Origin of the sequence: Geobacillus sp. DSP4a (assembly GCF_013096875.1) — a bacterium.
Lineage (GTDB): Bacteria > Bacillota > Bacilli > Bacillales > Anoxybacillaceae > Geobacillus > Geobacillus thermophilus.
In genome coordinates, this window is record NZ_SDLD01000017.1 from 1 (window position 1) to 57,671 (window position 57,671).

Sequence of the window (57,671 nt, forward strand, 5' to 3'; positions counted from 1 at the left end):
TCATACGGAACGACCAGCGATGGTAAAAAAAGGATAGCCATCGCTCGTTGTGTTGGTCAAAAAGTTATTCTGAAAAACTAAATAAAAAATCCTTTGTTTTGACCTTGTTAGGGTGCGAAATGTGAGTCTTAACGAAAAGTATTTACAAAGGTAAAATTTTGATAGGGAACATTTCTAGAGGGAGGAGCGGACGGAAGTGAGAAAATGGGTGCAGAAGGCGGCAATCGGAATGCTGTTGGCTGCGGCTGGATGGCTTTGGATGCCGAGTTCATCAATGGTCAAGGCGGAGGATTGCGGGGAGCTTGTCGGAACGGAAAAAGTGTGGTGGGACGGCGTTGAACTGAAGCCCGGGCAAATCGGCCGGTTGACGGTCACAGCGCCGACAGAGCTATGGTTGTCGAACAAAGCAGTGAAGACGCTGCCAAGCGGCGCGGTGTATCGCGTGTACGCGCTAGGCGGCGGGTATTTCGAGGTCGGCCGAGGATATGCGATTAAGAACGATGCCCGCGTCCGCTATGAAACGCCGTCAAAAGAGAAATTGGCCGCTGCTTTATGCGTGCAGCAGGCGAGGGCAAACATGGCGGATGTCACGATGAACGGGGTGGCGATCGGCGACTCGCGTGCGAAGGTCGAATCGATGTACGGCAAGGCGAAGCGGAAGACGAAAAACGCCTACGGCCTATATTGGGAGACGTATGATCAGGGCGGTTACAAAAACTTTTTGATGGTGAGCTATGACCGTGATCGGGTGGCGGCGATGTACACGAATCAGCCGATTGTCCAAACGAAAAAAGGAACGGGCATCGGAACGGCGAAAACGGTGGTGGAAGCGCGCTACGGCCGGCCGCTCGCCTTCATCCAAAAAAAGGATGCCGTCTACAACATTCAAAATGACGAATACGGGATCTATCTTGTCAACGGCCGCTACGTCACCTTCTTTTATGACCGGTACAACAACAACCGGGTGGATGGCGTGCTTGTCGTCAATCGGGCGCTCGAGGATGAAAAGCCCGGGTTTTACGGAACGCCGACGGAGGAGCTGCGCACGGCCTATGAATATCAAATTTTTGATTTAGCAAACGCGGCGCGCCGCTTGCACGGGCTTCCGGCGCTCGCGTGGGATGCGAAGGCGGCGGCGGCCGCCCGTGAACATAGCGAAGATATGGCGGTCCATCACTACTTCTCTCATACGAACTTGCAAGACCTGTCGCCGTTTGACCGCCTGAAGCGCTGTGGCATCGCGTATCGCGTGGCGGGAGAGAACATCGCCTACGGACAATACGATGCGATTTTTGTCCATGAAGCGTGGATGCACTCGCTCGGTCATCGGCAAAACCTTTTATATCCGGACTTTACCCGCCTCGGCGTTGGGGTGGCGTTCAATTCATTTCATCAACCCTACTACTCTCAAGAGTTTTATACTCCGTGACCGCGGATGATGTTTTCGCTTCTACAGAGCGTCCCAACCTTGCTGGGACGTTCTTTTTTTTTGACTAAATAAATGGAAAAGGGTTCCCCTTTTTGTAGAAGTTTGTCGTATAATAGAATCAGTGTCAACAAAATGATAGAAAGAGAGGAAAATAGGACTAGTGGGAAAAGCGAAGAACATCATCCGCATTGGGATCGGGGCGGTGTTGGCCGCATGGACGGCGCTGCAGGCGGCAGAAGCGGATGCCGGAGCGAATGTCGTCTACTGGGAAGGCATGCGCCTCGTGCAGGGGCAGATTGGAAAATTGGAGATCGTGAAACCGATTAACCTATGGAAACGGGAAAACGGGGCGCTGACGTTTGTCCGCGTGTTGCAGCCTGGAGAACAGTACCGGGTGTATTCGTATGACGAGGCGTTTGGCGGCCAATACGGGGTTGGCGGTGGATATTACGTCACCAATATCAAAGGGCATGTTGTGTATAAAACGCCGTCAAAGGAGAAGCTGAAGCTTGTCAATCCGGGGAAGTATGGGGCAAGGCAGCTGGCGGTCGGCACGGTGGTAAAGGAGGTGTCGACGCGCATCGCCTCCGGGGTGGAAAAAGAGGAAATGGAAATCGTCGGCGCGCGCGGCAAGCAGCATGTGTACAAGCTTGACATCGATACGTCGAATGAGAGGCTGGCCATTGAGACGGCGCTGTCCAATGATCAAGTGCTTGGCATTGAACCGGTGCTTGAGCAGGCAAAACGGTACGATGGCCGCGACGGAATCGTACTGGCGGCGGTGAACGGCGATTATTTCAAAGAGGATGGTTCGCCGACCGATTTGATGGTGCACCGGGGAGAGATCGTGATGACGAATACAACGCCAACGGCGGAACGGACGATTTTTGGCATCAGCGCTGATGGAAAGCCGATGATTGGAAACCCAGATGTTCAAATTGGCGTTCGAATTGGAGAAGGAGGCTCATATCCCGTCGATGGCATCAACAAGCCGCGGCGCGCTCATCAGTTGATTTTGTACACCCCGTATTTCGCTGCCTCCACGAAAACGAACGCTCTTGGGACGGAAGTCGTGCTGACGAATGTACAAGGGGTGTTGAACGGGAATGGAACGGTCACTGCAACGGTGAAGAAAGTGGTAGTCGGTCAAGGCAATGAACCGCTTCAACCTGGAGAGCTCGTGCTATCGGGCCACGGCCGGGCGAGCGACTATTTGCGGCAGGCGAAAGAAGGGGATGCGGTGGAAATTTCCATTCAGTATGACCAGCCCGAATGGAATGGGGTGAAAGAAGCGCTTGGCGGCCGATACCGGTTGGTGGCGGATGAAAAAGTGCAGTCGTTTTCGATTGAAGGGGTCCATCCGCGTACAGCCGTCGGCATTGACAAGAACGGAAATGTCATGCTCGTCGTTGTCGATGGCCGCCAGCCTGCTCATAGCCAAGGCATGACGTTGAATGAGCTGGCCAAACTGTTGCATGAGCTTGGCGCCGTCGATGCGATGACGCTCGATGGCGGCGGTTCTTCGACATTTGTCGTCCGACAGCCAAACGGGCAGCTCAAAGTCGAAAACAAGCCGTCTGATGGATTCGCACGGCCAGTGGCGAATGCGCTTCTTGTTGTGTACAAAGAGACGCAAGAGAACGGGGAAAGCGAAGAAGTGCTTGATGACTTTGAAACGGAGTCGAAGTGGAATGCATCGGGCGTCAACTATGTGGGGGCGGCGGTCGAGCGGACGACAGAAAAGGTGAGAGAAGGAAAGCAGGCGCTGAAAATTTCATACGATTTCCGCGGGATGCCAGGGACATCCGGCGTCTATGCTAGTCGGGAGGAAGCGATTTGGATTTCGAAACGGCCGCAAGCGATTGGCATGTGGGTGTATGGAGACGGAAGCGGCCATTGGCTGCGCGCCCAGCTGCGGGATGGAAGCGGGCGCCGCATCTGGATCGATTTTGCCCGCCATGTCGATTGGATCGGTTGGAAATATGTGCAGGCCGCTGTGCCTAGCGATGTCGCGCTTCCGCTCATGCTGGAGATGCCGGTGCGTTATATGGAAACGGATATCGGACGGAAAAACGCCGGAGCGATTTACATCGACGGCCTTCGCGCCATCTTCCGCTGATGGGCGCGCCTCCCCTGCTCGCCTAGAAGGATGGTGAATGAACAAGGGATGTTGCTCATCGATAGTGGTTCCGAAATCGAGAAAGTCCTTGCATGCTGCTCTTCTAGAAGGCCGGTGAAAAACGGCTTTCACGCGCAAATCAGTGGCATTTCGCCAAAAAAGAAGGTTGCTTTCGCAGGGTTTTTCTAATTGGGAAAAACTGGAAATAGCGGTATTTTGCACTAAATCACCAGCCTCCTAGGCATTTGCATTTCTCTGAAAAGTATTGTATATATGTGGATAGGCAAACCGCAAGGGAGGCAAAAGCTTGGCGATGGACGAACAAACGTTGTTGGAGCAGTTGCGGAAAAATCCGCCGAAGCTGGTCGGAGGATATAAAAAACAAGGATGGGCGATCAAAGTGTTGGAGAGAATCGCCAATCCGGATGTGGAAGACGAAGGGGACGGTCGGGTGACGGCCAAAGCGGTGCTGCGGGCGCAAGACGGCACGTATTACCCGGCTTTTTTGACAATTGACCTCCATCAACAAGGAAGAGTCGTCGGCGTCTATTTTATCGCCGAAAACAAGGAACAGTTCGATTTGATTCCGTTCGAATGGGCGAAAGAGTTTCTTGGAAAGCCAGAACAGGCCATCATTCCGTTTCGCTACCGGACGCTAAGCAAAATCGACGGCGACAAACAGCAAACCCATTGGCCGGACTTTCGTTGATCAAGGCTGGCTCTGACAGTCAAAAAGGTGGCTGAAGAGTCGGCCTTATTTCACGCTTTGAAGGGCTTACGTTCGATTTTTTTCAGAACATATTTTCATTTTGTGTCTTTTCCAGTAAAATTGAAATACATGTTTTATATTTTTGTAGATAGCAGGTGAAAGTGTGAGGAGAAAACGGAGAAAAGCATTTTCCATCATCGGATGGCTGGCGGTGTTTTGGTTGTCGTTTTCGCTGTTGACTGTTCAGGCGGAAGCGGCCTCGTTCCCGAATGTGGAGAGGCTTGAACAGCATGCCGCCCAGCTTGAGCGGGCGATGAAAGCCAATCAATGGTCCAAGCCGTACCGTCTCTTGAACCAAGTCAAACGCGATTATGAGGCGGCAAAAAAAGAAGTGGCGCGCGTGCGTCCGCAAACGGCAAGGGCGCAGTTGGAAAAACGGATCGCGGCCGGAGAACAGACGATGAAAAAGGCTTCTGCCTATATCAGCGCTGTCGAAAGCGGGGAGCGATTGCGCGCCTTGACGGCCAACGTCGACCGGGCGCTGCGGACGGGGGATGTGGATGTCGTGTATGATTCCTATGCCCCGTTGCAATACCAAATTCGCAAAACAGCGATTCTCATCGGCCGTGTTCCGGGAGTGTCGCTGCGCGAAAAGATGGAAGGATGGTTTCAACGCCCGGCTTTGGCTGTCAAGCAGCGTGCGTATGATCCCATCAATATTATGCAAGCCATGGACAAGCTGCTTGATGCGTATGATGAAGGGGATATCGCGCGGGCGGAGCGGTTGCTGTCGCTTTGCGACCGGTGGCTGCCAAATGTGGTGGATGCGGCGACGCGCAAGCAGCTGGCGGTGTATATCGATGATTTTAAAGCGCCGGTTGTCTTAGATGTCGATATCGAATAAACTGGCGCATGTCGGGAGAGGAGAGACGGATATGAAGGTGATTCAGCGATGGGCGGCGGCTCTTATGTTGCTTGCGGCTTCATTTTCGGTTTGGAGTCCGCCGGCGGAGGCGGCGGCGGCTTCGGCGTCAACGAAGGTGCTCGAAGAAGTGCGGAAAATTGTCCGCCAGTATTATGTGGAACCAGTGAGCGATCAAGTGCTGAAGGCGAGCACCCCGCAAGATATTGTCAAACAGCTTGACCCGTATTCTGCCTATATGACAAAGGAAGAATACGAGGAATTTTTGAAGTGGATTGATATGGAGTCTGTCGGCATCGGCGTGATGATTGAGGAAGATGAGAACGGCGTCCACATCATGTCTGTCTTGGACAATGGGCCAGCCGCCCGCGCCGGACTGCAGCCGGGCGATGTGATTCAGGCTGTTGACGGGCAGCCGGTAACGAATGAGACAATGGAAAAAGTATTGAGCTTGATCGCAGGGGAAGAAGGAACGACGGTGGCCGTAACCGTTTGGCGGCCGTCGACCGAGGAAACCGTCAGCGTCACCATCAAGCGGGAAAAAATCGACTGGCCGAACGTGGAGTTCAAACGGCTGGCAGGGAATATCGGCTATATTCAGCTATATAGTTTTGATGAGACAGCGCCTGGCGAGATCGAACGCGCCATTCGCTCGTTAAGCGGGGTGAAAGGGTGGATTTTTGACCTCCGCGACAATCCGGGGGGATATGTGGAAACGGCGCAGCAAATCGCCGGCTTTTTCCCGAATGTGAAACAGGCGTTTCAGTTGCGCGACCGTTCGAATCACCCAGAAGTGTATGCCGCTGTCAAACAGCCGGTGCAAATGGCGGGTCCGATCCGGCTGCTTGTCAACGCGTCGAGCGCGAGTGCGTCGGAAATGTTGGCGGCGGCGGTGAAGGAGCAAAAGGCGGCCGTTTTGTATGGGCAACGGACGTTTGGCAAAGGATCGATGCAGGAAATGTTTGAGCTGTCGGACGGCAGCATGTTGAAGTTGACCGTCGCCCACTTTTTCTCGCCAAAAGGGACGCCGATTCATCACGTTGGGGTGAAGCCGGATGTGCCGACGGTTGTTGGGAAAGAGCTGTATGCCGCTCACCGCGATTTGCTGATTGGGCAGCTGAAAGGGTATCAGTCGCTCGGCAAGCTGCGCAATGCGCCGGTCGATAAGACGTTTGTCGTCCGCTTCTCTCGTCCGCTCGCCAATACCGCGGTAAGCGGAGTAAAATTGTATCAATTAGGCGGACAGGAAGTAGCGGTGACGGCGCAAATCCGCCGGGGGACGGAGCTTTTGATCAAACCGGCAGCGAAGCTGGCCAAAGGGCAGAGCTATTTATTGGTCATTCCGCCGGTGTTGAAAAGCAAAGACGGCGTGGCGATGAAAAAAGGTGCTTACATGGAGATTCAAACCGCTGCTTCTGCGAAATAAGGCTCTCCCGTCGAGATGGGTTGGATAGCCGTCGTTCTTGATGATGCAATGTTCGGCTGTTGCGTCTAAGGCTCAACGGACAACGGGAGCGCGGTCGTTTTGAACGGAACGATGCAAAGAAAGCTGGCCTCCATCGGTCGTTTGGCGACCATGGGGGCCAGCTTTTTGCCGGTTACTCCTCGCTTGATTGCGTTTCTTGCTTTTCGCTCTGTGCCGGGGAGGATGGGATCGTCACCTTCCAGGACGTCCAATCCGGTTCTGCTTTGCGCAGCAATTCCGGTGGGAAGAGGAACGTCCATGGTTTGCTGGTGTGGGCTTTCACTTCCAGATGGCACGGAAATAATCCGCGGGCGACGATATCGCCAGCATAATCCCGCACTTCAAGCGGGATTTGTTCAAAATGGATATGTTTGTCGCTGCCGTTGCGAATGAGCAACGTGACGCCTAGTTCACCGGAAGGCAGCTGTTTCGCTTCAATGCCCATGAAGTTCACCTCTCCGGGAGCGGGAGGCGGAACCGAGTCAACGAGGGCTTGCAGATGTTGGCGCTGCTTGGCCGACAGCGTCTGCTCCCAGCTTTCCTCTAGGTCGAGCCGATGCCGCGGTGTCAGTTCAAAGGCGATCTTCCATCCATCTTGAGGCAACTGATCGACGAGCTTGTCCTCGGCGGCGAACAAAAACCGCCACGGGCGGGCCGTCATCGGCGGCAGTTCGCCGAAAGGGCTCATATCAAACTCTTTGCGGGCGATCGCCGTGCCCTCCTCGTCAAGCAGCAACAGGCGGATTCGTTCAAAGCGAACCGGCTTCGGCAGCGTGTTGCGCAAAATGGCGACAGCGACAAACCCATCGTTGTATTCGACCAGCTTGACGCCGGAAATGGAAATTTGGTTTGGCTGAAGCGGCGGCAGCTGTTCGTGGTAAAAGCGATAGACGTACGTTTCCTCTGGAGACAGCTGCCAGTCCGGATGAAACGACAGCGTCGTTTTCGTTCCGCCCTCCGGCTGTTCGACATGCTGCGCCGGCAGCTCGGCCTCCGGTTGTGTGCGTTGTTTTCGTCGGAAAATCATAGGGAACCTCCTTTACGAGGCGGCGTGCTGCGCCGCGGTTATGGTTCGTTCGCGGCGACGGCCGCTTCGTCATCGATGACAAACTGGCTTTTCAAATAGTTCATGGCTGTGGTGCAAATGCCGGCGTCGATCGCTTGCTGCAGCGCGACGAATTCGCGGTAGGCGTCCATTTCAAAGGCGCGGTACGGATCCTCTTGGCCGTAGCTGCGCAAATGAATCCCCTCTTTTAATACATTCAGTTGATTTAAGTGGCGAATCCAGTGGGCGTCGATGGTTTCAACCATCAAATGCTTAAGCCGCATCGTTTGTTCTTCGTCGCACGGAAGATCGGCGAGCGCCGCTTCAAGCGATTGGTATTCGTCCCAAACAAGTTGGGCGATTTCTTCTTTTTGCTTATGGCGAAGATCATCAATCGGATAGGCAAACCGGAAAAAGGCACGGCGCAGCTCGTTGTGCAGTCCTTCGATGTTCCACTCTTCAAAAAAGACGTTTTCCGGACAATAACGGTCGATCGTTTGCGTGATATAACGCTGAATGTGCCGAAGGAGCTCGGACAGCACCTCTGCTTGCTTCAGCGCCAAGACGCGATCGCGCATATGGTAGATGACTTTGCTTTGTTGGTCGATCACGGTGTCCAATTTCAATAAATGCAATCGCGCCGAATAATGGGCGTTTTCGATCGTTGTTTGCACTTTTTGGACGAACTTGATCGGGTCGGGCGACACGATGAGCCCGGTTTCATCCGTCTTGACTTTGCTTCGCCATTTTTCCAGCTCCTCTTGATCGTACAGCTGAAATAAATCATCCTCCAGCGAAATGATAAACTGGGAAGACCCCGGATCCCCTTGGCGTCCTGCCCGGCCGCGCAGCTGCATATCAATGCGATGGCTTTCATGCCGCTCTGTGCCGATGATGTGCAGCCCGCCAAGTTCCTTGACGCCTTCTCCAAGCAAAATGTCGGTCCCGCGCCCGGCCATATTGGTCGCGATCATCACTTGCCCTTTTTGCCCGGCGGTCGCGATGATGCGCGCTTCTTCTTCCTCCGTTTTGGCATTGAGCAGGTGGTGAGGGATGCCTGCTTTCGAAAACGCCGCTGACAACCGTTCCGACTGTGCGACCGATGTCGTGCCGATGAGAACGGGACGGCCGATGGCATTCATTTTTTTCACTTCGTCGATAATTTTCCGTACTTTCGCCTCGTACGTCTGGTAGACGAGGTCGTCCCAGTCGGTGCGGCGGGATGGCCGGTTTGTCGGAATCGTAATAACGCGCAGCCGGTACGTTTGCCAAAATTCTTCTTTCGACGGCGTAGCGCTGCCGGTCATCCCGGCTAGCTTCTCATACATGCGAAAATAGTTTTGGATCGTAATCGTTGCTTGGATGTCGTTTTCTTCGGTGATTTCCACACCTTCTTTCGCTTCAATGGCTTGATGCAGGCCGTCGCTGAACGAGCGTCCTTCCATCACCCGGCCGGTGAACGGGTCAACGATCATCACTTTGCCGTTTTTGACGATGTAATCGACATCCCGCCGCATGATAAACCAAGCGCGCAGCGACTGCATCGCATGATGGAGCAGCACGTGATGCTCCCAGTCGTATAGATTGTCGATGCCAAACGCCCGCTCGATTTTTTGCGCCCCTTCTTCGGTGAGGAAAATTTGTTTCGTCTCCAAAGACCGTTCATACTCTTTTCCTTCTTCGAAGGTGCGGACGATGCGCGCCATAATCGGGAACAATTCGGCTCCGATTCCCGATTTATTGGCGATAATGAGCGGGGTGCGCGCTTCGTCGATTAAAATGCTGTCGATTTCATCGATGATGGCGTAATACAGCGGGCGCTGCACTTTATCTTCGAGGCGGTACACCATGTTGTCGCGCAAATAATCAAAGCCGAACTCGGTGCCGGTGCCGTACGTGATATCGGCCGCGTACGCTTCTTTTTTCTCGCTGGCCGTCATTTGCGACACATTCAGGCCGACGGTTAAGCCGAGAAAGCGGAACACACGGCCCATTTGTTCGCAGTCCCGGCGCGCCAAATATTCGTTGGCCGTAATAATGTGGACGCCTTTTCCAAGGAGGGCGTGCAAGTAGCTTGGCAAAGTGGCCGCCAACGTCTTTCCTTCCCCGGTCTGCATTTCGGCGATGTTTCCTTCATGCATCGCCAATCCGCCCATCAGTTGCACGTCGTAATGGCGCAGACCGAGCACGCGCCGCGCCGCCTCCCGGACGACGGCAAACGCCTCGGTTTTGATGTCATCGAGCGTCTCGCCGCGTTCGAGCCGTTCTTTGAAGACAACCGTTTTTTGGCGCAGTTGTTCATCGCTCAGCGAAGAAATGGTTGGTTCCCATTCATTGATTTGCGCCGCCAGCTTGGCAAGACGCTGCACGTCTCGCGCGCTTTCGTCAAATAGTTGCTTTACTTTTGCAAACATATGTCCATTCCTCTCCTAGACAGGCATGATTCACACCAAGTGCTCTAAAACCTAATTATAGCACAAGATGTTTCCTGTGGAGGGAGGATGTAAAATGTGGAATCGTTCGCCGGATTGGCGCTCGAGCTTCTCGCGGCAAGGGAAAAAGAAATTTTCCATCCTTGGGGACAAAAAAGGGGTGTAAAAAAAGATTGATTTACTCATCGTATATGGTAACATAAAGATGATGTGTGTTTCCGCGATTTTATAAGGCCAAGGTGATTGCATATGAATATGGAAGCATTTGCCGCATGTTTGGCTTCGTTTATCACAGTATTGGTCATCACCCCGTTCGTGATCAAACTCGCGGTCAAAATTGGCGCGGTCGATCGGCCGAACGGGAGAAAAGTGCATACAAAAGTCATGCCAAGGCTTGGCGGATTGGCCATTTTTATCGGTGTCGCCGTCGGCTATTTTGTCGGCGGGGTGTATAAAGAGCAAGTGACGGGGATGACGGTCGGCGCCATCATCATCGTGCTCGTCGGGATGCTCGACGATTTGTACGAGCTGTCGCCAAAAGTGAAGCTGGCCGGCCAGCTGCTGGCGGCGTTCGTCGTTGTTGCTTCCGGGCTGAAGGTCGATCTTTTGACCGTTCCGTTTGTCGGCACGTTTGAGTTGGGGCTGTGGAGCTACCCGATCACGATATTTTGGATTATCGCGATTACGAACGCCATCAACTTGATCGACGGGTTGGACGGATTGTCCGCAGGCATTTCCGCCATTGGAATTGCGGCCATTGCCGTCATGGCGGGCATGGCGGGCAAAATGCTCATTTTCACGCTCTGCTTGATCATCTTGGGCAGCGTCATCGCGTTCTTGTTTTACAACTTCCACCCGGCGAAAATTTTCATGGGGGATACCGGCGCGTTGTTTTTAGGATATGCGATTTCCGTCCTGTCGGTGCTAGGGCTTTACAAAAGCGTGACGCTCTTCAGCTTCGTCGTTCCGGTGATCATTTTGGGTGTGCCGATTTTCGATACGACATTTGCCATTATTCGCCGCATTGTGAATAAAAGGCCGATCTCGGCGCCGGATAAGTCGCATCTTCATCATCGGCTGCTGGCCCTTGGCTTTTCGCATCGCAACACGGTCTTGCTCATTTATGCGTTTGGCTTGATGTTTGCCATCAGCGCGATTTTGTTCTCCGCCTCGACGTTATGGCAGTCCATTCTCATCGTCTTTGCCTTGATCGTCTTCGGGGAACTGCTGGCTGAACTGATCGGCTTGGTCAATGATCAGTACAAGCCGTTTATGACCTTTATTCGCAAGCTGCTTCGGGGAAGCCGAAAAGTATACGGAAATGACCGATAAATAGCAAATGGGCCGTTTGTGTCATGAAAGGGACAAACGGCTTTTTTCAGGAATGACCCGTCTTTGGAAAATTATACCCTTCTTTTTCGTTGTTTATGCAGCTTCTGCCGTTCCTTCGCTGATTTTTTTGCGGCAAGGCCAAGATTGCCACAAAACTGTCATTATATATTGACGCCGCAAATGTGATAAACTAAACATGTTTATTCTACATATTTTTTGGATTTGGAGGAACTTGCGATGAACGTGCCAATGTTGGATTTAAGCGAACAGTATGAACAATTGAAGCCGGAGATCATGCGCGTATTGGATGAAGTGATGCGCTCCTCTCGCTTTATTTTAGGAGATTATGTCAAAAAGCTAGAAGCAGATATTGCTGCCTACAGCCGGGCGAAACACGGAATCGGCTGCGGCAACGGAAGCGATGCGATACATATTGCTTTGCAAGCGGCCGGCGTCGGGCCGGGCGATGAAGTCATCACAACGGCGTTCACCTTTTTCGCGACGGCAGGATCGATTGCGCGGGCCGGCGCCAAACCGGTGTTTGTCGATATCGATCCGGTGACGTTCAACATCGATCCAGCGCAAGTTGAAGCGGCGGTGACGGAGAAGACGAAAGCCATCATCCCGGTGCATTTGTACGGGCAAATGGCGGATATGGAGGCGATTGCCGCGATTGCCAAGCGGCATGGATTGGTTGTCATTGAGGACGCCGCCCAGGCGATCGGCGCGAAATACAACGGGAAATGCGTTGGCGAGCTTGGGACGGCGGCGACGTACAGTTTCTTCCCGACGAAAAACTTGGGCGCCTACGGGGATGGCGGCATGATCATTACGAATGATGACGAACTGGCCGAAAAATGCCGGGTCATCCGCGTTCATGGCAGCAAGCCGAAATATTACCATCATGTACTTGGCTACAACAGCCGCCTCGATGAGATGCAAGCGGCGATTTTAAGCGTCAAATTCCCGCATCTGGATCGGTGGACGGAACAGCGGCGCAAGCATGCGGCGACGTATACGCGCCTGCTCGAGGAGGCGGTCGGCGACCTTGTTGTGACGCCGAAAGAAGTCGACGGGCGCTATCATGTGTTCCATCAATACACGATTCGAGCGCCGAAGCGCGACGAGCTGCAAGCGTTTTTGAAAGAACAGGGGATCGCGACGATGGTGTACTATCCGCTGCCGCTGCATTTGCAGCCGGTGTTTGCTTCGCTCGGGTATAAGGAAGGGCAGCTGCCGGAGGCGGAAAAAGCGGCGAAAGAAGCGCTGTCGCTGCCGATGTTCCCAGAGCTGAAAGAGGAGCAGCAACAGTACGTTGTCGAGAAAATCGCGGAATTTTACCGTCATTTCGCTTGATCGTCCAGCCGGCCAAAGGAAATGTCACTTGCGCACAGCAATGGCGTTTTCTTTGGCGTTGGATCATTTGTTTTGTTCACAACACTTTGTTATTTTATGATAAGGGATGGTGGCCGGATTGACGGCGGAAAAACGACCGTTTGTGCTGTACGAATATTTGCGCTTTTTTTGGCAGCGAAAATGGTGGTTTCTTGTCGTTCCGCTTGCGACGATCGTGTTGACCGTCATCGCAGGGCGGCTTTTGCTGCAGGGGGAGAAGTATACGGGGAAAGCTGTCATATTTACGGGATCAATTGACGTAAAAGAGTTGACGGATCCGAAAAATATAGAAGCGAAGTTTCCAGATGTGAAAAACTTGGATGTCGTCGTTCCTGAAGAACAGTACGTGCAAATCACGGTCAAAGGCGACAATGAACAAGACGTGAGTCGAGAATTGAAGCTTGTTGTGTCGGAATACAGCCAGGGGCTCAAGCGCCATTCGCAAGAGCGGATTGATGTCACCACGAAATACTTGCATGCGCTGGAAGAACGGGAGCGCGCCTTGCAGCAAAAAGTCGATTATTATAGCGAACAAATACAGTCGGGCCGCTTGAATCCGGAACAGCTCCATGACATCAGCGACTTGTTGGTTGAGTCGGAAAACAATTTGACTGAAGTGATGGAGCGTGTCAATCGCATCCGCGGCAATCTTGTCTTTTACGAAAAACCGGCCGTGTTGTCGGAAACGGTGGCGAAATCGAAAACGTATACGGGGCAGCTGATGGCCGTCGGCCTTGTCCTCGGCCTGTTTTTGACGATCGTTTGGCTCGTGCTTTGGAAGTATATATTGGACGCGAGGAGGTACTATTCTTCATGATCCGTTTTGCCATTGTCGGCATGGGGCATATCGCCAAAAAACATATCGATGCCATTGAAAAGGCGGACGGCGCCGAGCTGGCGGCAGTGTGCGACACGAATCCGGAACGTTTGCGCGACGTGTCGGACGTTCCTGTTTACACTGATATGGAGACGATGTTGAAGGAGAACGAACAGATCGATGTCGTCAACATTTGTGTTCCGTCTGGATTGCACGCGCGGCTGGCCAAGCTGGCGGCCCGCTATCGCCGTCATATCATTGTGGAAAAGCCGATGGCGCTCCGTGTGAGCGACGCCGAAGAGATGATCCGCGCGGCGAAAGAATACGACGTGAAGCTCGCGGTCGTTCATCCGAACCGCTTTCGTCCGGCTATTCGGAAGCTGAAAGAGGCGATGGAGCGCGGGATGTTCGGAAAACTGAGCCATGCGAACGCCACGGTGCGCTGGAATCGAAATCAAGCCTATTATGACCAGGCGGCGTGGCGGGGGACGAAAGAGTTTGACGGCGGCGTCCTGATGAATCAAGCCATTCACAATTTGGATTTGCTGCTTTGGCTGATGGGGCCGGTCAAGGCGGTGCAAGCGATGGCGGCGACAAGGCTGCGCAAGATTGAGACGGAAGACGTCGCGGCGGCGGTCGTCGAGTTTGAAAGCGGGGCGCTTGGCGTCATTGAGGCAGCGACGACGATTTATCCGCAAAACTTGGAGGAATCGATCGCCATTTTCGGCGAAACGGCATCAGTGAAAATCGGCGGCCGGACGGCCAACTTTATCGAAACGTGGGAAGCGGAAGGCGTCAGCGAGGAAGAACGGGCAAAGCTCATCGATGAGATCAACGCCGACCCGTTTGGCAAGCCGGGGCACCAATGGATCATTGAAGATATGGTGCAAGCGATTCGCGAAGACCGCGAGCCGATCGTCACGGGTTTGGACGGATTGGCTCCTGTTCGGCTGATCGAAGCGATTTTGCGTTCGGCGGAAACGGGGACAAGAGTGCAACTATCTGAGTAGAAAGGAATGAGAGGAATGAACTACGCGGAACGGCTGTTGCAAAAATTTGAGAAACGCGACGCGGTCATCGGCGTGGTCGGGCTTGGCTACGTCGGGTTGCCGCTGGCAGTCGAAAAAGCAAAAGCAGGGTTTCATGTCATTGGCTTTGACATCCAACAAAGCCGCGTCGATCAAGTGAACAATGGGATCAACTACATCGGCGATGTCGTCGATGAAGATTTGCATGAGATGGTCAAACAAGGGCGGCTTGTGGCGACGACCGATTACGCCCGGATCGCGGAAGTCGATGCCGTGGCGATCGCGGTGCCGACCCCGCTCGATGAGCATCATCAGCCGGATACGTCCTACGTCGAAAACTCGGCGAAGGAAATCGCTAAATACGCCCATGAAGGGATGCTTGTCGTGTTGGAATCGACCACCTATCCAGGCACGACGGAAGAAATCGTGAAACCGGCGCTGGAGAAAAAGGGGCTCGTCGTCGGGGAAACGGTGTTCGTTGCCTATTCGCCGGAGCGGGTTGACCCGGGCAACAAGCAGTTTAAGACGAAAAATACGCCGAAAGTCGTCGGCGGCGTGACAAAGACGTGCACGAAAGTGGCAGCGGCCATGTATCGAGCTGTGCTTGAAGGCGATGTCCACGAAGTGTCGAGTCCGGCGGTGGCGGAAATGGAGAAAATTTTTGAAAATACGTTCCGCCATATCAACATTGCGTTGGCGAACGAAATGGCCATTTTGTGCGAACGAATGGGCATTGATGTCTGGGAAGTCATCGATGCAGCGAAAACGAAGCCGTACGGATTTATGGCGTTTTATCCGGGGCCGGGGCTTGGCGGCCATTGCATTCCAATCGACCCGTTTTATTTGACATGGAAGGCGCGCGAATACAACTACCATACGCGCTTGATCGAGCTGGCCGGAGAAATCAACAACGCCATGCCGGAATATGTCGTCAACCGCGCGATGCTCATTTTAAACGAAGAAGGCAAGGCGCTGTGCGGTTCGAAAGTGACGGTGCTCGGCGTCGCCTACAAAAAAGACATTGATGATGTGCGCGAATCGCCAGTGTTGAAAATCGTCGAGCTGCTCGAGCAATACGGAGCGGAATTTGCGGTCGTCGACCCGTATGTTCCGTCGTTCCGGGCGTGCAACCGGGTGATTGAGACGGTCGAGCTGACGCCGGAACTGCTTGCACAGTCAGATCTTGTCTTGATTACGACGGATCATTCCAACATCGACTATGAAATGGTCGCTCGTCACAGCCGGGTCGTGTTTGACACACGCAATGCTATGAAAGATGTGTCGAAACCGGCCAAATACGTCAAATTGTAAGCGAAGGAGACGAAACCATGAACGTTGTCGATCCCTCTGTTGTTTGCGGTGAACGTGTCGAAATCGGCCATTTCACGGTCATCGAGGCGAATGTCAAAATCGGAAACGACGTTAAAATCGGACATCGCGTCACGATTCACGAAGGAACCGTCGTCGGCGACGGCGTGACGATCGCCGACGGAGCGGTGCTCGGCAAACCGCCGAAGCCGGCGAAAACGAGCACCGTCAAGCTGTCGGGCGAGCTGCCGCCGCTTGTCATCGGCGACCATTGCACGATCGGCGCCAACGCTGTCATCTATCGAGGAGCAGTGATCGGCGCCTACACATTGATCGCTGATTTGGCGAGCGTGCGCGAAAACGTGCACATCGGCCAATATGTGATCGTCGGGCGCGGGGTGTGCGTCGAAAACCACGTCCAAATCGGCGATCGGACGAAAATCCAGTCGAACTCCTACATCACGGCCTACACGACGCTCGAAGACCATGTGTTCATCGCCCCGTGCGTCACGACGACCAATGACAACTACATGGGGCGGACGGAAGAACGGTTCGCCAAAATCAAAGGGGCGACCGTCAAGCGCGGGGCGCGCGTCGGAGGCGGAGCGATTTTGCTGCCGGGCGTGACGGTGGCGGAAGAGACGTTTGTCGCCGCTGGGGCGCTCGTCACAAAAGATACGGAACCGAGGACGGTCGTGAAAGGATTCCCGGCGCGCTTCAGCAAAATGGTCGACGAGCGGGAGTTGTTATAAATTGTTCTCGGCATTCAAGCGTTTAGGAGCGGACTCGCTCCTTTACGCGTTTATGAACGTCGGCACGAAGCTGATTGCCTTTTTGATGTTGCCGATTTATACAAGCTATTTGTCCAAGGCGCAGTACGGGGCGGTCTACTTGATCGACCAATGGACGTCGATGCTGACATTTCTCGTCATTTTCGGTACGGATTCGGCGCTCTCTTTTTACTATTACGACACGGACGACAAAGAGAAGCGCCTTTTGTATGTGCGCAACGTCATGTACTTCCGGCTGTTTGTCGTCGCCATCTTATTTTTGGCTGTCGTTTTGGCCGGTCCGTGGATCGCAGGCGCGCTGTTTCAAGAACCTCGCTATGTCGATTTGCTGTACATCAGTATCGCGACGTTGCTGCTCGATACGATTTTCGTCATGGCGACGACGGTGCTGCGGTTTGAATTTCAGACGAAAAAAGTCGTGATTTGGACGCTCGTGAAAATGCTGCTTGTCGCTGTGCTGTCGTATGCGGCGCTCCGGTGGTTCGCGGCGACGCCGGAAGGGCTGCTCATCGGCCGGCTCGTGAGCAGCGCGCTCGTGTTTTTGTTGATGCTGCATTTGACCGTAAAGTATATGGTGTGGCGCGTGCGCTTTGACGTGTTAAAGGAGCTGCTTGCCTACGCCGCCCCGCTCGTGCCGACTTCGCTCGCCTTTTGGGTGATCGCCAACGTCAGCACGTTTTTCATCCAACGGTTTGCGTCGTTGGAGGAAGTCGGGGTGTTTGGGGTTGCCTTGCGTCTCGCGACCGTGATCACGCTCATCACGAGCGGCGTGCAGATGGCGTGGCGTCCGTATTCGATGTCGATGAAAGACCGGCCGGAAAGCCGTGCGCTGTTTGCGAAAGTGTATATGGCGCTTTTGCTCATTGGAGCGTTTGGGCTGCTTTTGATCGCCACGGCGAGCCCGTGGCTTGTGGAAACCTTTTTCAAACCGGAATATCGCGATGCAGCGTCCTATATCCCGTTTTTATCGGCCGTCACGTTTTTGAACTTTTATTATCTGATTGTTTCCACCGGCTTGTTTTTGACAAAGGAAACCGGCTATATTTCACGGGTGTTCACGCTAGCGGCGCTTCTTCATCTTGCGTTGAACGCCGTGTTGGTGCCGCTTTGGCTCAGCTGGGGGGCGGTCGCGGCCAGCCTCATTACGTATATTGTCGCTGTGGCTTTCATTTTTCGCAAAAGCCAGCAAGTGTATCCTGTGCCAGTGTCATGGAAAAAGATGGCTTTGGTTTTGGTCGGCACATTGCTCGCCCTCATCGTCATCGTCTACGTTCAGCAGGCGTCGCTTGCTGACGGCTGGGTGCTCGCTGGTTGGGGCTTGTTTGCCGCCACGCTCTTTGCCAGCCGGGTTGATCGTGATTTGCGCCGTCCGGTGCGCACGATCGAGGATGAAAATGCGCAAAATACTTGATAACCGCTCATCTGATCTAGGAGGTGTTTCGGATGAAAATCGCCACCGTGTTAGGCGCCAGACCGCAGTTTATCAAGGCTGCCCCCGTCTCGCGCGTCTTGCGAAAACAATATACCGAAGTGCTGATCCATACCGGGCAGCACTATGACCCGAATATGTCGGCCATTTTTTTTGAGGAGTTGAATATTCCGACGCCTGACTACTATCTTGGGGTGGGTTCAGGCAGCCATGGAAAGCAAACGGGCGAAATGCTGATGAAAATTGAAGAAATTGTCATGCAAGAAAAACCGGATTATGTGCTCGTCTATGGCGATACGAACTCGACGCTCGCCGGCGCGTTGGTCGCTTCGAAGTTGCACATTCCGGTCATCCACGTCGAAGCCGGGCTGCGCAGCTTCAACAAGCAGATGCCGGAAGAAATCAACCGCATCATGACCGATCATGTCTCCGAGCTCTTATTTTGTCCAACGGAGACGGCCGTGGAAAATTTACGAAAAGAAAATATTACGCGAAACGTCTGGAATGTCGGCGACGTCATGTATGACGCCATTTTGTACAACAAGGAGCTCGCACAGCGCCAATCGACGATTTTGGCTGATTTGTCGCTGGCGGAACAATCCTACTACTTGATTACCATTCACCGAGCAGAAAATACCGATGACCCCGACAAATTGAAAGCCATTTTGGCTGCTTTTGCGGACATCGACGGGACGAAAGTGTGGCCGATTCATCCGCGGACGCGGCATAAGCTTGAAGAGTACGGCTTGGACGCTTCGGCGATTCCAGGGCTTCGGCTGATCGATCCGGTCGGTTATTTGGACATGCTTCGGCTAGAGAGCGGCGCGAAAAAAATCATCACCGATTCAGGCGGCGTGCAAAAGGAGGCGTATTTCTTGCGCGTGCCTTGCGTGACGGTGCGCGAACAAACCGAATGGGTGGAAACGCTCAAAGGCGGGGCGAACATCTTAACCGGCACGGACCGCGAGAAGATCGTCGCGGCGGTCCACAAGGAAGTCGCCCCTGTTTATGCGGACGTCTTTGGCGATGGGCATGCGGCGGAGAAAATCGTGGCGGCGATCGGACAGCGATAAGGGTGCGTCGGCATGTTGGACGTGTTGATCTGGTTGATTGTTCTTGTCGCCTCCACCTTGATGTTTCGCTATGCAGCGGGGACGCTTTCATGGAAGGCACCGAATCTCGTGTCGATTGTGTACTATTACTCGTTCCTTCTGTCGAGCTTCATCGGCGCGCTGCTGATCGCATTGGGAATGGATGATTACTACATGATTCGCAAGTTGTTTCGGCCCGAGGAATACCGGCAGATCGGGTTTTTCGTCGTCAGCTTCGTTATGATCGTGTTCCCGCTGTCGATGGTGGTCGTTTCAAGGCTGTGCGGATTTGAAGCCAGGCAGGAGTTTCGCGCCTATTTGCAAAAGCCGCTTTCCCCGTTGGCCGGAGCGACGGGCAGCCAAGTGTTTTATGCGTTTTTGGCGCTGTCGCTGCTCAGTTTTGCCGCCATTGCGTATATGATTTGGAAAACGCCGACGATTCCGGTGTTTGCGCTCTTGACAGGGACGGATGAGAGCTTGGCTGCGTTGCGCATTGAGGCGTCGCGCCATTTTGCCGGAAACGTGCTCGTTCGCAATATTTTTGCCATTACGCTCACGCCGCTTTTGTCGTTTATCGCTTATTTGTTTGCCGAGCTGACGCACGAGTGGCGGTGGAAGCTACTGTTTATCTGTCTGTTTGTCGGGGCGGTGTTCGTCAATGTGTATGATTTGGCCAAATCGCCGATTTTCTTTTATGTGATGATGTTTTTCCTCATTCGCATTTACATTGGAAAAACAAGGCTGTCGGCGGTGAAACTGGCGCTGTATGGGGGAGTGGGGGCGGCGGTGCTCGTCGGCATGTACATCGTCATTCAAGGGGTGCAAGATGCCACGACCTTTTTGTCTTACAACAAGGGCCCGATCGGCCGCATGATTTTGGCGCAAATCGCGCCGACGTTTCTTCATTTGAATTTGTTCGGCGAAGCGCTGCCATTTCTTTATGGAAAAAGCTTGCCCTCGATTTTAACAGGGTTGTTTGACGTCGAGAACGTCCGCTCCGCCCGCCTCGTGATGGCGCACGTGTTCCCGGAGCGGATCGAGGATGGAACGGGAGGGGTGCTCAATACGCTCTTTGTCGCTGAGGCGTATGCGAACTTTGGCTACGTTGGAATCGTCATCGGCACGCTGTATGTCGGTGTCGTGACGCAGCTGTTGTACATTGGGTTTCTACGGCTGCCAAAAAATCCTTTGTTTTTAAGTTTGTTCGTTTATTTTTCCGTTAACATCCCCCGCACGCTCGTCGGTGGGTTCACCGATTTTTTGTTCAATCCGACCTGGGTGCTGATCGTGGCGTTGTTTGGCGGAATGGCGTTATGGCTGCGGGTGCAGGGGGATTTACGGGCATGGTTTGCAACGAAAAGGCGAATCACTGATGAGGGATGAATGATGAAAACCGTATTGATTTATTACCCGTTTTCACTCGCCGCGGAACGAAACAGCGGGTCAAAGCTGCGGCCGTATGAAATGCATCAGGCGTTTTTGCGTTGGGGAGCGAAAGAGGGAGTGGACGTTCTTCTGATCGCCGGCACGTCAGCCGAGCGGGAGAAGCAATTTCAAGAGCTCCGCAGCCAAGGCAAGCTCGATGATGTCTGGTTTTGCTATATGGAAAACCAGACGATTCCGCTTTGGCTCACTGACCCAGGACACCGGCCGCAACGTCCGTTCGTCGACCGGGACGTTCTCCGCTACTTGAAAGCCCGCAACGTTCCGATCGGCGTCTTTTACCGCGACGTCTATTGGAAGTTTCCTGATTTGTATCCGCTCCGTGGTTGGAAAAAAGCGGCCATGCAAATGATGTACCGTTGGGAAGAACGGTTTTACGAGCGGTACTGCGATGTCATCTTTTTGCCGAGCCTCGAAATGGGAACATATGTCGCGATCCGCCGCCCGATGGTTGATTTGCCGCCGGGTGGGAAGCAAAAGCCGTTTCAGCGGTTCGGGACGGCGAAACAGCCGCTGAATGCCATTTATGTTGGCGGCATCAACAATGCCGACTATGGGCTTTTGCTCCTGCTCGAGGCGATTCGCTTGGCAAACCGCCGCAAGCCGCTTGTTTCGCTCACCGTCGTCTGCCGAAAAGACGAGTACGAGCGGCAGCCGCTTGCGGTGAAAGAAGAGCTTGCCGCCTTGCAAGTGCGCGTCGAGCACGTCAGCGGCGAAGCGCTCGACCGTTTGTATGCGGAGATGGATTTCGCCTTCATCCCGCGGCGGCGGAGCGAGTACAATGATTTTTCCGTTCCCGTCAAGCTGGTTGACTATCTGTCGAGCGGCCTGCCGATTGTCGCCACCGCTTGCTCAGCGCAAAAGCGGCTGATTGAAGCGGATGGGTACGGCGTCATTTGCGACGACAACCCGTCGTCGATGGCAGAAGCGATCGCCAAGATGGCGGACATGCTCGAGGAGTGCCGCTTGCGCATTGAGCAGACGTTTATGGCGAAACATTCGTGGGAAGCGAGAGTGGAAAAGGTGAAAGAAACGTTGGTGGGGGGCCTCCGATGAAAGTCGCCTTATTGGCTCCAAGCAAATCGATCCATACGCATAAGTGGGCCCGCTTTTACCAAACGCAAGGCATTGATGTGAAAGTCGTGACGTTTAAAGACCATTACGGGCCGGAGCAAGCGAAAGAAGTCGAGACAGTCGTGCTGCCGAAATGGCTGCCGGGGAAGTTGTCGTATTTTTCCACTGTCTTTTCATTAAAGCGGCTGCTCGCTTCGTTTCGACCAGATATTTTGCACGCCCATTATGCCTCCAGCTACGGGTTGATCGGGGCGCTTGCGGGGTATCATCCGTTTTACGTCTCCGTCTGGGGGCGCGACGTGTATCAGTTTCCGAATGCCAATCGTTGGAACCGACGGATGCTTGAATATACATTCCAGCGTGCGGATGTCATTTGTTCGACAAGCCGTGTGATGGCGAAAGAAACCGGAAAGTATACGGACAAACCGATCGAAGTGACGCCGTTTGGTGTTGATGTCGCCCGCTTCAAACCGTTGCCGAAACAGCCGAAACGGACCGTGACGATCGGCACGGTGAAAGCTCTTTCCGACAAGTACGGGATCGCCGATTTGATTCGGGCGTTTGCCATTGTGCACGAGCGGCATCCGCAAACGGAGCTGTTGATCGTCGGCGACGGGCCGCAGCGGAGTGAATACGAGGAGCTGTGCGCCCGCCTCGGCATCCAATCCGTGACGACGTTTGCCGGCAAAGTTCCGAACGAACAAGTGCCGCTGTATATCAATCAAATGGATATTTTCGCCGTGCCTTCGACTGAAGACAGCGAAAGTTTTGGCGTTGCCGCCGTCGAGGCGATGGCGTGCGGCGTTCCCGTTGTCGTCTCCAACGTCGGCGGGCTGCCGGAAGTCGTCCGTGAGGGAACAACGGGGTTGATCGTGCCGAAAAACAGTCCGGAAAAGCTGGCGGAGGCGTTCGAACGGCTGCTGCTTGATGAGAGGCTGCGGCAACGAATGGGGGAAAACGGCGTCAACCATGTCCATGAACATTACGATTGGACGGAAAATGCGATGCGCATGATCCGATTGTATGAGCAAACGTTGAAAGGCGGTGGAGGGAGTCGATGAGGAACAAAGCCGTCATATCAGCCGCCGCGGTTGGTGCTCGTTTGTTGCCGAAAGCGGAGGCTAAGTCGCGAAGCCGGCGGCTTTCCGTTGGCAAGCTCATGATGACCGTCGGTTCGCGGCAACGATTATCCATCCAAGGACAGCGGGACGATGCCAGGGGGGCGTTTCCCCTTTTCCACGCCTCGTTTGCGCTCGCCTCTTGGCGCTCGAAATGGAACGTTCGTTTGCGATTTTTTGGGAAAGTGGTGTGGAGCGGGCCATGAGGATCATTTACCTATGCCAACACTTCCCGCCGGAAACAGGCGCACCGCAAATTCGTGTGTATGAGGTGAGCAAGGAGCTGATCAAACGGGGGCATCAAGTGGAAGTGCTCACGGCGTTCCCGCATCACCCGCACGGCGTCATCCCCAAGCCATACCGCGGCCTGTTTTATTTGTTCGAACAATGGGACGGCATTCCCGTTCATCGGACATGGATTTATCCGTCGCCAAAGGGGAGCTTTTGGAAACGGCTCGCTTCGTATTTTTCGTTTACGTTCAGCTCGTTTTATTCGCTGCTTGTGAAAGCGAAGCCGACGGATGTGATCATTTGCAATTCCCCGCCGTTGTTTTTAGGGATCACCGGGTACGTGGGCGCGAAGTTGAAACGGGCGAAGTTTGTCTTCAACGTCGCTGACATTTGGCCGGAATCGGCCGTTGAGCTCGGCATTTTGAAAAATCGGCTGTTCATCCGAATGGCGAGATGGCTCGAGCTGTTTTTATACCGGAAGGCTTGGAAAATCGCCGCCGCGACGGAAGGCATTCGCGATTATATGATTGAGCAAGGGAAGGCGCCCGAGGATGTCTTTTTATTGCCGAACGGCGTCAACACGGATGTGTTTCGCCCGCTGCCGAAAAACAAGAAGCTGCTTGCGGAATTAGGGCTCGAAGGAAAAGTGGTGTTTACGTACGCCGGAACGATGGGATACGCCCAAGGGCTCGATTCGGTGCTGCGGGCGGCGGCCATCGTCAAAGCAAAAGATGAACGGGCGCATTTCCTGTTTGTCGGCGACGGCCAAGAGCGAGAAAAGCTGATGGCGTTAAAAGAAGAGCTCGGCCTTGACAATGTGACGTTTTACGGATCCGTTCCGGTTGAGAAGATGCCGGAGATTTTCTCCATCACCGATTACAGCATCGTTTCGCTGCGCAACATCGATTTGTTTAAAGGGGCAAGGCCGTCGAAAATTTTCCCGGCGATCGCCACCGGAACCCCGGTGCTGTATTGCGGCGAAGGGGAGAGCGCTGAGATTTTAGAAACATATCATTGCGGAAAAATCGCTCCTCCAGAAAATCCTGAACAGATCGCTGCAGCGGTTCTCGAGTTGCTTTGCCTTCCGAGCGAGGAATACGAAAAGATGGCGGAAAATGGGCGCAAGTTGGCGGTGGAGCAATACTCATGGATTCGCATTGTCGACGATTTGCTTCACGCCCTTGGCGATGAAACAAAACGCGAATCCGTTTGGCCGACGGAACAATAAAAAAGAAAAGGGTGTCCCGCTCATAAGCAGGATGCCCTTTCCTTTATGTGAAAAGCGGCTATGTTTCCATTTGGAAAGATATTTTCCGACCGCGTCGGGAGTGTTGGAATGCGAGTGATGTTTTCCTTCACAATCGTCATGCTTTCACTCGAACGAGACTTCCGCCCCGCGGAAGTAATGCTCTAAAATTTGCTCCGCCGTCCATCCACGCTCGGCAAATGCTTTTGCTCCGTATTGGCTCATGCCGATCCGGTGCCCCCATCCTTTTCCAGTGACAGTGATCGAGCTAACCCCTGACGGCGAGGCGGAAAGCGGCACGATGCCATCCGTTGTTTGCACCTTGATTCCTTCGACGCCGGCGAGCGAAACGGTTCCGTTCCCTGTTTGGACGGAGTAAGATGACAAGGAAGAGGCGGCGATGTTGCCGCTGGCCGTTTGAATCGACACGAATGGACCGCTTTTTTGCACTTGAATGTCAAACCAGTTGGACGGCAAGATGCCGTAAAATTGATTGCCGTCTAGCGGGAACAGTTTGCGGATGGTCGTCTCATTGCCTTTCACCGTTTTTTCGCCTGCCGAGGTTTCAATCGTGACGGCACCCACTTCTCCGTTCGCGCCGGTTTTGGCGATCGAGACGTCGTATAAAACAACCGATGGATCGGTGAACCCGAACGAACGCAACAGCACAGCTGGGGAGAAGGTGAATGACCATCGGCTGTACGGCGATGATTCATACGGGTCATCGACGCTCGCCAAATATGGGTAGGCGGTTTGCGACGAGTTCCAGACGTCGCTTACATTGGCGGTTCTGCCGCCGCTTGTCGAGTGGTAATACGTTTCAATGATACTGCCATTATATTTCAGATACAATCCTCTTGTTGCATCCACTGCCGCGTTCGATCGTGGAGATTCTCCATCATATCCTTTATACGTCTGTGTGTTTGGATTGGTCGTCAAACTTGTTTTATGTTTATAGGCATAGTTTCGGGCTGCAATGGCTTGCGCCTTCAGCGCCTCAAGCGGCCAAGAGGCAGGCATCTCGCTCGGCACGACTCCTTTTAAATAATCTTCCATATCTAAAATATTGACAGCATACAAGGCGCTGTTTTGCAGGCGAATGTCGACGCTTCCCCGATACCGCGTTTGGTTCACCTTGACAAGGGACAACGGCGCCGCGCCGATTGTTTCTTGAATAGTAAATCCGGTGCTTGAAAAATCCGTCTTTCCATTGTACGTGACAAACACGGTCGAAGAGGAAGACCGAAATGTCAGATTTGTCTTGCTTGGCAACGGGGTAATCGTCAACGTCTCTTTATTGACGATTTGATAGTTTCCTTCGACGGCGACTGTCACCGATGTCCCTTTATATAAAAGGACTTGCACGGGATTGTTGTACGTTTTCACCCCAGCGGCGTTCGACGCGGAAGGAGAGACGATGAGCAAAAACAGGCCGACGGCCAACCACGCCAATTTTTTCACCGTCTACTTCACCTCACCAAATTCAGCGGCCATCCAACCCCGACGCCCATCAGACAGTTGCACGTTGTACCATTTCTCCCCTTTGCTGTTGGTAAACGGCTGAATATAGACCATCTCTGTCCCTTTTGGAACGGTCGCAATAATCGGATAAGAAGTCGTCGCTCCTTTTCGAATATTGACCGCGGCCGTGGCGATGACGTGCTTGGTGCTGTCGCTGCTGACGGCGGATGTCGAGACATCGCCGGAATAAATCCAACCTTTCAACGATGAGGAGAGGATGATGTTGTACCACAATCCTTGGGAAGTAAGGTGCGCCCCGACCACTTGCAGTGAAGCCCCTGCCTGTTTATAAGTGATGACGCGGTAGCTCGTTGACGCTCCGCTGCGGACGGCCGCATTGTTTTTCACTACATAGACGACAGAAGGCAAAGAAGGCGAAGCGGGTTTGCTAGCAAGTTGTTGTTGAAGTTGTTGAATTTGTTGTTGCTGGGCGGCCAGTTGTGCTTTCAGGTTGGCAATGTCGTTTTTCATCGGGTTGAGCTGGGAAGTCACCCAGTCGACGCTCGCTAACACGACTTCTTCCGATGCTTTCATCGCCGATGGCGTAAACAAGAGGGCGCCTGCCGTCATTCCGACCGCTAGGCTGGCAGCAACGGCCCATTTGGCTTTTCGTTTCATCATGTTCATCTCCCCCGTTTTTGGATATGGAAAGAAAGGAGAATAATAGCTTTCCTAAAAGGCCGGTGAAAAACAACGGATTCGCTCGGTTCATGAGGAATCGCAAGGAATGAAAACGCGATGCTGCCATGTTTCTCAGTTTGACGAACTCCGTCGTAAAGCTTTGCAATCCGTTGCATTACCGGCCTTCTCATGCTATTATTCTCCGAACGCGAACAAACTAGAATTGGCTGAAATACTCTTCCAGTCCTTCGCGAATGCCGACGGCCGCTTTTTGGCGGAACGCTTTCGTTTTGAGCAGCGCCTCTTCATTTGGATTGGAGATGAAGGCGAGCTCAACGAGAATGCTCGGCAGCTCGTTTTTCCGGTTGACGTAAAAGTCTTGCGTTTTATGGCCGCGGTCATATGTTCCGAGCTGTTGGACAAGATGTTTTTGCACGATGGCGGCCAACTGCTTGCTTTTTGGCCCATTGAAGTTGCTCGATACGTTGTAGTACGTTGTCGTTCCGCGAGATGTCCGCGAGTACGAGTCGGCGTGAATGCTGATAAAGGCGTCGTAGTCGGAACTGTTGGCGATCCATGTCCGTTCCGACAGCTCCAAAAAGATGTCGGTGCTTCGCGTCAATTTCACGATCGCTCCGGCCCGCTCCAATTCTTCTTTTAGCAATAAGGCGGTGTCGAGAGTAATATCTTTTTCCCGCGTGCCGCCAGGGCCGATCGCCCCGGTGTCGTGCGCCCCATGCCCTGCGTCAATGATGATTTTTTTGCCCTTGAGTCCGGTCTCGAGAATTTTCAGCGCCAATCGGTCGCTGTAATGGCGCAGGGTGAACGTGTACCCCGGTTCAAAGGTGATGAGCAGGCTGCTGCCGTTCCACTCCACCGTTTGGATGCCTGGAATGTCGGTCGACGGGACTTCAGCGTAGGAAAACGAGCCGGTGATTTTCAGACGATTGCCCGGCAACAACGAATAGGAGACGCGGAAATTAGAAGTTTTTTTCCACGTCAAATAGGCATCTTCGTTGATGGTCGAAAACGTCGGTTCAACGAGACTATTTAAGGCGACGGTAGAGGTGCTTGATTCCTCCACCCATCCGCGGACGCCATTGGATGTTTCGACATTCAGCCATCCATGATATTCGTAAAGGACAGCAAGCCGCTCATTCGCTGCCAACGCCTTCAACGATTGATAGTTCGAAGAGGCACCTCGGCGCAGCGGAGTGCCCGCCTGTTTGACGTATACGTAGGATGGGGCTTTTACTTCAAACACCGGCATCCATCCCGTTTTCCCCGATGCAGAGGTGACTTGCACCCAGTCGAACGGAGATGCTTCTGTCGTCTTCAAAACCGTGACCGTTCGGTTTTTCGCAATCCGCTCGATGACGGCGGCGCTCAACGAAGGTTCGGCAAACAGCGCCGCATTAGCGGTGGTCACCTGCTTTTGCATCCCCTGGCTGGCTGGTGGGGAAAGGTAGGATTTGGTTACGACCGTCCTGTGCACCCAGCCGAGCGTTTTTCCATTGAGGGACACTTTGTACCAAAGCGCTCCCGACGCATCTTTGGCGCTTGACAGGCTGTTCAGTTTGGTTCCTTTTTTCAGTTGGGTGACGACTTTTGCTTTTAAAGATGGAGCTTGCCGCACATTGGCGACCGAAACGCTGACCGTCAGCGGCTGGCCTGAGACGCTGGACGTATCCGAGACACCGCTTGGAACCGACATGGTTGATGACATCGTCAACACTTTTTCCGACACCCATCCCCGGACATGTCCGAGATCAACGCGGCACCAAAGTTCCTGACCATTTGTGACGAACAAATCGATCACTTTGACAGATTGACCGCGTGACACTGTGGCGACGGCGCGGTAATGGACGCTCGCCCCGCGGCGAACCGGGGAGGACTGCACAACGTTCATGAATGTCGGCAAAAGTGTCGGAAGCTGTTTGGGTATGTAGATCTGTTCCGTTTTCACCCATCCTTTGACTCCCGCCCACTCCACACGCACATACTGTTCCCCGAGCGAATTGGTGAACTCGGCAATGATGGAGACGACATCGCCGTTAGACAGTGTTTTGACGACCGGATAGTAAGGGGATGCCCCCTTGCGCATCGCGATGTCGTTGGCGGCGATCACCGCACGCTTTCCGACGAGCATGGAAGGCGGTTGGTTGGAAAAGCTGTCCGCACGCGTCCAGCCGGTGACGCCTCCGTACTCGATGCGGTACCACGTTTCACCATAGGCATTTTGAAACTCGTCTATGACGTTCACTTGTTGGCCAGCGGGAATCGAACCAACGGATCGATATGAATCGGTTGCCCCTCTTCTCAGCAACGAGTCTTGCTTGGCGAACATCACGTTAGGGAAGGCGGAAGAGACATGCGCTTCAGAAAAGTCGTCTGCCCGCGCCCAGCCCGTGATGCCCTTATATTCGATGCGATACCACGTTTCGCCAGCAGCGTTTTGGAACTTGTCGATGACCTTTACTTGTTGGCCAGCGGAAATGGATTCGACGATTTGATAGGAATCCGTCGCTCCTCTCCTCAGCAAAGCGTTATGCTCAGCGACCATGAGTGTCGGTGAGGATGAGGACGGACTTCCATCGGCGGCCAAGGCGGCCGACGGCCACAGCGGGCAAGTCACCAACAAGACGGAAAGAAGCGTTTTTTTCAAGGATTCGATCCCCCCTTTTTTCTCAAGTTTGCGTTTTCTATACTATCATAGCGAATTTTGCCGTTTTATCCAACCCGAATTCAGTCCTATTATGAGAAAAAATGAAAAGTTTTGTTGAAAAAGAGAGAAAAAAAGCAGAGGACATGAAAAGTTGTGTTCTTTCATCATCATTGCGGCATGATATACGCTGTAAATGGAAAAAGGCGCCCCATTGCTTTTGGGAGCACCTTCTTTGTGATCGTTAATTTTGGTTTTGTGTGGATGGTGAATCGCTGCGCGTGAGGGAGGCGTTGGACGTCTCGAGCGCTTGCCGCAGCGTTTCATTGATTGAGCTGACCGATTGCTCGTCGGGGATGTAGTAGTACACGCCGTTGATCGTTTCATCGTATCCTTCTAGATGCAGATTTTGTACGTCCACGTTTTTCATTTTTTGATAGACATAGATGAACGACAACAAATCGGCCGGAGGGATGTTCGTCCGCACGTGATCCCCTAAATCGGCGATGATGTCATCCAGCTTCGGCAGCGAGGTGATGGACGTGCTTTTGTCAATAATGGCACGAATGACTTGTTTTTGCCGCTCGTTTCGGCCAAAGTCGCCGCGGGGGTCCGATTTTCTCATGCGCACATAGGCGAGCGCTTCATTGCCGTTCAACTCTTGTTTGCCTTTATGGAACGTATGCCATTTGAGCGAACCTGTCAGCTGAGCTTTGAATGTAAACGGAACATCTACCGTGACGCCGCCGAGGGAATCGACAATTTTTTCGAACCCTTCAAAATCAGTCGTCACGTAATAGTCAATCGGTACATCGATCAGCTCATTGACGGCTGCAATCGTCGATTGAATGCCGCCGTAGCTGTAGGAATGGGTGATTTTGTCTTTCCGCCCTTCGCTCGGGATGTAAACGCGCGTGTCGCGCGGAATGCTCAACAAATACACTTTGTTCGTCTTCGGATTGACGGTCAAAAGCATGACGACATCAGACCGCCCCTCCTCGTCGTGGTACTGGTTTTCCACTCCGACTAACAGCACGGTAAACGGATCTTTGCGCATTTCAATATTTCTTGCAGGCTTGCTTGATGGATCAAGCGCTTGATAAATTTTGCTTGACGCCTGTTTCGTCTCGGAGTAAATATTGTAGCCAAAGGCGCCGACACCCCCGAGCAAAAGAAGAAACACGAGCAAAAATAATCGGCGGAGCCGCTTTTTTTTCTTTCGCTTTTTCACCGTTTTTCTTGTATGATTCATCGTTTAACCCTTCTTTCCTTTACGGTGTCGTTTTAGGAAGACGGAAGCAACCGTTCGGCATACTCCATCGCTCCCGCCTGAATGTCCGCCCTTCCGTTTGTCAGTTCGGTCATCCACTCGCCGAACGAAGACTGGCCGTCCTCGGGAACGAGAACATCAAACGTGACGCGGTCGGCATATTGGATATTTTTAATAGTATATACGGAAGAGCGCAGCTCATTTTCCACCTTCCCAAGCCACGAATAGTCGATCGTGACATGCATGACGCGCATGAGCCGGCGTTCGACGATGCCGGCGGCGTTCAGGCCTTCTGAGACGGCGCGGCTGTATGCACGCACCAAGCCGCCCGCACCGAGCTTGATGCCGCCGAAGTAGCGGGTGACGACGGCGACGGTGTCTTTCAATCCTTTTTTCTTCAGCACTTCAAGCATCGGCACCCCTGCGGTGCCGCTCGGCTCACCGTCATCGTTCGCTTTTTGGATTTGGTCATGCTCCCCAATCAAATAGGCGGAGCAGTTGTGGGTGGCGTCCCAATGCTTCTTCTTGATCTGTTGAATAAAGGCGATAGCCTCTTCTTCCGTTTCCGCGCGGTTGACATAGCAGATAAACCGTGATTTTTCAATTACGATTTCGTGTTCACCGTATCCTTTAACCGTGTAATATTTTTGCAACAAAACGAAACACCTCAACGATCAACATCGTGCAAACGGTTTATTTGTTTATTTTTTTGCAAGAACGGCTAGCGCTCTACTCTCATTATGGTAAACTAAAAATAAAAGAGCAATAGATAGAGCATGCTTTTATTATTATAAATCGACAACTTTTTTCCTTCAAACAAATTTTGCTGGCGCCCATGCGCACCGCTTGGCAGCGCTGTTGGAGGTTGGCAAATGGCTAAGGCAAAACAGTGGGACGTAAAGCAGTTAGATCGGATTGTCGAAAAAATGATCGACACCGTTCAACATAGCAAAGACGAAATTTTCCGCATCGGGGAGCAGTCGCGTCAAGAGCACGACCATTTGCTTCGCGAACTTGAGGAGGTGAAGCGGCTGACCGTGCAGGCGATCGAAGAAGCGGACCGGCTCGAAATGGAGGCGCGCCGGGCGCGCCGCCGCCTGTCGGAAGTGAGTCAAAACTTTTCCACCCACTCGGAGCAAGATATTCGCGAGGCGTATGAAGCGGCGCACGAGCTGCATATAAAGCTGACGATGGTGCGCGAGCGGGAGAAACAGCTGCGGCTGCGCCGTGATGAACTCGAGCGGAGATTGGCGAGCCTTGCGCAAATTATCGAACGCGCCGATTATTTAGTCGGGCAAATTACGGTCGTGCTCCACTACTTAAACAGCGATTTCCGCCAGGTCGGCGAGCTTATTGAAGGAGCGAAGCAAAAGCAAGAATTCGGGCTGAAAATCATCGAAGCCCAGGAAGAAGAGCGGCGGCGGCTGTCGCGGGAAATCCATGACGGCCCGGCGCAGCTGCTTGCGCATGTCCTGCTTCGATCGGATCTCGTCGAAAAGGTGATCAAAGAGCGAGGGACAGAGGCGGCGATCGCCGAGATTCGTGATTTTCGCAAAATGGTGCGTTCGGCTTTGTCCGAAGTGCGCCGCATCATTTACGATTTGCGGCCGATGGCGCTTGATGATTTAGGATTGGTTCCGACGCTAAAAAAATACTTGCAAACGACCGAAGAATATAATAACGGAGTCCACATTTCCTTTGTACATATCGGCGAAGAAATTCGGCTGCCGTCGCGGATGGAAGCGGCCGTGTTTCGCCTTGTCCAAGAATCGGTGCAAAACGCCTTGAAGCATGCCGAAGCGCGCCATATCGACGTCAAAATGGAAGTGACGTGCCACCATCTGCTTGTTAGCGTCAAGGACGATGGCAAAGGATTTGATCCATCGGTCAAAAAAGAAAATGCGTTCGGCTTGATTGGCATGCGGGAGCGGGTGGAGCTGCTCGGCGGCACGCTCGACATTCGCTCAAAGATTGGCGGTGGAACGACCGTGTTCATTCGCGTTCCGCTCGACCGTTCGACTGACAAAACGAACAAGGAGGAAAGGAAACGATGAAAACACGCATCGCGATTATCGATGACCATTCGTTATTCCGTGAAGGTATTAAGCGTATTTTGGAGTTTGAGGGCGATTTTGAAGTCGTGGCGGAAGGAAGCGACGGAAGCGAAGTGCTTTCGATCGTCGAAACATACCGCCCCGATTTGGTGCTGATGGACATCAATATGCCGGACATGAACGGAGTGGAAGCGACAAAGCAGCTCATCGAAACGTATCCGGAGACGAAAGTCGTGGTCCTGTCGATCCATGACGATGAACACTATGTGATGCGCGCCTTGCAGACGGGAGCGACCGGGTATTTGCTGAAAGAAATGGACGCTGACACGCTCATTGAGGCGGTGAAAGTCGTCGCTGAAGGCGGCTCGTATTTGCACCCGAAAGTGACGCACAACTTAATTCGCGAATACCGCCGTCTGACGTCGGAAAAAGGCGGCGTGGCGGTCAAACAAGAAGTGCGCCGCCCGCTCCATTTGTTGACGCGGCGCGAGTGCGAAGTGCTGCAGCTGTTGGCCGACGGCAAAAGCAACCGCGCCATCGGCGAAGCGCTGTACATTAGCGAAAAAACGGTGAAAAACCACGTCAGCAGCATCTTGCAAAAATTAAACGTCAATGACCGGACGCAAGCCGTTGTGGTCGCGATTAAAAACGGCTGGGTGGAGGTGCGCTGAACGGAACGGGGGCTCTCGTCAGTCTTTGCAGCGGTGCGTTGACGATCGAAGCGGCTTCCTGTGGCATCGATGCGCCGTTTGGCGGCGAAGGAGCGGCTTGGGCAAAGCGTTGCATGAGGATCAACGATGTTCCGCTTCACGGCCTGCCCGCGTTCTTTGCCTCCTCATGCATCGAGCGGTGGTGGACAACGAGTCTTTTTGGTATAATGGCAGAAAAGGCTGAATCAGGAAGGAATGGCGCCTGTGAAAATTGCGATTGTCACCGATAGCACGGCTTATTTGCCGAAAGACGTGCGCGAGCGGCTCGGCATCCGGATGATTCCGCTCAGCGTCATTTTTGGGGACGAAACATATCGCGAAGAGATCGATATGACGGCGGATGAATTTTTTGTCAAAATCAAGCAGAATCCTAAGCTGCCGACGACATCGCAGCCCTCAGTCGGCGAATTTGTCGACTTGTTCACTGCCATTCGCGAGGAAGGATATGAAGCCGTCATCAGCATCCACCTTTCAAGCGGCATCAGCGGCACCTACCAAGGAGCGGTGACGGCGGGGACGATGGTCGAAGGGTTGCGCGTTTACGCTTACGATTCCGAGATCAGCTGCATGGCGCAAGGGTTTTACGCCATCGAAGCCGCTGAGATGGCGAAGGCGGGGAAAATGCCGGAGGAGATTCTCGCCCGTCTTGATGAGATGAAGCGGACGTTGCGCGCCTATTTTATGGTCGACGACTTGTCCCACCTGCAGCGTGGCGGACGGCTCACTGGCGCGCAGGCGTTCATCGGCGGCCTGTTGCAAATCAAGCCGCTCCTTCGCTTTGAAAACAAAGTGATCGTGCCGTTTGAAAAAATCCGCACGCGCAAAAAGGCGGTGCAACGCATCGAGGAGCTGTTTGACGAAGATGCGGACAAAGGCGTTCCGCTCAAAGCCGCTATCATCCATGCCAACCAGCCCGATGAAGCGAGCCGTTGGCGCGATGAGCTGGCCGCCCGCTATCCGCACGTTGAGTTTCTTATCAGCTATTTCGGCCCCGTCATCGCCACGCATGTCGGCGAAGGGGCGCTCGGGCTGACGTGGTATCAGCCATAAGTCGAGGCCGCAAAGCGCCGCCTCGAGGCGCTGCAGCCGAGCACAAGGCGGAACGGTGTGCTCCGCCTTGTGCGGCGGCGAATTTGTTTTACATTCGTTTTCTCACCTCCTTATGAAACGGACCGGAGATGTGGGGCTGGCCGAACTTGTCGAACCGTTTTCCTTTCCTGAAAAATTTGTCGCTATTTCCCCGGGAATGTTGTCGAAACACGTTGTCGATCGACTCGATGACTCTCTGTGGATCTTTGATGTTGTCGGATTTCGCTTTATCCTTTTCTTTCGAAGGTCGATATGTCGTGAAAAAGAGGGTCAAACCACATCTTGACTCCATTGGGAAGCCCTTTTTGCCTCCACTTTCTTTGCCGATCGAAGACTGCCGTTTTTTGCTTCCTCCCCATCTTTTCATCATTTTGTTAGAAGGGCGGTGATTTGCTAGCACAACCGCTTTCTCGCTTCGTTTCTCAACTAGAAAAACCTTGTAGCGTCGTTCCTTCTTTTCACACATTCAACTCATCGATCAAGGGGAACAGCGGTTTTCCACCCGCCTTTTAGGGAAAAACATCGTCAGCTCTGCTCTTTCTCCATAACACTGGCTCATTGATGCGCTCAAAGCCTTTCAACCTGGGGGAGCGCGTTTTTACCGCATCACTGCGCCACCCGCTCTTTTTGGCTCCCAGCTCGGGAACATGCTTTTCTTGAATTTCAAAAGGAGTGATGCTCATTGTACATTCTCCCATCTTCTGTTGCTTCGCCGCTCGTTTCCTGGCTGAACGGTCAGCGTCTCCCGCGGGAGCAGCTGCCGTTTCCCGATGGAGAAGTCGCTGCCGCCATCCAGACCGGTTTGCTTCACGAACAGCCCGGGCTGATCAAAACAGCGCGCGCCTGGCGCTGCGTCCGTTGCGGAAATAACGATCCTCATCTTTTTGCCGCGTTTCCGTGCGCCCGCTGCGGGGCAGATTGTGCGTATTGCCGCAAGTGTCTCGTGATGGGGCGCATCAGCTCCTGCACTCACCTTGTGCACGTGACGATGCCGCTTCCGTCCGAGCCGCACGAAGCGCCGCTCGCTTGGGACGGGGAACTGTCCGCCGCCCAAGCGGAGGCCGCGCAGGCTGTCCGACAGGCGGTGCTGGACCGAAGCGAGCTGATCGTTTGGGCCGTATGCGGGGCAGGGAAAACCGAGATGTTGTTTCCCGCCATCGCTGCCGCCTTGGAGGAAGGTTGGCGCGTTGGCCTCGCCACGCCTAGAGTGGATGTTGTCCGCGAGCTCGCTCCCCGCTTCCGCCAAGCGTTCCCGCGCGTTTCGCTCGCCGTATGGCACGGCGGAAGCGATGAGCGCGGGCGGATCGCCCCGCTCGTTCTTTCCACTACCCACCAACTGTTGCGCGCGTACCGCGCGTTTGATGTCATGATCATCGATGAAGTCGACGCCTTCCCGTATTCGGTTGAACCGATGCTTGAATACGCCGTCAGTCAAGCGCGGAAAGAACGATCAAGCCTCATCTATCTCACCGCCACTCCCTCCCGCGCTTGGCAGCGTGACATTGCGCGTGGCAAACGGAACGCCGTCGTCATCCCCGCCCGCTATCACGGCCATCCGCTCCCCGTCCCCGTGTTCGAATGGTGCGGCAATTGGCGCAAGCGGCTCGAGCGCGGCCGCTTGCCCGAAAACGTCCTTGCGTGGATTCGCCATCGTTTGGAACAGAGAAAGCAGGCGTTTTTGTTCGTTCCCCATATCGATGAGCTTGAGGCGGTCGTCCGCCTGTTGCAACGAGTCGATGCCCGCATCGTCGGCGTTCACGCCGAAGCCCCGGATCGCGCCGAACATGTGCAGGCGTTTCGCGACGGGCGCGTTCCGCTGCTTGTGACGACGACGATTCTTGAGCGCGGCGTGACGGTGCCGAACATCGATGTCGCCGTTCTCGGTGCCGAAGACCGCATCTTTACGGAAAGCGCTCTCGTGCAAATCGCCGGCCGCGTCGGCCGCCACGCGGCGTTTCCGGATGGCGACGTCCGCTTTTTCCATCACGGAAAAACGAACGAGATGGTGCGGGCGCGTCGCCACATCCTTCGCATGAATGAAGAAGCACGAAAAAGGGGGCTATTGCGCCCATGAACTGCCTCCTTTGTCATTCCCCGTACAATCCGATCACGAGCTGGCGCCAGCTGTTTCTTCTTGAAGACCCAGACGTCCTTTGTCCGCGCTGCCGCGGTGCGTTTGTGCTTATTGACGGCCGTCTTTGCGAGATGTGCGGCCGCCCGCTCGAGGAAGCCAAGCCATCGCTGTGCGCCGACTGCCTCCGATGGCAGGATGATGAACAATGGGGGAGGGCGCTCGTGAAAAACCGATCCGTCTATGTATACAACGACTGGATGAAAGACGTCGTCGCCTTATGGAAATTCCGCGGCGACTATGTCATCGTCGAGGCGTTCCGCCGTCCGTTTTCCCAAGCGTTTCGCCGCCATTTCGGCCGCGATTGGCACATCGTCCCAATCCCGCTGAGCCCCGAACGGCTGTATGAGCGCGGCTTCAACCAAGCGGAAGCGCTCGCCCGCCTGCTTCCGTTTCCGTGTTTCCCTTGGCTTTCTCGCAAGCATTCCGAAAAACAATCGAAAAAATCGCGCCGCGAGCGGCTGGAGACCGACAACCCGTTTTTTCTCTCCGGACATCCGCCGATTGACGGAAAACGAATCGTGCTGATCGACGACATTTACACGACGGGCATCACCATCCGCCACGCCGCCCTTGTGCTGCTTGAGGCGGGGGCGGCGGAGGTGGGGGCGTTGACGTTGGTGCGGGCGTGAGCAGGCTAAACATTTGTCTGCAGGATGCCGATATAAACAGTAGCAACCGAATGGAGCGGAAGGTGAACGGGGATGGAAATTCGCAACGTTTTGACTAGACAATCGATAACGTCGCCAAATCAAACGCTGATAGTGCAAAAAGGAGAAACATACGATGCGGTCATCAAGGAAAGCCAAGGCGGCGCTGCCGTTGTCGTGATCAAAGGGATCGAAGTGCAGGTGCGAACGGAAGGGGAATGGCCGCAGGAAGGGCGTGTGGCCATCAAGATCGTTGGGGAACAAGACGGCGTCCCGGTGGCGCGAATCGTTCCCCGCCCTCCTCAAGAGACGGACAAACAACCGGTTTATTTTTCTGCTTCGGAACCGTTATCGTCTGAGCTGAGACAGGTTGGGGACTGGCTGCAAAAACATGGACAATCGCTCACAAAAGAGATTGTTTCCACCTTGCGAACGTTTTTCACCGAAGCTCCGGGTACCGTCGAGCAAAAATTAGAAACCGTTCGTGCTGTCATCAATAAAAAACTGGAACTCACGAGCACTCACCTTGCCGCTGTCCATGAGGCGCTGCATGGGAAGCCGTTAGGGGAGCAATTCGCGGAGATTGCCAACAAACTCGATCCAGCCTTTACACTGGCTCAGCGAGAAGAACAAAGCGCGATGAAAGAAACGCCGCACCATTTGGCCGTTGCGGCCGATCAGTTCGAGCGCCAAGCGTGGCGGACGGGAAAAACGGGAGAATTGTCCAGCGCGCCTCCTTCATTGGCAGCCGACCAGTCCGCCAAAGCGGGATCAACAGAAGGAACGAAGTCCTCAGAAATCAGCGGACGTAAAGCATTGGGGCACCGTCCCCTCGTACCGACATGGGATCATCTAGAACGCACGGTTCAGATGGAAACGGCATCAACTACCGAAACATCCACCCGCCTCCAACAAGTACGTGAACAAGTCGCTCGCGAGCCGAGCTTGTCGAAGGCAGTGGAATACGTCCGTCAACAGGTCGTTGATGCGCCCAATGTAGACCGGGATGTGGCAGAACAAGTGGATCGGGCGTTGCGTGAGGTCGTTCAACTGCAGCGTCAAGGGCGGGAAAGCGAAGCCCGAGCGCGGTTGATTGAGGCGTTGGTGAAGGCAGAGCAAGCGGCTCGTGCTTCAGAAGCAGGCCGCCAACTGAGAGATACTCATCTCCAAGCATCGCAAGATTTGCGGGACCAAATTCAAGAAGTTCGAACACAAGTAGCGAAGGCACCGGATTTATCGAAAGCCTTGGAACAAGTTCAGAAGCAACTGGTGGAAAACATCGATGTTTCAGCAGAAGTGCGGGAGATAGCTGCGGTTGCCGTGAAGGAAGCTCAATGGCTAAAAATGAACGGACAAGAAATTCTCGCTCGCCGTACCTTGGTTCGGGCGCTGGAGGACATGGAACGCGTAGTTCAGCCGGAAGCGGCACCAGCTACCGAAACATCTACCCGTCTCCAACAAGTACGTGAACAAGTTGTCCGAGAGCCGAACTTGTCGAAAGCAGTGGAATACGTCCGCCAACAAGTCGTTGATGCGCCCAATGTAGACCGGGATGTGGTGGAACAAGTGGATCGTGCGTTGCGCGAGGTTGCTCAACTGCAGCGTCAAGGGCGGGAAAGCGAAGCCCGAGCGCGGTTGAGTGAGGTGTTGGTGAAGGCGGAACAAGCGGCCCGTGCTTTGGAAGCGACCGTTCAATCCGTGAGTGACGCCTCTCAACCGTCTCCAGAGCTACCGAAGCAAATTCGAGCCATTCGAACGGAAGCCGTTCGTGCGCTAAATTTGTCGAATACGCTGTCCCGAGTTCAAAAGCTGCTCGCTGAACACAGCGAGTTGCCAGGGGATGTCCGACAAAAAATAGAAGCGGTGTTAAAAGAAACAATGTGGCTGCAACAAGCTGGCCAACATGCGGCAGCGAGAACTCATCTTGTCCGTCAACTCGATCAAATCGAGTCGATAACGGCTAATACACGATCGTCAGTTGTCCAACCGCCGTCTCCTGTTAATGAGACGACAGCTCCATTCAAGATGCCAGCGGTGGACCATATATCGGTTTTATCGGAGATGGCAGAGGGAGCAGGACAGGGAGGAATTTCACAGCGTTCCACCGCTCCAGTGGTCGAGCAGTCAGGTGATGACGCGATTGGAAACGGGGCGCGGCAGGCTATCTCTTCGGCGGGCAGCCAAAACGAAGTGACAGCTGATGCGGCGAACGACACTCAACCGATCGAACAGCTGCGTGAGGCCATGCGCCGAGCAATCAAATCGTTGCAGCAAGAGCCCCACTTGGAAAAAGCGTTGGACGCCGTTGGAGCGGATATCGCGGAAGCGCTCCGCACCCACCCTCACTGGGAACAGGCATGGGCCGACTCGTCTGCCAGTGCGCGAACGCTGATGGAAAAAGGGCGGGAGCTCGCTGCAAGGCAGACGGTGTTGAAAACGTTAAATGAGATCGAAGCGTCACTCCCGTCTGTGCCAACTGATCGCTCGATGGATGTTGACAGCCTATTTGATGGGGCATGGCAAGCGGCTTTGTCGCTTGAATCCAAACAATTTTTCGTGCAAACGGTCACGAAAAAAATGGCGCAGGCTGCACTTGATTTTAAAACGGTGAAGCGCGATGTGATGCGCCAGTTAGAGACGGTGGCGCAGGTGGCGGAAAACAAAAGCCCCGCCGCCCGCTTGCAAGCTACATCGATGTTGGAAATGGCGATCAAACAATTGGACAACGCCATTTTAAAAAGCGACATCATGCTGTTTACCGATATGGTGACGGAAAAACAGTTGATGAAAGCCAGCTCCGCGCTCGCTGAGGCAAAAAAACGGCTTCGCCAAGGTGACGCGGCTGGGGCACGGAACATCGTGAACGAAGTGAAGAACATGCTAGCGAATATTGTGTTCAAACCGTCCGAGGCGAAGGTGAAACATTTTGTGAGGATGCACGGTGAAACAACAGCCGATTCATCCAAAGCGTTTCTTGAGCAAGTGAACCAGGTGATGCAACCGCCAGTGGATGGTCCATCAGCAAGGCACGTGTTTGACACGATTCGCCGTCTCGGCTTGATGCACGAGTATGAGGCCGCCGAGCGGCTTGTATTGAAAGGAAATGAAGAGGAGTCGGCACTGCCAAATATAAAGGAAGTGCTTTTGCGGCTGGCGCAAAGCGGAAATGAATCCGTTGCGCGGCAAGCGGAACAGGCGTTAACGAATTTGACGGGCCAACAGCTGTTAAACAAGTGGGATGGCACGGCGGGGTGGCAAAGCGTTTTCTTCACCCTGCCGCTGTTATGGCAAAACGAAGTGCAAAACGTTAACGTTTATGTCAACGCCCGCCAACATGGCGAGCGAATCGACTGGGAAAACTGTCAGCTCTATTTCTTGCTGGAGACAAAAAAATTGGGAGACCTCGGCATTTTGCTTCAGGCGAATGAGCGGAATTTATCGATTACGCTTCGCAACGACCGCGACGATTTTGCCGAAAAAGTGAAGCCATTCATTGACATAGCGAAAGAGAAATTGGAAGAGATCGGCTACCGGGTTACAGCGGTGAACGTGGCGAAGCTGACGAATGACGCTCATCAGAAAGACGAACCACCTTCGCCAGCCCCATCGGCTCACCCGTATCGACGATTTGCCGAAAGGGGGTATGATTGGACCATATGATGACGGCCTATTTTAACCAAAAAAAGCGAAAACAAATGAACGGTCCGACGGCGGCGGTCATTCGCTATGACGAAACGAGCGGCCAGGCGCCGACTGTCGTCGCCCAAGGAAGCGGGCATGTGGCGCAAAAGATTATTGAACTGGCCGAACAACACCACGTCCATATTCAAGAAGATCCGCTACTTGTACAACATTTAGTGCAGCTTGATCTCGGGGATCGCATCCCTCCGCAGCTGTACGCGGTCATTGCCGAAATATTGATTCTGATTGAAGAAATCGAAAAAAACTATTAAACATTGCCGATGGACGGCCGATATAAATGACAGAGAGCCAATGGGGGTGCATGGCATTGGACGTTTTGACCGAGGAATGGATTTACCAGAAAAATTCGCAACAACTGACGGCGTTGTTATATGAGGGATTGATGGAATGTTTGGAAGAGGCCATCGCGGCCATGAAACAAAAAGACCATTGGAAAGCGAACAAACAGCTGCAAAAAGGAAACGACATCCTTCGCCGACTCGGCGCGGGATTGCGCTATGACGCGGGCATCATCGCCCATCAGTTGGATGCACTCTATAACTATATGGCGGAGCGTCTTATTGAGGCCAATATGAAAAAAGACGCTGCAGCCGTCCAAGAAGTGCTGCAGCTGACAACCACGATCGCCACGGCGTGGAACGAAGCGCTAAAAAGCGGCGTTTCGCCAGTGCAGCCAGCGCACAAACAAAAAGCAGCGGCCTACGAACAATTCATTACCTATGAGAAATAAAAAACAAAGGAGCGAATGTCCATGCGAATCAATCATAACATTCAGGCACTTAACGCCTATCGCAACTTAGCGGCCAATCAATCGAGCATTTCGAAAAACTTGGAGCGCCTCTCCTCCGGCTTGCGCATCAACCGCGCCGCTGATGACGCGGCGGGGCTTGCCATTTCGGAAAAAATGCGCTCGCAAATTCGCGGCCTGCAAATGGCAGAACGGAACGCGCTCGATGCGATTTCGATGATCCAAACGGCGGAAGGGGCGTTAAACGAAGTCCACAGCATCCTGCAGCGGATGCGCGAGCTGGCTGTGCAGGCGGCGAATGATACGAACACGGCCGAAGACCGAGAAGCGATTCAAAAGGAAATCAATCAGTTGACATCTGAAATTAACCGGATTGCCAACTCCACCGAATACAATACGAAAAAATTGCTCAATGAGTCCGTTTCCAGCCAAGCGAGAAGTGTGCAAATTGCCGCGGGCAGCTTCTCAGCAGGCAGCACAGCCATCGATGGCACAAGTCTGCAGCTAGACCCAGAAAGCACGATCGTAGCCGGGAACTATAAAGTGAAAATTGAGGACGTTGCGACGAAATCCCTTCAAAGCACAGGACCGATTGCCGGGGGCGTGCAACAAATCACGTTAGACCCGACATCCAACTTAACTGTCGGGGATACATATGGGATCAAAATCGATCAGCAAGATGTGAAAGTCATTACGAATAATCCGGAAACATCATCCGCCATTGATGCGGTATCGATTGCGCCGAACTCTCCCTTACCCGATGGCACAGTGAATTTATTGATTCGCCGTACGAACGATGTGAGTAGCTTCCAAGCAGGTGGGACTGGTTTGACGGGTGTACAACTGGCTACACCTAATGCGAATCTAGACCCATCGGATGCGTTTACCGTCCGGACAACGATCAAAGCTTCCGGTGTGCAAAAAGGAATAGCCAATGGTGTATATATTACCAATGTCAATATTGATCCGAGCACGTTTTCGTCAAAAGGGGAAGATTTCCGTCTCGTCTATGCAGAAACGTCACCATCGTCTGGCCAGTTTACCGTAACGTTACAAGATAAAAACGGAAATGATTTATCTCAAGCGGTTATTCTTGACAATAACCAGCAAAACTACGAATTTTATGACTCGTTGGGGCAAAAACTAGGTGTTTCCTTTACCACTATTTCTAATATTAACGGGGCATTGAATGGTCAGGAGGGCACTTACAACGAGTTCGATGTCAACGTGGCGTTATCGTTAGAGAAAAATGGCTCACAAATCGGAACCGCCACCATTACACCGACGGATGCGACCGCCGGCAACGTTACGATTAGTGGATCGGATGGGATTAATTACACAATCAGCCACAACGGATATGCCAACACGAACGTCAATCAAACGGCAACGTTCGGTGTGCAAAGCACGCTTGCGTATTCCACTGATGGAAGCAATTTTACAACATTTAACGCCGGTGACAATATTACGTTGAATGGCGGCATTTTCGTTGATACAGCCGACAATATCACCGACTATGCAACAGGAGATGCGACGGTACAGATCAACGTCGGCACAACGTCATCGTATACAGCCACACTGGTCGATGCATCAGGGAATGCCCTGTCTGGCGTACCGACGTTAATTGTGGGCAATAACGGTACGTACTCATTTGGCAGCGGCACAGGCGTTTCGTTTACGACGGATACACTTTCGGCTGGAACACGGACGTTTACGGTAGGGGCGACGGTCACAACGAAAGCAACGTTGAGCACGAACGGTGTCGATGTGGAAACATTAAACAACATTGCCCCGAATACGACATTGCGCTTCCATAACGGCGATCTCACGATGAACATTGGCGCGCTGACAAATGGCGAAGCTTCCTTTACGATCACAGGCGGAACGAATGACCAGTCGCTCAAAATTCAGATCGGAGCGAACGAAGGGCAAATGTTAAGCATTGGGATTGACGATATGCGGGCGTTCGCTCTGAAGCTTTCAAGCAACACCGCTGGTTCTTCGGTTTCATTTACGAACCATTTGGGGGAAACGATCACTGCCTATTACACGACTACAGCGAATGTCAATAATGGGGACGTTACGGAATACGGACTGGATGTAACGACCCATGAAAAGGCGACGGCAGCGGTGAAAGTTTATGACTATGCCATCGCCCAGGTATCGGCGCAACGTTCGAGCTTAGGTGCTGTGCAAAACCGCCTCGAACACACGATCAACAACTTAAAGACAGCTGAAGAAAACTTAACGTCATCCGAATCCCGCATCCGCGATACGGATATGGCGATGGAGATGGCGGAGTTTACGAAAAACAACATCTTAACGCAGGCGGCGCAGGCGATGCTCGCGCAGTCGAACCAGCTGCCGCAAGGGATTTTGCAACTGCTGAAAAGCTAATGGATCCGCATCGGGCGGGGCATAAACGCCTCGCCCTTTTGCTATGGTTGTGCGATAATGGGGGTAGCGAGAGGTGATGGCGATGGAAGTGCAAAAAGTGACGCGCACAGGGCTGGCGAATGTGGGCCGTAAGAATGACGTTCCGACGGAATCGGTGTCGTTCACCGAAGTCATGGCGAAAACGCGCCGCGATGTTGTATGGGAGCGAATCAACGAACAAGTCCGGCAAATCGAGGAGCAAGGGAAAAAGCTCGCCGAGTCGCGGACGGTGGAAGATTTGCGCAAATACAAGCAGCTCGTCAAGTCGTTTTTGGACGACGCCGTGAAAAACGGCCTGCAGCTGGAAGAACAGCGCGGCTTCAGCCGCGGCGGGCGGGCGCGCATTTATAAGCTCGTGAAGGAAGTCGATCAAAAGCTCGTTGAACTGACGAATGAAGTGCTGCAAAAAGAACAGCGTGGACTCGAGATTTTGCGGCTTGTCGGCGAGATTCAAGGGCTGATCATCAACATCTATACATGACCCATCGGCAGGCTGAAACGCCTCCATTGGCCATAGTGAGTCCAACATGCTACTGTGCGGCTGCATGAAAAAGCAGGAGAGCTTATATGATCAGACCAAGCCGTTTGATGTCGACAATCGGGAGGGGAAGACGATGGCGGAGTTGGCCAATTGCGCGAAGTGCGGGCGGTTGTTTGTTAAGTTATCGCCCCGTGACGTATGCGAATCGTGCTATCAAGAAGAAGAGCAGCAATTCGAACGCGTTTATGCGTTTTTGCGCAGACGGGAAAACCGCATGGCGACGATGGCGCAAGTCGTTGAGGCGACAGGTGTGGAGGAGAAGCTGATCATCAAATGGATTCGCGCGGGGCGGCTGCAGCTCGTCCATTTTCCGAATCTCGGCTATCCGTGCGACTCGTGCGGCGCGATGATCCGTGAAGGGCGGTTGTGCGCCAAGTGCCTCGGCCAACTGCAGGCTGACTTGCGGCGGGCGGAGGGAGAAAAGGAAAAAGAAGCTCGTTCCCGCCGTGCCACTTATTACATTCAGGACGATCAAGAACGCTAAACATTTTCCCTAACGTTCCGATATAAACAGTAGCGCGATGTGAACTGTGTCGGTCAAGAGAGGTGAACACGATGAAAATCCATCATATCGGTCCAATGACCGTCAACCCGTATCAACGCCAGCTCGCCAAAACGGAGCGTCTAGCGGCGGGGAAGACGAAGGGCGATCAAGTGGAGATTTCCAAAGAGGCGAAAGAGCTGCAAGAAGCGGCAAGCTGGGAACGGGCGCGGCAGGCGAAGCTGGAGGAGCTGCGCCAACAAATTGAGACCGGCGCCTACCAAGTCGACCCGCGGGCGGTCGCCAAACGGATGATCGACTATTACCGAAATCACCGATAAAGGAAGCGGATCGTGATGACATTTGCCCCACTCATTCATCTATTGCGGGCGCACAGTGAGCTTTATGAAAGCTTGTTGGCGCTGTCGAGGAGGAAGACGGAAGCGTTGAAGAAAAACGACATCGAGGCGCTGTCGGCTTTGCTTGCCGACGAACAGAAGCATATTTTGGCCATCCGCCAACTCGAGGAACGGCGGCAGCGATGGCTGAAGGAGACGCTCGGCGATGAGGCGGCGACCCTCTCCCGATGCATGGATCTGGCAAAAGGCAAGGAGCGCGAGGAGCTAAGAGAATGCCAAGCGCGGCTTCAGACGGCTGTCGCCGCGGTGGCCGAGGCGAATGAATTAAACCGCCAGCTCATTGAACAGTCGCTCCAGTTTGTCACCGCGATGATCGAGACGTTCGCCCCGACGCTGTCCACCTACAGCCGCACGCAACAATATGCCCCTTCGCCCGAGCGACCGCTGTTTGAATCGAAAGCGTAAGGAGGAAGAACGATGCTCTCGACATTCCATGGCCTTGAAGCCGCCCGACGCGGCATGATGGCCCAACAAGCCGCCTTGTACACGACAAGCCATAACATCGCCAACGCCAATACAGAAGGGTATACACGGCAGCGTGTTCAACTGCAGCCGACGCCGCCGTTCCCGACGCCCGGACTCAACCGCCCGAACATCCCGGGGCAGATGGGGACAGGAGTGGAGGCGTCGTCGGTTGAACGGGTGCGCGAATATTTCCTCGACATCCAATACCGCGGCGAAAACAGCAAGCTCGGGTACTGGGAAGCGCGCGCGGATGCGGTGGCGAAGATGGAAGATATCATGAACGAGCCGTCCGACAGCGGGTTGGCGAAAACGATGGACCAGTTTTGGCAGGCGCTGCAAGATTTGAGCACCCAGCCGGAGAACGAAGGGGCGCGCTCCGTCGTCCGCCAGCGCGGGTTGGCGGTCGTCGAGACGTTCCACTATTTATCGAATTCACTGACGCAAATCCGCACGGACATCGGCACGCAAATCGGCACGACGGTGACGGAAATCAACTCCCTTCTCAACCAAATCCGAGCCTTAAACGAACGGATCGCCGAAATCGAACCGAACGGCTATTTGCCGAACGACTTGTACGACGAGCGCGATCGGTTGATCGACGAGCTGTCGCAGTATATGGAGATCGGCGTGGAAAAGCATCCAACCGGCGGAAACGCTTTGCCCATGGCCGAAGGAACGTACGACGTTTACGTCATGAACGGGAGTGCGAAAGTGTATCTCGTTCAAGGGCGCACGGCGTCTGCCGTATCGTTTCCCGACGGCAGCGATGTCGACGGCGACGGGGTGAAGGAAATGCCCCCTGCTTCAGGCGTCAATGCGCTTGATATCAGCGAGACGACCATTTCCTTCACGGCTCTTTCCAACGGCAAGCTGCGCGGGTTGATCGAAGGATACGGCTATCAAAGCAGAACCGACGCCAGCGGCCAGCCGATCGTCAAAGGGCTGTACCCAGATATGCTGTCGAACTTGGACAAACTCGCCTATACGTTCGGCACGGTGTTCAACGCCGTTCATCAACAAGGCTACGGGTTAAACGGAAACACGAATCACCCGTTTTTTGACGGGATCAGTGCCGTAAGCGGCGCGGCGAACACGATCAAGCTCGCCGCCGACATCGACGACTTGGCGAACATCGCGGCGTCGACGAAAAGCGGGGAAACAGGGAACGGCAACAACGCCATCAACCTCGCCAACGTCCGCAGCCTGCTTCTGTCCAATGCGACCGTTTCGCTGCAAGACGGCATCTCCGTCAACTTGGCCTCCCTGAATTTGCCGCTTTCCTCAGGCACGGTCGAAACGAACTACCAAGGCTGGATCGGCCAGCTTGGCGTCGACGGCGAGCAGGCGAACCGGATGAAAACGAACAGCGAAACGCTGCGCCAGTCGGTGGAGGAAAAACGGCAGTCCGTCAGCTCCGTGTCGCTCGATGAAGAGATGATGAACATGATCAAATTCCAGCACGCCTACAACGCCGCGGCAAGGCAGATTACGGTGATTGATGAAATGCTTGATAAACTCATCAACGGCATGGGCGTCGTCGGAAGGTAGGTGAACGGTGATGCGCATTACGCAAAGCATGTTGGCGAACAATACGCTTAAGCAGATTGCCCGAAGCTACGCCAATTTGGACAAATACCAAACCCAGCTCTCGACAGGGAAAAAAATCACCCGCCCATCCGATGACCCTGTCGTCGCCATGAAAGGAATCGCCTATCGCTCGAATTTGGCGGAAGTCGAGCAGTTCAAACGCAACTTCTCGGAAGCGTACAACTGGGTGGAAAACTCCGATTCGGCGCTTGACAAGGCGACGCAGGCGCTGCAGCGCATCCGCGAGCTCACCGTGCAGGCGAGCAACGACACATACGAAGAAACGCAGCGCCAAGCGATCGCCAAAGAAGTGCGACAGTTGACCGAACATTTGGTCACGATCGCCAATACAAAAGTCGGCGACAAATACATCTTCAACGGCGCGAAAACGACGGAGCCGCCTGTGACGGTGAACCCGGACGGCACGATTTCGGTATCGGCCAGCAGCCAACAGGTGAACATTGAGCTAGCGAAAGGCATTTACATTCCGGTCAACATTCCGCCAAGCACAGCGTTTGGAGCGGGCAACGGGTTGTTTGCGGACTTGCAAAATTTAGCCGCTTCCTTGGAAAACCCGAATACGACAGGTGATGAGATCACGGGCTATTTGGACAAGCTCGACAGTCATATGACGAATTTGCTCGGCGTCCGCGCCGAACTTGGGGCGCGCATGAACCGGATCGAGCTGATGGAAGACCGCATCGACAGCCAACAAGTGATCGCGGAAAAAATGTTGTCGGACAACGAAGACGTTGACCTTGAAAAAGTCATCACCGACTTAAAAACGCAAGAAAGCGTCCACCGCGCGGCGTTGGCCGTCGGCGCGCGCGTCATTCAGCCGACGTTGGTTGACTTTTTGCGTTAAACTAGTGTAACGCCCGCCGAAAGGAGCGATGGCCATGCGCATTCCGCAGCTTAGGATGGAAGCGACGTACGCCAAGCTGGCGATCTCAAGCGAACGGGCGCGGCTTGACATCACCCAGCCGCCCGCGGAGATGACGATCGAGCAACCGCCCGCTGACATGCGCATCGCCTCCATTCCCGCCCGTCTGACGATCGACCAGACCGAGGCGTGGGCGGCGGTGAACAACAAGCACGTGTTCCAATTGCTCGAAGACGCTGCCGATGACGGACGGCAAGCCGCGCTTGATTATATGGAACGCACGGCCGTTCAAGGCGACGAGCTTATGCGCATCGAAAATGGCGGCGATCCTCTCGTGGAGCAGGCGGAGGCCAACAGCGAAGGCCCGCCGCTTGAGTTGGAGATCGCCCTCGTCCCGCCGCCGTTTAGCGTCAAGGTCGACTATGAACCGGGCAGACTCACGATCGACTGGAACACCTACACGCCGCGCATTAATGTGAAGACGCATGCGCCGATCATCCGCTGCCAGCAAGGGGCGGTCAAGATCGATCTCGCCCAGCGTCCGTCACTTCACATTGACGTCGTCATTTGAGGAACATAAGGAGGAGCAAGCATTGAACATCGACACGAAATACCACGGAACGGTGGCGGTGAAGGAAGAAGACATCATCCGCTTCCCCCACGGTCTCCCTGGATTTGCGGACGAGAAGCGGTTCGTCCTTTTGCCGCTTGCCGACACGCCGTTTGTCATCTTGCAGTCCGTCGAGACGCCCGCGCTCGGATTTGTGCTGATCGAGCCGTTTTCGTACTTTCCGGCGTACGAATTTGAACTGGATGAAGCGATGGTCGAACAGCTTGACATCGAAACCGAACGCGACGTCGCCGTGTACGTCATCTTGACGGTCGCTGACCCGTTCGACAACACGACCGCGAACTTGCAGGCGCCCGTGGTCATCAACGCCCGAAAACGAATCGGCAAGCAAGTGATCTTATCGAACACCCCGTACAAAACGAAACATCGCCTCTTCCCGGAAAAAGCGGCGACGTAAAGGAGGCGGGCGAACCATGCTTGTTTTAACGCGCAAACTCAAAGAAGCGATCCAAATCGGCGATGACATCGAAATCACCGTCCTCGCCATCCAAGGCGACCAAGTGAAACTCGGCATCAACGCGCCCAAACACATCGACATTCACCGCAAAGAAGTGTACCTCGCCATCCAAGCGGAAAACAACGCCGCCGCCGAAGCGCACGAAGCCTCGCTCGCCGAACTGACCGCCAAGCTGAAACAATGGAAACATCCATAACGCCGAAGCGCCCAAACGGCGCTTTTTTCGCTCCAACGACAAAAAAATTAAATTTCCCTATTAAACTTCCAAAAAACGCGCCGATATAAAAAGTGAGCGCGGCATATGGCGAAAGGCGGCCGACTTTCGCCATAGCCCCGCCGTTCCACAAGGACGTGGAAAACATCATTTCAAGGAGGAAGAGAACATGAGAATCAACCACAACATTGCGGCGTTGAATACGTATCGGCAGTTGACGACCAATACGACGAACGCATCCAAATCGATTGAAAAACTTTCGTCTGGCCTCCGCATCAATCGCGCCGGCGATGACGCCGCAGGTCTAGCGATTTCGGAAAAAATGCGCGGCCAAATTCGCGGGTTGGAGCAAGCGAGCCGCAACGCTCAAGACGGCATTTCGCTCATCCAAACGGCAGAAGGAGCGTTAAATGAAGTACACTCCATCCTGCAACGGATGCGCGAACTGGCGACGCAAGCGGCCAACAGCACCAATACGCAAGCAGACCGCGAGCAATTGCAAAAAGAATTTAACCAACTGACGTCTGAAATCAACCGGATCGGCAATACGACGGAATTCAACACGCAAAAATTGTTGAACGGCAATGTGAGCGGCGCGAGCCCGATTAAACTGCAAATTGGGGCGAATACAAATCAATCGTTTGAAATTAAAATTTTCGACATGCGCGCCCAAGCGCTTGGATTGGCTGGCGCATCTGGTGCATCTGCCAACACTATCGGTGCAGCTACTACGGCAAACGGTACATCGGTATCCTCCGTATTGTCTGGAGGCATTGCAAATGCTAAATTTGCTGGAGGAACGGCGAACCAATTGACAGATGTCAGCAGTGCAGGCACTCCTGAATATGCTTTAGATATCATGTCTTTCAGCGGCGCAACGGCGGCGATTTCGAAAATCGACATCGCGATCAACACGGTTTCGACGGAGCGCGCCCGCCTCGGTTCTTATCAAAACCGTTTAGAGCATACGATCAACAACTTGGATACGTCGGCGGAAAACTTGACAGCGGCGGAATCACGCATCCGCGACGTCGATATGGCGAAAGAAATGATGGAATTTACGAAACAAAACATTCTCACCCAAGCGGCCCAATCGATGCTGGCCCAAGCGAACCAACAGCCGCAGAGCGTGCTTCAGCTGTTGCGATAAAGGAAAAGCGAAAGGCCTCTTCTCGTGTAATCGAGAGGGGCCTTTTCAATTAGGGGAAGCGCTGGAATGATTTTTCTGTTTGATTCGCTTCACATCGACAAAATGAAACCGATAATAATAGTAGAGGATGTCGAATGATCACGAAACAATCTCGTTTAGGAGAGTGCGAGACATGCAGCTCAACATTTTCGGACAAACGTTTGAATATCGCAATGATCGATCAGAGCTTGAAGCGATGTTGCAAAAAATCTTTTCCATGGTTGCCGAGGCGGATCGGCAATTGAGCCATCTCGTTATCGATGGCGTCGAAGTGTACGACGAGATGGAGGCTTATATCGAAGAGAGAATCGATTCCATCCGTACGATTGACGTTGTGGCGGTGACGATCGAAGAATATATACGGGATGTTTTCCAGACAATGCATTCGTATTTGACACGTGCCCTGCCAGAGATTGAGCGTATCATCGATGAATTTTATCAAACCCCTTCCGAACATACATGGATCCGATTTGAGCAAATGCTGGAAGGAATCCAATGGATCGATCAAGCCCTTTATTGGCTCGCCGAACATTCGTACGATCAGATGGATCGTCAGACGCTCGTCCACATCCGGGAAACGTTGGCGGAACAATTGCGGCAATTGCTTCAAGCTGTAGAAGCAGGAGACACGATTTTGATCGCCGACTTGATCCAATATGAAGTCAAGCCGTTATGGAAAGACATTATGGAGCACGTAAAAGTCAATGTCGTGAACTAAACGCAGACAGCAAAGGCAGTGAACAGAGTTGAGCATCTACAGAGGAAAAAAAATCTTGATTATTGGCGGTACGGGAACGATTGGACAACATCTCACCAAAACACTGTTGCAGCATGAACCGAACGTCATTCGCATTTTTAGCCGCGATGAGCATAAACAGTTTGAACTGGCGCAGCAATTTAAACATTCAAAGGTGCTTCGTTATTTAATTGGCGATGTCCGCGACGAAGCGCGTGTGCTGCGGGCGATGGAAGACATTGACTACGTCTTTCATCTTGCCGCCATGAAGCATGTTCCGGCTTGTGAATACAATCCGTTTGAAGCGGTGAAAACGAACATTATTGGCACGCAAAATGTCATTCAAGCCGCTTTGAAAGCCGGAGTGAAAAAAGTGTTATTTACAAGCACGGATAAGGCCATTTCGCCAACGAACACGTACGGCGCAACAAAACTGGCGGCGGAACGATTAATCGCGGCGACCGAATATCAAAAAGGGCCGAAACAAACGATTTTCTCCGCGGTGCGTTTTGGCAATGTCATGGGTTCGCGTGGTTCGGTCATTCCGTTGTTTAAAAAACAAATTTTAGAGGATCGGGAAGTGACCGTCACCCATATGGACATGCTTCGTTACATGATGACGCCGTCGCAAGCCATTTCTCTCATCTTAAAAGCCAACGAACTGGCCGTGGGCGGAGAAGTGTTCGTGCTGAAAATGCCGGTGGTGGCGCTAAGGGATTTAGTTGAGGTGATGATTGAGGAAGTCTCAAAAAAATATCACATTACCGAAACGATTAAAATCAAAGAAATTGGCTTGCGTCCAGGGGAAAAAATGTACGAAGAGCTCATGACAGAAGACGAAGCGCATGCGGCATGGGAGACGGAAGACATGTATGTGATCGGGCCTCCTTTCGGCTGGAAGCCGCATGCCTATCCGAAAGAATGGAACATCCGCCCGTGTCAAAATCCGTTTCAAGGCGAGATGATTGATAAAGAAACATTGCGCCGTTGGATTTTGGCAGAAGGCTTAATATAGGGGAAAACCGTGAGTGATTAGGAGATGAGCATCATGTTGTTGGCAGAGAATCAACGATTTTTGCAAAGCCACTATCCATCCATTTGGCAGCTATGGAATCAAATCCAGCATGAGCAAGTTTGGCCGCAATATGAAATCATCCCGTCCCATGCTGGTCTGCCGACGATTCAAGTTCATGTGGATGGACGCCCTCTGTATTTGCACAGCAAATACAACCCGGAGCAAGAAGCCGAGCGCCTCGTCCAACAGCTCAAAGACAAAATCGAACAACACGACCATCTTTTCTTTTACGGCATCGGGCTCGGATACCATGTAGAAAAAATCTTATCTATGTTTCCATATAAGGCGTTCACGATTTATGAACCGAATCCATGGATCTTTTTTCGCTTTCTATCATACAAACGGATGACAGAATGGCCGATTCAGCGGCTTCGCTATCTTTATGTGGAAACGGACGAGGCTTCGCGCAGGCAGTTTTTTGCCGAGTTTGCGAACGCGCTCGAGACGAATGTGTTGCTCATTACGTTGCCGAGCTATGAGCGTATTTTCGCCGATCCATTTCAACAATTTGTCCGACAGTTTCGTGATTTGATGCAGTCGAAGCGCATCAATTTGGCGACAGAATTTGCATTTGGAAAACGTTGGACATTGAACAGTGTGATGAATTTGCCGACAACGTTGAGATCGCCGAGCATTTTCAGCCGAAAAGAACATTTTCGTTCCAAACCGGTCTTGCTCGTTGCGGCTGGGCCGTCGCTGCAAGAGGAATATGACAATCTTCGCTACATAAAGGAAAATGGGCTAGCCTACATTTTTGCTGTCGGATCGGCGAATCGAGCGCTAGTGGCGAACGGCATCCTGCCCGACGCTGTTTGCACGTATGATCCACAGGCTCATAATTTCGCTGTGTTTTGGGACATGATTGACAAAGGGATCGACGCCAACGTGCCGATGATTTATGGGACGAGCGTCGGATACGAAACGATTCAAAAATACAAGGGACCAAAGTTTTACGCCGTCACATCCCAAGATACCGTAACGCCATACTATCTTGACAGCCTTGACCGTAGCGAAGTGATAGACGATGCGTTTTCGATCGCCATTATTACGTTGCAAATATTGGCGAAGTTGGAGGCGAATCCGGTCATTCTTGTCGGGCAAAATTTCGCCTTTCGCGACAATTACTATTATGCGAAAGAAATCAAACGGGGAGAAAAGCAGACCGCTGAAGTGCTCGAACATGAGCGGCGCGGCCTCATGCAAGTGAAGGACGTATACGGCCGCCTTGTCACGACGAATGAATCGCTCAACCAAATGCGGCTGTTGATGGAGCACTATATCCAGAAGTATGCTCAGATCGAAGTCATCAACACAACAAAAGGCGGTGCGGATATTTCTGGCGCGCCATTTCTTCCGCTGGAGGCCGTCATCCAAAACCGGTTGACGAAGAAAGTCGTGAATGAAAACTGGCATGCCGGCCAAGAACGCAACCCGACGCAAGGGATGGAAGACAAAATCGGGAACATGAAGCGCGCGATGACCGATTTCATCAAGAGATACCATGAGCTCGAAGCAATGTTTCACGAGTTGGAGCAGGCTGCTATTCGAAAAAAAGAAGACAAATTGCTCAAATTATTCGCCCGCTTCGATGAACGGTTTCGCCGCTTGACCCAAAACGACTTTTTTGACGTGTACATACGGCCTGTTGTTCGCGTCTATACGGAAATGTTGCAAAAAGAAGCGCACAAAATCCGAGAAGAGCAAGATCCGATTGTGAAGGCGGACAAAGTGGTCCGGTCGTTCCGCAGCTATTTGCATCTATGCCAGCAAGTCTATAACGAAATGGCGCCGTTGGTGCAAACCTATCTGCACCCCGCCCTGAAACAGAAGGACGATGGCTGGAAGAGACTCGAAAGCACGTCTAGTGAATTTCACTATAGCGGCCAATGGCGCAAAAAAGAAATCAAAATTCAAAAACAACCTTCAATGGAATCTGATGTGATCGGCGCGTATTACGAAACGAACGAACCGAATGCGGCGATTCAATTCAAGTTTAAAGGAACGGCGATTCGGGTGATTGGGGGGAGGCATGCGGATTGCTCGGATCAATTGCAAATGATGATTGGTGGCTATAAAAGAAAGTTTTCCGCTAAGGATAGAGGAGTAGGAGGGCGATTTTCTCCGCAATTTGAACAGGTTTTATTTCAAATATCTGGTTTAAAAGAAGAGATACACGATGTTGAGATGAAGCTGGTTGATGATGAAGCTTTTATTTTTCAGCGAATAGAAGTCAGGGGTTAAAAATACCTGATTCTTAGGAAGTGAAAAACGAATATTCTTGCACATAGAATGTTGATGGGAGGATGGGATAGGGTGAGCCTGAAAATGTTTTATGGACTAATATCTATTTGCGGATTAAATACCACCTTTGCAAAAGCTTTTAGAGAAAAGGGATACGATACTAAGTCTGTCTCATTTTTAAAACATTACTTTGAAAAAGCTGATATTGACTTTGATATTAATAAATTTACTAAACATGAAAAAATAGCAATTCGTCAAAAAATATTCGAAGAACATAAAGATCACTACGATATTTTTCATTTCTTTTTTGCCCACACATTTTTATATGACCAGAAAGATTTGACTTATTTGTCTTCTAAAGGAAAAAAATTATTTATGCACCACAATGGAACTGATGTAAGGCGACCTAGTGTATTGGAGAAATTTAATCCGTATGCGAGATTGATGTATAAAGATTTTTTGGTGAATGAGGATGAGGTAGTTAAATACATAAAAAATTGCGCTGAATGGATTCCTGTATCAATTGTACAAGATTTAGAACTGGCCGAATATGTGCAACCCTTCTATGATTACGTAGAAATACTACCTTTACCAATAGATTTGGGATTGGATAAATATAGTATTGAAAATTATGATTATGAACCAATTACTTCAACGCGAAAGAGAAGATTGAAAATTATGCATGCTCCGACAAATCGAACATTTAAAGGAACAGACTATATTGTTGATACTATAAAGAAAGTATGTTTGAAGAGAAACGATATCGAATTTATTTTAATCGAGAATCAAAATCATAATGATTTTCTCAAAGAGCTAGCCAAAGGAGATATTATTATTGATCATCTATTATACGGGACTTACGGAATGTTATCGATTGAAGCAATGGCGCTAAAAAAGCCAGTCATTACTTATATCAACGATTTTGTTAAAAAAGGTTATCCTCATGATCTACCTATTATATCCGCGACGATAGATAATCTTGAAGAGGTTATTGACCAATTAGTAGATGATAAAGAAAAAATGATTTATGCAGGCGAACAAGGAAGAAAATATGTAGAGGAGTACCACGACTTAGAGAAGGTTGTTTTGCCAAGGCTCATAGATATATATAGAAAATATTGTTAGGTCCTTCATTTGGTGTATAATTTTATTTTGTATATTTTGTAAAAAATGAAATGTATCAAAGACTATACCTGCCCTAAAAGGGATGCGACTTCCAAATGTGATTTAATCCGGATCGTCATTACAAAGTGTACCTGACAAAAAAGATGATCATGATAATGGAAGCCAAAACAGCACTTATTCTAGTTATTTTGGACAACATTACTATCATGTTTCCCTTTAAAAATCAAGTACATCTTTTGGTAATGAACCTTTAATCCGTCTAACAGTGATGATTTTTCTATTCATGCGAGAGACTATATAAGGTGTAATATTGCTTGATTCTGTTTGCTCTCCATACAAATCGACTTTGATGTCACGTGGGAGAGAGTGGCTGAATGTAGAAACACTTCAACTAAGCAACGCATTGTTATTCATTCAGAAGATACGTTAATTTCCTCGCTTTATCTTGTAAATGTACATGGAAGGAAAGGGAGCAAAATGATAGGGAGATATAAGGTGCAAAAAAAAATTTTGAATTTATTTACATGTTTGATGGACGATAAAGACCAAATATTGATTTGGGGAGCGGGAGAACATACTGTTGCTTTGTTAGGGTTTCTGAGAGAAAAAAATATTTCGCTCCATTCTATCCGAGGGATTGTTTCTTCTTATAAAGAATATGATCAAATAATGGGAATCCCAGTATACTCGCTTCAAGAGGCTCTTGATTGGATTGATCATATTAAATACATTGTTGTTTCCTCACACTCTTTTCAAAATGAAATTTTGTCGGAATTAGAGAAAAATGGATTACGCTCTAAGGCGTTCGTTTTGTATGATACGGAGAAGTTTGATCCATTGTTTTATTGGAAAGTAGGAAAACAGCTGTATTACAACTATGAAGATATTCCTGAGGAACAAATTATTCATGAGGTAAAGCTAGACAATATTGAATTTAAAATGTTGCTTAACATAAGGGAGTTTATCCAAAACACCATTTACAATTACGGGTATTATGAGGAAAAGGAAACTCGATTTTTATCACAACAAATTCAGCTTGGCCAGACGGTTTTTGACTTAGGTGCGAATGTCGGTTATTATACTTTAATGTTTGCCCGAAGAGTTGGAAATAGTGGGATAGTCCATTGTTTTGAGCCGGATCGCAAAAACTTTAGACAACTGGTGGATAATATCTATTTGAATCAATTGTCAAATGTGGTGGCTAATCAAGTCGCTGTTTCGAATGCTAATGGTTATATGACTTTGTATTCTAACTCTGATGAGAATGGAGGAATGAAATCAATTGTGCAGCAATTTGAACACGTTTATGACCGAGAAAAGGTAGAAACTATCTGCTTGGATGATTATGTTAAACAAAACGCGATTGATAAAGTAGATTTTATTAAAGTTGATATTGAAGGAGCAGAAATGCTTGCTTTTCAGGGAGCTGAACATCTCCTCTCATCTTCCAAAGCACCAGATATTATGTTAGAAATTAATCCTATTTGTTTATCAAGATTAGGATTTTCCGATATAGAGCTTCAGAAGTTGTTAATTGACTATGGATATAAAATATACTTGATAGAAGATAATGGCACGTTAAAGCATATTCCATCGGAAATCGAAACGAGGA

General features: G+C 52.3%; 50 protein-coding genes (1 of these 50 running past the window's edge). 42 read left to right on the forward strand and 8 right to left on the reverse strand.

The features are described 5' to 3' along the window. The first annotated feature begins 196 nt into the window (after window positions 1-196). The 5 genes from ETC02_RS07675 to ETC02_RS07695 all read left to right on the forward strand — a co-directional run bounded on the left by ETC02_RS07675 (window position 197) and on the right by ETC02_RS07695 (window position 6,605). A complete protein-coding gene (locus ETC02_RS07675; RefSeq protein WP_171698168.1) occupies window positions 197-1,429 on the forward strand; it encodes a CAP domain-containing protein in 1,233 nt (410 codons plus the stop codon). Between the two features lie 160 nt (window positions 1,430-1,589). Further along, window positions 1,590-3,548 (forward strand): phosphodiester glycosidase family protein, encoded by a 1,959-nt coding sequence (locus ETC02_RS07680; RefSeq protein WP_171698169.1) that lies wholly within the window; start codon window positions 1,590-1,592, stop codon window positions 3,546-3,548. 307 nt (window positions 3,549-3,855) lie between these two features. Further along, window positions 3,856-4,257: a hypothetical protein gene (locus ETC02_RS07685; RefSeq protein WP_063329641.1), complete on the forward strand. Its 402-nt coding sequence runs from the start codon at window positions 3,856-3,858 to the stop codon at window positions 4,255-4,257. A 163-nt stretch (window positions 4,258-4,420) separates the two neighbouring features. Next, on the forward strand, window positions 4,421-5,161 hold the full coding sequence (locus tag ETC02_RS07690) for a hypothetical protein (protein ID WP_014196810.1): 741 nt from the start codon (window positions 4,421-4,423) through the stop codon (window positions 5,159-5,161). 31 nt (window positions 5,162-5,192) lie between these two features. Further along, on the forward strand, window positions 5,193-6,605 hold the full coding sequence (locus tag ETC02_RS07695; RefSeq protein WP_171698170.1) for a S41 family peptidase: 1,413 nt from the start codon (window positions 5,193-5,195) through the stop codon (window positions 6,603-6,605). A 172-nt stretch (window positions 6,606-6,777) separates the two neighbouring features. On the opposite strand, the gene ETC02_RS07700 is transcribed toward ETC02_RS07695, so the two are convergent. Both ETC02_RS07700 and secA2 read right to left on the reverse strand, forming a co-directional pair. Beyond that, window positions 6,778-7,671 (reverse strand): accessory Sec system S-layer assembly protein, encoded by an 894-nt coding sequence (locus ETC02_RS07700; RefSeq protein ID WP_050367837.1) that lies wholly within the window; start codon window positions 7,669-7,671, stop codon window positions 6,778-6,780. Window positions 7,672-7,709: 38 nt separating this feature from the next. Continuing rightward, window positions 7,710-10,103: an accessory Sec system translocase SecA2 gene (gene secA2, locus ETC02_RS07705; RefSeq protein WP_050367836.1), complete on the reverse strand. Its 2,394-nt coding sequence runs from the start codon at window positions 10,101-10,103 to the stop codon at window positions 7,710-7,712. Between the two features lie 267 nt (window positions 10,104-10,370). Between secA2 and ETC02_RS07710 the strand changes: the two genes are divergently transcribed. The 13 genes from ETC02_RS07710 (at window position 10,371) to ETC02_RS07770 (ending at window position 24,406) form a co-directional block, all read left to right on the forward strand. Next, window positions 10,371-11,453: a glycosyltransferase family 4 protein gene (locus ETC02_RS07710; protein ID WP_150826008.1), complete on the forward strand. Its 1,083-nt coding sequence runs from the start codon at window positions 10,371-10,373 to the stop codon at window positions 11,451-11,453. 237 nt (window positions 11,454-11,690) lie between these two features. Beyond that, on the forward strand, window positions 11,691-12,809 hold the full coding sequence (locus ETC02_RS07715) for a DegT/DnrJ/EryC1/StrS family aminotransferase (protein WP_033014895.1): 1,119 nt from the start codon (window positions 11,691-11,693) through the stop codon (window positions 12,807-12,809). A gap of 118 nt (window positions 12,810-12,927) precedes the next feature. Continuing rightward, complete coding sequence (locus ETC02_RS07720) at window positions 12,928-13,665, forward strand: GumC domain-containing protein (protein WP_050368728.1); 738 nt, start codon at window positions 12,928-12,930, stop codon at window positions 13,663-13,665. After that, the gene (locus tag ETC02_RS07725) at window positions 13,662-14,675 is read left to right on the forward strand and encodes a Gfo/Idh/MocA family protein (RefSeq protein WP_013524681.1); all 1,014 of its coding nucleotides are present in this window, start codon (window positions 13,662-13,664) and stop codon (window positions 14,673-14,675) included. Before ETC02_RS07720 ends, ETC02_RS07725 begins: the two co-directional genes overlap by 4 nt. A 15-nt stretch (window positions 14,676-14,690) precedes the next feature. Further along, on the forward strand, window positions 14,691-16,004 hold the full coding sequence (locus tag ETC02_RS07730) for a nucleotide sugar dehydrogenase (protein WP_050367835.1): 1,314 nt from the start codon (window positions 14,691-14,693) through the stop codon (window positions 16,002-16,004). A gap of 17 nt (window positions 16,005-16,021) precedes the next feature. Next, complete coding sequence (locus tag ETC02_RS07735; protein ID WP_033014903.1) at window positions 16,022-16,753, forward strand: N-acetyltransferase; 732 nt, start codon at window positions 16,022-16,024, stop codon at window positions 16,751-16,753. Between the two features lies 1 nt (window position 16,754). Next, window positions 16,755-18,203, forward strand: a complete 1,449-nt coding sequence (locus tag ETC02_RS07740; protein WP_033009507.1) for a lipopolysaccharide biosynthesis protein — start codon at window positions 16,755-16,757, stop codon at window positions 18,201-18,203. Between the two features lie 32 nt (window positions 18,204-18,235). After that, complete coding sequence (wecB, locus tag ETC02_RS07745; RefSeq protein WP_011232632.1) at window positions 18,236-19,294, forward strand: non-hydrolyzing UDP-N-acetylglucosamine 2-epimerase; 1,059 nt, start codon at window positions 18,236-18,238, stop codon at window positions 19,292-19,294. A 12-nt stretch (window positions 19,295-19,306) separates the two neighbouring features. Then, window positions 19,307-20,695: an O-antigen polymerase gene (locus ETC02_RS07750; protein ID WP_050367834.1), complete on the forward strand. Its 1,389-nt coding sequence runs from the start codon at window positions 19,307-19,309 to the stop codon at window positions 20,693-20,695. Beyond that, on the forward strand, window positions 20,696-21,811 hold the full coding sequence (locus tag ETC02_RS07755) for a glycosyltransferase (protein WP_014196796.1): 1,116 nt from the start codon (window positions 20,696-20,698) through the stop codon (window positions 21,809-21,811). Then, window positions 21,808-22,890, forward strand: coding sequence for a glycosyltransferase (locus tag ETC02_RS07760; protein ID WP_014196795.1), 1,083 nt, complete (start codon window positions 21,808-21,810; stop codon window positions 22,888-22,890). The genes ETC02_RS07755 and ETC02_RS07760 overlap by 4 nt, the downstream gene beginning before the upstream one ends. Beyond that, window positions 22,887-23,153 carry a hypothetical protein gene (locus ETC02_RS07765; protein WP_013146451.1) on the forward strand — a complete coding sequence of 89 codons (267 nt, stop codon included), beginning with the start codon at window positions 22,887-22,889 and terminating at the stop codon, window positions 23,151-23,153. The genes ETC02_RS07760 and ETC02_RS07765 overlap by 4 nt, the downstream gene beginning before the upstream one ends. Then, the gene (locus ETC02_RS07770) at window positions 23,150-24,406 is read left to right on the forward strand and encodes a glycosyltransferase family 4 protein (protein WP_011232627.1); all 1,257 of its coding nucleotides are present in this window, start codon (window positions 23,150-23,152) and stop codon (window positions 24,404-24,406) included. The genes ETC02_RS07765 and ETC02_RS07770 overlap by 4 nt, the downstream gene beginning before the upstream one ends. 144 nt (window positions 24,407-24,550) lie before the next feature. On the opposite strand, the gene ETC02_RS07775 is transcribed toward ETC02_RS07770, so the two are convergent. The 5 genes from ETC02_RS07775 to ETC02_RS07795 all read right to left on the reverse strand — a co-directional run bounded on the left by ETC02_RS07775 (window position 24,551) and on the right by ETC02_RS07795 (window position 31,154). Then, window positions 24,551-25,885, reverse strand: coding sequence for a SpoIID/LytB domain-containing protein (locus tag ETC02_RS07775; protein WP_033009504.1), 1,335 nt, complete (start codon window positions 25,883-25,885; stop codon window positions 24,551-24,553). A gap of 3 nt (window positions 25,886-25,888) precedes the next feature. Next, entirely contained in the window at window positions 25,889-26,566 is a 678-nt protein-coding gene (locus ETC02_RS07780; RefSeq protein WP_014196792.1) for an SH3 domain-containing protein, read from the reverse strand. A 217-nt stretch (window positions 26,567-26,783) separates the two neighbouring features. Next, on the reverse strand, window positions 26,784-29,231 hold the full coding sequence (locus ETC02_RS07785; protein WP_033009503.1) for an SH3 domain-containing protein: 2,448 nt from the start codon (window positions 29,229-29,231) through the stop codon (window positions 26,784-26,786). A 241-nt stretch (window positions 29,232-29,472) separates the two neighbouring features. Next, window positions 29,473-30,480 (reverse strand): LCP family protein, encoded by a 1,008-nt coding sequence (locus ETC02_RS07790; RefSeq protein ID WP_033009502.1) that lies wholly within the window; start codon window positions 30,478-30,480, stop codon window positions 29,473-29,475. 32 nt (window positions 30,481-30,512) lie between these two features. Next, a complete protein-coding gene (locus ETC02_RS07795) occupies window positions 30,513-31,154 on the reverse strand; it encodes a YigZ family protein (RefSeq protein WP_171698171.1) in 642 nt (213 codons plus the stop codon). Between the two features lie 216 nt (window positions 31,155-31,370). On the opposite strand from ETC02_RS07795, the gene ETC02_RS07800 reads away from it, so the two are divergent. The 3 genes from ETC02_RS07800 (at window position 31,371) to ETC02_RS07810 (ending at window position 34,312) form a co-directional block, all read left to right on the forward strand. After that, window positions 31,371-32,552 (forward strand): sensor histidine kinase, encoded by a 1,182-nt coding sequence (locus ETC02_RS07800; protein ID WP_063210677.1) that lies wholly within the window; start codon window positions 31,371-31,373, stop codon window positions 32,550-32,552. Then, window positions 32,549-33,223 carry a response regulator gene (locus tag ETC02_RS07805; RefSeq protein ID WP_063210679.1) on the forward strand — a complete coding sequence of 225 codons (675 nt, stop codon included), beginning with the start codon at window positions 32,549-32,551 and terminating at the stop codon, window positions 33,221-33,223. Before ETC02_RS07800 ends, ETC02_RS07805 begins: the two co-directional genes overlap by 4 nt. A 243-nt stretch (window positions 33,224-33,466) precedes the next feature. Continuing rightward, window positions 33,467-34,312 (forward strand): DegV family protein, encoded by an 846-nt coding sequence (locus ETC02_RS07810; protein WP_033009498.1) that lies wholly within the window; start codon window positions 33,467-33,469, stop codon window positions 34,310-34,312. A gap of 548 nt (window positions 34,313-34,860) precedes the next feature. Here the strand turns inward: ETC02_RS07810 and ETC02_RS07815 are convergent. Continuing rightward, window positions 34,861-35,034: a hypothetical protein gene (locus ETC02_RS07815; protein ID WP_155266788.1), complete on the reverse strand. Its 174-nt coding sequence runs from the start codon at window positions 35,032-35,034 to the stop codon at window positions 34,861-34,863. Between ETC02_RS07815 and ETC02_RS07820 the strand changes: the two genes are divergently transcribed. The 21 genes from ETC02_RS07820 to ETC02_RS18365 all read left to right on the forward strand — a co-directional run. Continuing rightward, on the forward strand, window positions 35,034-36,425 hold the full coding sequence (locus ETC02_RS07820; protein WP_063210681.1) for an ATP-dependent helicase ComFA: 1,392 nt from the start codon (window positions 35,034-35,036) through the stop codon (window positions 36,423-36,425). The genes ETC02_RS07815 and ETC02_RS07820 overlap by 1 nt on opposite strands. Further along, window positions 36,422-37,114, forward strand: a complete 693-nt coding sequence (locus ETC02_RS07825; RefSeq protein WP_063210683.1) for a ComFC family protein — start codon at window positions 36,422-36,424, stop codon at window positions 37,112-37,114. Before ETC02_RS07820 ends, ETC02_RS07825 begins: the two co-directional genes overlap by 4 nt. 72 nt (window positions 37,115-37,186) lie before the next feature. Continuing rightward, window positions 37,187-40,792 (forward strand): coiled-coil domain-containing protein, encoded by a 3,606-nt coding sequence (locus ETC02_RS17685; protein ID WP_063210684.1) that lies wholly within the window; start codon window positions 37,187-37,189, stop codon window positions 40,790-40,792. Beyond that, window positions 40,789-41,085, forward strand: a complete 297-nt coding sequence (locus ETC02_RS07835; protein WP_063210686.1) for an EscU/YscU/HrcU family type III secretion system export apparatus switch protein — start codon at window positions 40,789-40,791, stop codon at window positions 41,083-41,085. The genes ETC02_RS17685 and ETC02_RS07835 overlap by 4 nt, the downstream gene beginning before the upstream one ends. A gap of 56 nt (window positions 41,086-41,141) precedes the next feature. Next, the gene (fliS, locus tag ETC02_RS07840; RefSeq protein WP_063210732.1) at window positions 41,142-41,564 is read left to right on the forward strand and encodes a flagellar export chaperone FliS; all 423 of its coding nucleotides are present in this window, start codon (window positions 41,142-41,144) and stop codon (window positions 41,562-41,564) included. A gap of 21 nt (window positions 41,565-41,585) precedes the next feature. Further along, complete coding sequence (locus ETC02_RS07845; RefSeq protein ID WP_063210688.1) at window positions 41,586-43,976, forward strand: flagellin N-terminal helical domain-containing protein; 2,391 nt, start codon at window positions 41,586-41,588, stop codon at window positions 43,974-43,976. A gap of 82 nt (window positions 43,977-44,058) precedes the next feature. Further along, window positions 44,059-44,496, forward strand: coding sequence for a YaaR family protein (locus ETC02_RS07850; RefSeq protein WP_025949800.1), 438 nt, complete (start codon window positions 44,059-44,061; stop codon window positions 44,494-44,496). Between the two features lie 133 nt (window positions 44,497-44,629). Then, on the forward strand, window positions 44,630-45,040 hold the full coding sequence (locus ETC02_RS07855; RefSeq protein ID WP_063210734.1) for a TIGR03826 family flagellar region protein: 411 nt from the start codon (window positions 44,630-44,632) through the stop codon (window positions 45,038-45,040). Between the two features lie 71 nt (window positions 45,041-45,111). After that, window positions 45,112-45,378 (forward strand): flagellar biosynthesis anti-sigma factor FlgM, encoded by a 267-nt coding sequence (gene flgM, locus ETC02_RS07860; protein WP_171698172.1) that lies wholly within the window; start codon window positions 45,112-45,114, stop codon window positions 45,376-45,378. A gap of 15 nt (window positions 45,379-45,393) precedes the next feature. Next, window positions 45,394-45,861, forward strand: a complete 468-nt coding sequence (locus ETC02_RS07865) for a flagellar protein FlgN (RefSeq protein ID WP_063210692.1) — start codon at window positions 45,394-45,396, stop codon at window positions 45,859-45,861. A 12-nt stretch (window positions 45,862-45,873) separates the two neighbouring features. Further along, window positions 45,874-47,469, forward strand: coding sequence for a flagellar hook-associated protein FlgK (gene flgK, locus ETC02_RS07870; RefSeq protein WP_063210694.1), 1,596 nt, complete (start codon window positions 45,874-45,876; stop codon window positions 47,467-47,469). A gap of 10 nt (window positions 47,470-47,479) precedes the next feature. After that, complete coding sequence (flgL, locus tag ETC02_RS07875) at window positions 47,480-48,373, forward strand: flagellar hook-associated protein FlgL (RefSeq protein ID WP_171698176.1); 894 nt, start codon at window positions 47,480-47,482, stop codon at window positions 48,371-48,373. Between the two features lie 34 nt (window positions 48,374-48,407). After that, window positions 48,408-48,962 (forward strand): DUF6470 family protein, encoded by a 555-nt coding sequence (locus ETC02_RS07880; protein WP_171698173.1) that lies wholly within the window; start codon window positions 48,408-48,410, stop codon window positions 48,960-48,962. A gap of 22 nt (window positions 48,963-48,984) precedes the next feature. Further along, window positions 48,985-49,419 (forward strand): flagellar assembly protein FliW, encoded by a 435-nt coding sequence (gene fliW / locus ETC02_RS07885; RefSeq protein ID WP_063210700.1) that lies wholly within the window; start codon window positions 48,985-48,987, stop codon window positions 49,417-49,419. A 16-nt stretch (window positions 49,420-49,435) separates the two neighbouring features. Next, entirely contained in the window at window positions 49,436-49,675 is a 240-nt protein-coding gene (csrA, locus tag ETC02_RS07890; RefSeq protein WP_063210702.1) for a carbon storage regulator CsrA, read from the forward strand. A 187-nt stretch (window positions 49,676-49,862) separates the two neighbouring features. Further along, window positions 49,863-50,843: a flagellin N-terminal helical domain-containing protein gene (locus ETC02_RS07895; protein WP_062898961.1), complete on the forward strand. Its 981-nt coding sequence runs from the start codon at window positions 49,863-49,865 to the stop codon at window positions 50,841-50,843. 172 nt (window positions 50,844-51,015) lie between these two features. Then, window positions 51,016-51,600: a hypothetical protein gene (locus ETC02_RS07900; protein ID WP_062898960.1), complete on the forward strand. Its 585-nt coding sequence runs from the start codon at window positions 51,016-51,018 to the stop codon at window positions 51,598-51,600. A 28-nt stretch (window positions 51,601-51,628) separates the two neighbouring features. Then, window positions 51,629-52,633 (forward strand): UDP-N-acetylglucosamine 4,6-dehydratase family protein, encoded by a 1,005-nt coding sequence (locus ETC02_RS07905; RefSeq protein WP_062898959.1) that lies wholly within the window; start codon window positions 51,629-51,631, stop codon window positions 52,631-52,633. A 33-nt stretch (window positions 52,634-52,666) separates the two neighbouring features. Continuing rightward, window positions 52,667-54,934, forward strand: coding sequence for a motility associated factor glycosyltransferase family protein (locus ETC02_RS07910; protein ID WP_062898958.1), 2,268 nt, complete (start codon window positions 52,667-52,669; stop codon window positions 54,932-54,934). Between the two features lie 72 nt (window positions 54,935-55,006). After that, the gene (locus ETC02_RS07915) at window positions 55,007-56,059 is read left to right on the forward strand and encodes a glycosyltransferase family protein (protein WP_156484090.1); all 1,053 of its coding nucleotides are present in this window, start codon (window positions 55,007-55,009) and stop codon (window positions 56,057-56,059) included. Window positions 56,060-56,554: 495 nt separating this feature from the next. Then, window positions 56,555-57,671, forward strand: partial view of an FkbM family methyltransferase gene (locus tag ETC02_RS18365; RefSeq protein ID WP_171698174.1) — the 5' portion only. It continues 38 nt past the right edge of the window; only the first 1,117 of its 1,155 coding nucleotides appear in the window; it begins with the start codon at window positions 56,555-56,557; its stop codon lies off the right edge, out of view.

What these genes read in the sequence shown, in the direction of transcription:
- ETC02_RS07730 (WP_050367835.1), top strand. Translation starts at nt 14,691, where the DNA reads ATGAACTACGCGGAACGGCTGTTGCAAAAATTTGAGAAACGCGACGCG.
- ETC02_RS07765 (WP_013146451.1), top strand. Translation starts at nt 22,887, where the DNA reads ATGAGGAACAAAGCCGTCATATCAGCCGCCGCGGTTGGTGCTCGTTTG.
- ETC02_RS07790 (WP_033009502.1), bottom strand. Translation starts at nt 30,480, where the DNA reads ATGAATCATACAAGAAAAACGGTGAAAAAGCGAAAGAAAAAAAAGCGG.
- flgK (WP_063210694.1), top strand. Translation starts at nt 45,874, where the DNA reads ATGCTCTCGACATTCCATGGCCTTGAAGCCGCCCGACGCGGCATGATG.
- ETC02_RS07895 (WP_062898961.1), top strand. Translation starts at nt 49,863, where the DNA reads ATGAGAATCAACCACAACATTGCGGCGTTGAATACGTATCGGCAGTTG.
- ETC02_RS07735 (WP_033014903.1), top strand. Translation starts at nt 16,022, where the DNA reads ATGAACGTTGTCGATCCCTCTGTTGTTTGCGGTGAACGTGTCGAAATC.
- ETC02_RS07900 (WP_062898960.1), top strand. Translation starts at nt 51,016, where the DNA reads ATGCAGCTCAACATTTTCGGACAAACGTTTGAATATCGCAATGATCGA.
- ETC02_RS07815 (WP_155266788.1), bottom strand. Translation starts at nt 35,034, where the DNA reads ATGAGCATCACTCCTTTTGAAATTCAAGAAAAGCATGTTCCCGAGCTG.
- ETC02_RS17685 (WP_063210684.1), top strand. Translation starts at nt 37,187, where the DNA reads ATGGAAATTCGCAACGTTTTGACTAGACAATCGATAACGTCGCCAAAT.
- wecB (WP_011232632.1), top strand. Translation starts at nt 18,236, where the DNA reads ATGAAAATCGCCACCGTGTTAGGCGCCAGACCGCAGTTTATCAAGGCT.
- ETC02_RS07750 (WP_050367834.1), top strand. Translation starts at nt 19,307, where the DNA reads ATGTTGGACGTGTTGATCTGGTTGATTGTTCTTGTCGCCTCCACCTTG.
- ETC02_RS07855 (WP_063210734.1), top strand. Translation starts at nt 44,630, where the DNA reads ATGGCGGAGTTGGCCAATTGCGCGAAGTGCGGGCGGTTGTTTGTTAAG.
- ETC02_RS07780 (WP_014196792.1), bottom strand. Translation starts at nt 26,566, where the DNA reads ATGATGAAACGAAAAGCCAAATGGGCCGTTGCTGCCAGCCTAGCGGTC.
- flgL (WP_171698176.1), top strand. Translation starts at nt 47,480, where the DNA reads ATGCGCATTACGCAAAGCATGTTGGCGAACAATACGCTTAAGCAGATT.
- ETC02_RS07835 (WP_063210686.1), top strand. Translation starts at nt 40,789, where the DNA reads ATGATGACGGCCTATTTTAACCAAAAAAAGCGAAAACAAATGAACGGT.
- ETC02_RS07865 (WP_063210692.1), top strand. Translation starts at nt 45,394, where the DNA reads ATGACATTTGCCCCACTCATTCATCTATTGCGGGCGCACAGTGAGCTT.
- flgM (WP_171698172.1), top strand. Translation starts at nt 45,112, where the DNA reads ATGAAAATCCATCATATCGGTCCAATGACCGTCAACCCGTATCAACGC.
- ETC02_RS07715 (WP_033014895.1), top strand. Translation starts at nt 11,691, where the DNA reads ATGAACGTGCCAATGTTGGATTTAAGCGAACAGTATGAACAATTGAAG.
- ETC02_RS07880 (WP_171698173.1), top strand. Translation starts at nt 48,408, where the DNA reads ATGCGCATTCCGCAGCTTAGGATGGAAGCGACGTACGCCAAGCTGGCG.
- ETC02_RS07845 (WP_063210688.1), top strand. Translation starts at nt 41,586, where the DNA reads ATGCGAATCAATCATAACATTCAGGCACTTAACGCCTATCGCAACTTA.
- ETC02_RS07700 (WP_050367837.1), bottom strand. Translation starts at nt 7,671, where the DNA reads ATGATTTTCCGACGAAAACAACGCACACAACCGGAGGCCGAGCTGCCG.
- ETC02_RS07800 (WP_063210677.1), top strand. Translation starts at nt 31,371, where the DNA reads ATGGCTAAGGCAAAACAGTGGGACGTAAAGCAGTTAGATCGGATTGTC.
- csrA (WP_063210702.1), top strand. Translation starts at nt 49,436, where the DNA reads ATGCTTGTTTTAACGCGCAAACTCAAAGAAGCGATCCAAATCGGCGAT.
- ETC02_RS07850 (WP_025949800.1), top strand. Translation starts at nt 44,059, where the DNA reads ATGGAAGTGCAAAAAGTGACGCGCACAGGGCTGGCGAATGTGGGCCGT.
- ETC02_RS07725 (WP_013524681.1), top strand. Translation starts at nt 13,662, where the DNA reads ATGATCCGTTTTGCCATTGTCGGCATGGGGCATATCGCCAAAAAACAT.
- ETC02_RS07755 (WP_014196796.1), top strand. Translation starts at nt 20,696, where the DNA reads ATGATGAAAACCGTATTGATTTATTACCCGTTTTCACTCGCCGCGGAA.
- ETC02_RS07805 (WP_063210679.1), top strand. Translation starts at nt 32,549, where the DNA reads ATGAAAACACGCATCGCGATTATCGATGACCATTCGTTATTCCGTGAA.
- secA2 (WP_050367836.1), bottom strand. Translation starts at nt 10,103, where the DNA reads ATGTTTGCAAAAGTAAAGCAACTATTTGACGAAAGCGCGCGAGACGTG.
- ETC02_RS07825 (WP_063210683.1), top strand. Translation starts at nt 36,422, where the DNA reads ATGAACTGCCTCCTTTGTCATTCCCCGTACAATCCGATCACGAGCTGG.
- ETC02_RS07910 (WP_062898958.1), top strand. Translation starts at nt 52,667, where the DNA reads ATGTTGTTGGCAGAGAATCAACGATTTTTGCAAAGCCACTATCCATCC.
- ETC02_RS07695 (WP_171698170.1), top strand. Translation starts at nt 5,193, where the DNA reads ATGAAGGTGATTCAGCGATGGGCGGCGGCTCTTATGTTGCTTGCGGCT.
- ETC02_RS07710 (WP_150826008.1), top strand. Translation starts at nt 10,371, where the DNA reads ATGAATATGGAAGCATTTGCCGCATGTTTGGCTTCGTTTATCACAGTA.
- ETC02_RS07760 (WP_014196795.1), top strand. Translation starts at nt 21,808, where the DNA reads ATGAAAGTCGCCTTATTGGCTCCAAGCAAATCGATCCATACGCATAAG.
- ETC02_RS07770 (WP_011232627.1), top strand. Translation starts at nt 23,150, where the DNA reads ATGAGGATCATTTACCTATGCCAACACTTCCCGCCGGAAACAGGCGCA.